At 32.3% G+C, this 57671-nt stretch carries 43 protein-coding genes (1 of these 43 running past the window's edge); 18 read left to right on the top strand and 25 right to left on the bottom strand.

Going from position 1 to position 57671, the window contains the following annotated elements; all coding sequences use genetic code 11:
* Positions 1-171, top strand: the end of a protein-coding gene (locus tag HN894_03970) for an HD domain-containing protein (protein ID MBT7142472.1). Its footprint begins 1077 nt before the window's first position; only the last 171 of its 1248 coding nucleotides appear in the window; the start codon falls outside the window, past its left edge; it ends in the stop codon at positions 169-171.
* 190 nt (positions 172-361) lie between these two features.
* Entirely contained in the window at positions 362-1381 is a 1020-nt protein-coding gene (gene lpxD, locus HN894_03965; GenBank protein ID MBT7142471.1) for a UDP-3-O-(3-hydroxymyristoyl)glucosamine N-acyltransferase, read from the top strand.
* A 69-nt stretch (positions 1382-1450) separates the two neighbouring features.
* Here lpxD and HN894_03960 read toward each other — a convergent pair whose 3' ends face one another.
* Positions 1451-1897, bottom strand: a complete 447-nt coding sequence (locus tag HN894_03960; protein MBT7142470.1) for a dCMP deaminase family protein — start codon at positions 1895-1897, stop codon at positions 1451-1453.
* 168 nt (positions 1898-2065) lie between these two features.
* Between HN894_03960 and HN894_03955 the strand changes: the two genes are divergently transcribed.
* The gene (locus HN894_03955; GenBank protein MBT7142469.1) at positions 2066-4738 is read left to right on the top strand and encodes a T9SS type A sorting domain-containing protein; all 2673 of its coding nucleotides are present in this window, start codon (positions 2066-2068) and stop codon (positions 4736-4738) included.
* A gap of 104 nt (positions 4739-4842) precedes the next feature.
* On the opposite strand, the gene HN894_03950 is transcribed toward HN894_03955, so the two are convergent.
* Entirely contained in the window at positions 4843-5580 is a 738-nt protein-coding gene (locus HN894_03950) for a DUF4476 domain-containing protein (GenBank protein ID MBT7142468.1), read from the bottom strand.
* Positions 5581-5852: 272 nt separating this feature from the next.
* Here HN894_03950 and HN894_03945 point away from each other — a divergent pair, with 272 nt between their 5' ends.
* The 5 genes from HN894_03945 (at position 5853) to HN894_03925 (ending at position 9355) form a co-directional block, all read left to right on the top strand.
* The gene (locus HN894_03945) at positions 5853-6248 is read left to right on the top strand and encodes a molecular chaperone Tir (protein ID MBT7142467.1); all 396 of its coding nucleotides are present in this window, start codon (positions 5853-5855) and stop codon (positions 6246-6248) included.
* A gap of 44 nt (positions 6249-6292) precedes the next feature.
* Entirely contained in the window at positions 6293-6994 is a 702-nt protein-coding gene (locus tag HN894_03940; GenBank protein ID MBT7142466.1) for a PspA/IM30 family protein, read from the top strand.
* Positions 6995-7104: 110 nt separating this feature from the next.
* On the top strand, positions 7105-7650 hold the full coding sequence (locus HN894_03935; protein MBT7142465.1) for a DUF4178 domain-containing protein: 546 nt from the start codon (positions 7105-7107) through the stop codon (positions 7648-7650).
* Between the two features lie 66 nt (positions 7651-7716).
* Positions 7717-8460 (top strand): hypothetical protein, encoded by a 744-nt coding sequence (locus HN894_03930; protein MBT7142464.1) that lies wholly within the window; start codon positions 7717-7719, stop codon positions 8458-8460.
* 43 nt (positions 8461-8503) lie between these two features.
* Positions 8504-9355 (top strand): DUF350 domain-containing protein, encoded by an 852-nt coding sequence (locus HN894_03925; GenBank protein MBT7142463.1) that lies wholly within the window; start codon positions 8504-8506, stop codon positions 9353-9355.
* Between the two features lie 15 nt (positions 9356-9370).
* Here the strand turns inward: HN894_03925 and HN894_03920 are convergent, their stop codons facing one another.
* From HN894_03920 to HN894_03885, 8 genes are all read right to left on the bottom strand, one after another.
* A complete protein-coding gene (locus HN894_03920) occupies positions 9371-10909 on the bottom strand; it encodes a YifB family Mg chelatase-like AAA ATPase (GenBank protein ID MBT7142462.1) in 1539 nt (512 codons plus the stop codon).
* 10 nt (positions 10910-10919) lie between these two features.
* A complete protein-coding gene (locus HN894_03915) occupies positions 10920-11924 on the bottom strand; it encodes an NAD(P)H-dependent glycerol-3-phosphate dehydrogenase (protein MBT7142461.1) in 1005 nt (334 codons plus the stop codon).
* 33 nt (positions 11925-11957) lie between these two features.
* Positions 11958-13067 carry a DNA-protecting protein DprA gene (gene dprA, locus HN894_03910; protein ID MBT7142460.1) on the bottom strand — a complete coding sequence of 370 codons (1110 nt, stop codon included), beginning with the start codon at positions 13065-13067 and terminating at the stop codon, positions 11958-11960.
* A 26-nt stretch (positions 13068-13093) separates the two neighbouring features.
* Positions 13094-13765 carry a hypothetical protein gene (locus HN894_03905; protein MBT7142459.1) on the bottom strand — a complete coding sequence of 224 codons (672 nt, stop codon included), beginning with the start codon at positions 13763-13765 and terminating at the stop codon, positions 13094-13096.
* A 77-nt stretch (positions 13766-13842) separates the two neighbouring features.
* Complete coding sequence (locus tag HN894_03900) at positions 13843-15150, bottom strand: alginate export family protein (protein MBT7142458.1); 1308 nt, start codon at positions 15148-15150, stop codon at positions 13843-13845.
* Between the two features lie 11 nt (positions 15151-15161).
* Positions 15162-15617 (bottom strand): hypothetical protein, encoded by a 456-nt coding sequence (locus HN894_03895; protein MBT7142457.1) that lies wholly within the window; start codon positions 15615-15617, stop codon positions 15162-15164.
* A 5-nt stretch (positions 15618-15622) separates the two neighbouring features.
* Positions 15623-16789, bottom strand: coding sequence for a proline dehydrogenase (locus tag HN894_03890; protein ID MBT7142456.1), 1167 nt, complete (start codon positions 16787-16789; stop codon positions 15623-15625).
* 166 nt (positions 16790-16955) lie between these two features.
* Positions 16956-20405: a T9SS type A sorting domain-containing protein gene (locus HN894_03885; GenBank protein MBT7142455.1), complete on the bottom strand. Its 3450-nt coding sequence runs from the start codon at positions 20403-20405 to the stop codon at positions 16956-16958.
* A 255-nt stretch (positions 20406-20660) separates the two neighbouring features.
* Between HN894_03885 and HN894_03880 the strand changes: the two genes are divergently transcribed.
* The gene (locus tag HN894_03880) at positions 20661-22319 is read left to right on the top strand and encodes a T9SS type A sorting domain-containing protein (protein ID MBT7142454.1); all 1659 of its coding nucleotides are present in this window, start codon (positions 20661-20663) and stop codon (positions 22317-22319) included.
* A 69-nt stretch (positions 22320-22388) separates the two neighbouring features.
* Here the strand turns inward: HN894_03880 and murA are convergent, their stop codons facing one another.
* From murA to HN894_03860, 4 genes are all read right to left on the bottom strand, one after another.
* The gene (gene murA, locus HN894_03875; protein ID MBT7142453.1) at positions 22389-23708 is read right to left on the bottom strand and encodes a UDP-N-acetylglucosamine 1-carboxyvinyltransferase; all 1320 of its coding nucleotides are present in this window, start codon (positions 23706-23708) and stop codon (positions 22389-22391) included.
* A 197-nt stretch (positions 23709-23905) separates the two neighbouring features.
* On the bottom strand, positions 23906-24616 hold the full coding sequence (locus tag HN894_03870; GenBank protein ID MBT7142452.1) for a DUF4290 domain-containing protein: 711 nt from the start codon (positions 24614-24616) through the stop codon (positions 23906-23908).
* 143 nt (positions 24617-24759) lie between these two features.
* Positions 24760-25962, bottom strand: coding sequence for a DUF4831 family protein (locus HN894_03865; GenBank protein ID MBT7142451.1), 1203 nt, complete (start codon positions 25960-25962; stop codon positions 24760-24762).
* 116 nt (positions 25963-26078) lie between these two features.
* Complete coding sequence (locus tag HN894_03860) at positions 26079-27590, bottom strand: NAD(P)H-hydrate dehydratase (protein MBT7142450.1); 1512 nt, start codon at positions 27588-27590, stop codon at positions 26079-26081.
* Between the two features lie 390 nt (positions 27591-27980).
* Between HN894_03860 and HN894_03855 the strand changes: the two genes are divergently transcribed.
* On the top strand, positions 27981-29795 hold the full coding sequence (locus HN894_03855) for a peptide MFS transporter (GenBank protein ID MBT7142449.1): 1815 nt from the start codon (positions 27981-27983) through the stop codon (positions 29793-29795).
* 138 nt (positions 29796-29933) lie between these two features.
* Here the strand turns inward: HN894_03855 and HN894_03850 are convergent, their stop codons facing one another.
* The 4 genes from HN894_03850 to HN894_03835 all read right to left on the bottom strand — a co-directional run bounded on the left by HN894_03850 (position 29934) and on the right by HN894_03835 (position 36029).
* A complete protein-coding gene (locus HN894_03850) occupies positions 29934-30776 on the bottom strand; it encodes a hypothetical protein (protein MBT7142448.1) in 843 nt (280 codons plus the stop codon).
* Between the two features lie 152 nt (positions 30777-30928).
* The gene (locus HN894_03845; GenBank protein MBT7142447.1) at positions 30929-33256 is read right to left on the bottom strand and encodes a response regulator; all 2328 of its coding nucleotides are present in this window, start codon (positions 33254-33256) and stop codon (positions 30929-30931) included.
* Between the two features lie 118 nt (positions 33257-33374).
* Entirely contained in the window at positions 33375-35729 is a 2355-nt protein-coding gene (locus tag HN894_03840) for a response regulator (GenBank protein MBT7142446.1), read from the bottom strand.
* Positions 35730-35825: 96 nt separating this feature from the next.
* The gene (locus HN894_03835) at positions 35826-36029 is read right to left on the bottom strand and encodes a hypothetical protein (protein ID MBT7142445.1); all 204 of its coding nucleotides are present in this window, start codon (positions 36027-36029) and stop codon (positions 35826-35828) included.
* Between the two features lie 145 nt (positions 36030-36174).
* On the opposite strand from HN894_03835, the gene HN894_03830 reads away from it, so the two are divergent.
* The 4 genes from HN894_03830 to HN894_03815 all read left to right on the top strand — a co-directional run bounded on the left by HN894_03830 (position 36175) and on the right by HN894_03815 (position 40991).
* Positions 36175-37671, top strand: a complete 1497-nt coding sequence (locus HN894_03830) for a response regulator (protein ID MBT7142444.1) — start codon at positions 36175-36177, stop codon at positions 37669-37671.
* Between the two features lie 65 nt (positions 37672-37736).
* Complete coding sequence (locus HN894_03825) at positions 37737-38498, top strand: response regulator (GenBank protein ID MBT7142443.1); 762 nt, start codon at positions 37737-37739, stop codon at positions 38496-38498.
* Between the two features lie 68 nt (positions 38499-38566).
* Positions 38567-39943: a redoxin domain-containing protein gene (locus tag HN894_03820; protein MBT7142442.1), complete on the top strand. Its 1377-nt coding sequence runs from the start codon at positions 38567-38569 to the stop codon at positions 39941-39943.
* A gap of 103 nt (positions 39944-40046) precedes the next feature.
* Positions 40047-40991 (top strand): hypothetical protein, encoded by a 945-nt coding sequence (locus tag HN894_03815; GenBank protein MBT7142441.1) that lies wholly within the window; start codon positions 40047-40049, stop codon positions 40989-40991.
* A gap of 15 nt (positions 40992-41006) precedes the next feature.
* On the opposite strand, the gene HN894_03810 is transcribed toward HN894_03815, so the two are convergent.
* The gene (locus tag HN894_03810) at positions 41007-41963 is read right to left on the bottom strand and encodes a methylenetetrahydrofolate reductase [NAD(P)H] (protein MBT7142440.1); all 957 of its coding nucleotides are present in this window, start codon (positions 41961-41963) and stop codon (positions 41007-41009) included.
* A 347-nt stretch (positions 41964-42310) separates the two neighbouring features.
* On the opposite strand from HN894_03810, the gene HN894_03805 reads away from it, so the two are divergent.
* Both HN894_03805 and HN894_03800 read left to right on the top strand, forming a co-directional pair.
* Positions 42311-43987, top strand: a complete 1677-nt coding sequence (locus tag HN894_03805; protein MBT7142439.1) for an AMP-binding protein — start codon at positions 42311-42313, stop codon at positions 43985-43987.
* 156 nt (positions 43988-44143) lie between these two features.
* Positions 44144-45202, top strand: coding sequence for a tetratricopeptide repeat protein (locus tag HN894_03800; protein ID MBT7142438.1), 1059 nt, complete (start codon positions 44144-44146; stop codon positions 45200-45202).
* 67 nt (positions 45203-45269) lie between these two features.
* Here HN894_03800 and HN894_03795 read toward each other — a convergent pair whose 3' ends face one another.
* On the bottom strand, positions 45270-45737 hold the full coding sequence (locus tag HN894_03795; GenBank protein MBT7142437.1) for a helix-turn-helix domain-containing protein: 468 nt from the start codon (positions 45735-45737) through the stop codon (positions 45270-45272).
* Positions 45738-46010: 273 nt separating this feature from the next.
* Between HN894_03795 and HN894_03790 the strand changes: the two genes are divergently transcribed.
* Entirely contained in the window at positions 46011-47228 is a 1218-nt protein-coding gene (locus tag HN894_03790; protein MBT7142436.1) for a PD-(D/E)XK nuclease family protein, read from the top strand.
* A 53-nt stretch (positions 47229-47281) separates the two neighbouring features.
* Here HN894_03790 and mfd read toward each other — a convergent pair whose 3' ends face one another.
* The 5 genes from mfd to ruvB all read right to left on the bottom strand — a co-directional run bounded on the left by mfd (position 47282) and on the right by ruvB (position 55840).
* The gene (mfd, locus tag HN894_03785; protein ID MBT7142435.1) at positions 47282-50635 is read right to left on the bottom strand and encodes a transcription-repair coupling factor; all 3354 of its coding nucleotides are present in this window, start codon (positions 50633-50635) and stop codon (positions 47282-47284) included.
* 143 nt (positions 50636-50778) lie between these two features.
* Positions 50779-51762, bottom strand: a complete 984-nt coding sequence (locus HN894_03780) for a virulence RhuM family protein (GenBank protein ID MBT7142434.1) — start codon at positions 51760-51762, stop codon at positions 50779-50781.
* Positions 51695-52936 carry a UvrD-helicase domain-containing protein gene (locus HN894_03775; GenBank protein ID MBT7142433.1) on the bottom strand — a complete coding sequence of 414 codons (1242 nt, stop codon included), beginning with the start codon at positions 52934-52936 and terminating at the stop codon, positions 51695-51697. Before HN894_03775 ends, HN894_03780 begins: the two co-directional genes overlap by 68 nt.
* Positions 52929-54545: an AAA family ATPase gene (locus HN894_03770; GenBank protein MBT7142432.1), complete on the bottom strand. Its 1617-nt coding sequence runs from the start codon at positions 54543-54545 to the stop codon at positions 52929-52931. Before HN894_03770 ends, HN894_03775 begins: the two co-directional genes overlap by 8 nt.
* A 275-nt stretch (positions 54546-54820) precedes the next feature.
* Positions 54821-55840, bottom strand: a complete 1020-nt coding sequence (gene ruvB / locus HN894_03765) for a Holliday junction branch migration DNA helicase RuvB (protein ID MBT7142431.1) — start codon at positions 55838-55840, stop codon at positions 54821-54823.
* Positions 55841-56046: 206 nt separating this feature from the next.
* Here ruvB and HN894_03760 point away from each other — a divergent pair, with 206 nt between their 5' ends.
* Positions 56047-57489 (top strand): T9SS type A sorting domain-containing protein, encoded by a 1443-nt coding sequence (locus tag HN894_03760; protein ID MBT7142430.1) that lies wholly within the window; start codon positions 56047-56049, stop codon positions 57487-57489.
* Positions 57490-57671: the final 182 nt, after the last annotated feature.

The following is a 57671-nucleotide window of genomic DNA, read 5'->3' as shown; positions in this document are numbered from 1 at the left end:
TCAAATAAACTGAGTAACAGTGCGTACAACCTTAATTCTGAAAAAATAAACGTAATCTACAAATCAGGAAAATTAGTCGATTTTGAAGAAGCTTCTGATATGCAAAATCTAACTGCTTTCAGTAAAAATGTTGTGAAGCATTTTTTGTATTATCCGAAAGATCTTATTTGATTATTCTCAAATTGAAATATTCAATCTATGAATTCTTTTGTCGAAAAAACCATTGTTTCGAACATAGCTTGAATTCAAAATAAAAATATTCATATGCTTTAATTTTGCATTTTAGCCCTATTCTTCAATAAAATAATGCAAAATTAGTGAGCTATTAAATATAATATTACATTTGCAAAAATCATTTTTTATGGAATTTACTGCAAATTATTTAGCACAAATATTGAAGGGTAATGTTGAAGGAGATGGAAATGTAACTGTTTCAGATTTTTCAAGAATCGAAGATGGTAAAACAGGTACTTTAAGTTTTCTTGCAAACCCAAAATATAACAAATATCTTTATACAACAGAATCAAATATAGTTATTATTAATAAAGATTTTGAAATTGAAAAAGAGGTTTCGCCAACTCTTATTCGAGTTGAAAATGCCTATGAATCTTTTGCTGAATTATTAACTATCTACGAAAGTCTTAAAAAAAACCAACAAGGAATTGAGCAGCCATCTTTTATTTCTCAAGATATAGAAATTCCTGATAATGTGTATGTTGGTGCTTTCACCTACATCGGACAAAATGTAAAAATTGGCAATAATGTAAAAATTTACCCAAATTGCTATATTGCTGACAATGTTGAAATAAAAGAAAACACAATAATAAATTCAGGTGTAAGAATTTATTCCGAATGTAAAATAGGTTCAGATTGCACATTCCACAGTGGAGTGGTAATAGGAAGCGACGGATTTGGCTTCGCTCCACAAAAAAATAATGATTATAAAAAAGTTCCGCAAATTGGAAATGTTATTATTGAAGATAATGTTGAAGTTGGGGCAAATACAACAATAGACAGAGCAACAATTGGTTCAACAATTATTAGAAAGGGAGTTAAATTAGACAATTTAATTCAAATTGGGCATAATGTTGAAATTGGAGAAAATACTGTAATTGCTGCACAAAGCGGAATTGCAGGTTCAACCAAAATTGGCAAAGCATGCATGATAGGCGGTCAGGTTGGGATAATTGGTCATCTGACTATTGCTGATGAAGTGAAAATTGCAGCTCAGTCGGGAATTGCTAAAAGTATAAAAGAGAAAGGTGCAATTTATCAAGGCTCGCCCGCTTTTAAAATCATCGATTATCAAAAATCATTAGTTATATTCAAGAATCTTCCACAACTAAAAAAACAGATCGACACAATCGAAAAAAGCCTTTAAGGAATATAGAACCATTTTTCAAAAATTCTTTCCAAATAGAATAATATAAAATTTAATAACTCAATAATATTATTCTAAAATATCCAAATAAAGCAATTCTATATTGGCTCTTTCCAACAACTGCAATCCTTCATTTTTTCTATAATTCTCGGCATACACAACCCTACTTATTCCTGCCTGAATTATTAATTTCGAGCATTCGAGACAAGGAGAAGAGGTAATATATAAAGTTGCACCCTGGCTACTATTGTTCGATTTAGCTACTTTAGTTATTGCATTTGCTTCGGCATGAAGCACATAAGGTTTGGTTTTGTTATTGCTGTCTTCGCAAATGTTTTCAAAACCAGAAGGTGTTCCATTGAATCCATCGGAAATTATCATCCGATCTTTAACTAATAAAGCACCAACTTTTCGCCGAGTGCAATAAGAATTTTTTGCCCAAACTTTAGCCATTTCAAGATACAATTTGTCAAATTGAATTTGTTTTTCCTTTTTTTCTGCAGAAAGTGTATTCATAATCTATCTGTTATTGCCAAATTTTTAAACGACAAAAATATTTTATAATTGAAGATAACACAAATTTGAAAATAAAAATTATAGTTTTGTGAAAAATAATAAAATAAAAATATGTTAAAAACTTCGAAATTCTTAAGCCTTTATATAGTACTAATGCTCTGTTTCAGAATGAACTTTGCAATAGATGCCCCAGTTCTGGTCTCGCCGTTTAACTCTTCACTTACATGGGCAGGTGTAATGTTAGATTGGAATGCTGTTGCAGGAGCCAGCTACTATCAACTCCAGATTGATTCAGTTACCAGCTTCAATTCTCCATTTCTGTTCGATACACTTGAGGCATCATTAGGTACAGCAAATACTTGGGGTGACACCGAACATTTCGTCGATGATTTGTTCTTTGGTGAAACCTATTACTGGCGAGTTCGGACACTTTCCGCAACAGATACCTCTGCGTGGTCTTCAAATATGGCTTTCATTACAAGAAATTATGTCAATTTATCGTTGCCCTTCTCGGGAACTTATAATTTCACAGGAATATTATTAGACTGGAATGCTCACGAGGGAGTTGATAATTACGATTTTGAATTAGATACAAGCCCAAATTTTAATTCAGTAGCACTTGTCCAGGGTAGCACTGCATATTTAAGCTATTTGAATAATTTTTCTGATAGCGAAGAATTTATTGAGAACTTATATTTTGGAAAAACCTACTATTGGAGAGTAAGAGCCAGAAATTTAGTTGATACATCGGGTTGGTCAATTGCGTGGAATTTCAACACATACGATTATGTTACTCTCTATGAACCAGTCAATGGGAGCCTTGTTTATGCTGGCATTACACTCGATTGGTTTGCATTCGATGGAATTGAGCTTTATCAATTTGCTGTTGATACTACTCCAAACTTTAATTCTGGTGCCTATCAAACAGGAATCGATACTTTTCAATTTTTTCTGAACAATAATTCCGATACCGAAGAATTTGTAGATGATTTATTTTTTGGGAAACAGCATTTTTGGCGAGTTCGGGCTATAAATGCAGTTGATACATCAAGCTGGTCGGCTACAAGAAATTTTACCACAAAAGACGAAATGTTTTTAAGCAGTCCAGCAAATAATTCGTTTTCTTTCACAGGAACAACTATAGATTGGGATGCATATAGTGGTGTCGATTTTTATGATTTTCAAATAGATACAAGCTCTCAATTTAATACCTCTGCCATTTTCATTGGGACTACATCTTACATTAATCAATTCAGCAGCAATCAAGATACAGAATACTATCTTTTCAATTTGTTTTTTGGCAAAAAATATTTTTGGCGTGTCAGAGCACGCAATGCAGTAGATACAACAGTTTGGTCTGATATCTGGAGTTTTACAATTCACGATACATTATTTATGAATGCTCCAATTTCATTTTCAAGTACTTTTACTTCAACTACCATCGATTGGGATGCTCACACTGGTGTGAATTATTACGATTATCAAATAGATACTTCCATAAATTTTAATTCGCCAATATTTTACGAAGGCATAAACGATTACATAAATTCAAGTAGCTTAAATATTGATACAGAAAAATATTTAGAAAATTTGTATTTCGGCGAATATTATTATTGGCGAATTAGAGCACGAAATGATGAAGACACAACAAAATGGACAACTCCCTGGAATTTTTATACTCTTCAACAAGTAGGTTTGTACAGTCCGCAAAACGAAGCTCTAAATCAAGATCTTGCCGGCATTACTTTAGATTGGTGGGCTCACGAGGGAGCAAATTTTTATTATTTAGAAGTTGATACAAGCAATGCTTTTAATACTCCATTTTTAATTCAGGAAACCATACCTTATCTATATGCAAGTAACGACAGCTCTGATACCGAATACTTTACCGGACCTCTCGCTGCAAACCGATTTTATTTTTGGCGCGTAAGAATGAGTAATACCATTGATACTGCTATTTGGGAAACAAGATGGTTCAGTACTGGAAATCAAATGCTTGAATTACCAATCCCTCCAGTTTTAGTTTCTCCACTTCTTAGCGAAATTGAGGTAGATATCGACCCACAATTAGATTGGACTGACATAAATGGAGCCACAGGATACCATTTCCAAATAAGCACAAATCCTGATTTGACAAATGCAACAGAACAATTTAGCCCTGTTTCATTTGCCGATATTTTAAACTTAAATTTTAATACAACATATTATTGGAGAGTTCGCACATATGATGGTAATTTTGTTTCCGACTGGACATATACAAGTCATTTCACGACAAGTGAGGTAGGGCTGGCAGCACCATTTTTGACAAGTCCGCCAAATCTAAGTATAAATCTACCAACAAACAATGTCATGCTGCAATGGCACCCTGTTGCAGATAGCGAAGACTACTATATTCAATACACAACTGATTCAAATTTTGTAAGTATGGTTTATACTCAAAATACCAGCGATACTTTTTTGCTGATTGGCGGTTTAGATTTTGAAACTGACTATTTCTGGCACGTAAAAGCTGTTTCTTCTGTAATTACAAATAGCTCGTGGTGCGATTCATGGAAATTTACAACTATGAATGATGTGAGTGTCAATGAAAATTTATACAACGATTATCTTACAGTTTATCCGAATCCAACTTCCAATTTTCTAAATATTCAGTCAAATAATTTTTCTACTCTTGAAGGAATTCAGGTTTTTGATGTCTTTGGAAAGAAAATATTTGAGGAATACAATATCGATAAATACCTGCATACTATCAATTTAAATAATCTAAAAAGTGGGATTTATTTTTTGAATATTATTGTTGGCGATAAAATATACACCAGAAAAATTGTTCTTACAAAATAGAAAATTCCAAAGTTTTTGCAAAATATAAGTTAACTAAAGTTATAAAAAAAAGCCGTACATGCTTATGTACGGCTTTAATTTTGGGTCAATAATTAAATTGCTTATTAATGGAATGATGAGGTATAGCTGTTTAACTTTCTTACACTACTGCTAAAAGTAAAACCGCTATTTACGATGTAGTAATTTTGTTTATCTAAAGTGTATGCGTATGCAAATTTTGCTAATTCTAATTTCTTTGAATCGAAACTAAATAATTTCATCAGTTCGAGAACTTGTTGAGAACTAACTCTGTGAGAGGCAATTGCTTGTTGGGCAACTATCAATTTTTCATCATCAAAGCTTGTGCGAACAATCGTATGTTTCAAGTTTTGAAAACTGCGTGATGAAATTCCTGCCGGTACAACATGTTGTCCATGACTGTTTATTGCTGTGTTGTGCTTACCATGGTTGTTTATTGCAACATTTCCATGAACCACCACAGGTGTAACACTAACTATTGGATCTATATCAACAATTGAGAGTTTCTGATGTCTTTGAACTGTTGCTTTCACTTTTGAGCTTGCCGGAATGTTTATATAACCATTGTATATTGTACGTGTATGAGAACCACCTCGTCGTTTATGAACTTTTCTTTTAACAATTATATGGTGTTTTCCCGGAAGAAGATTTTCGATATTATATATGCTTTGTGGTTTTGAATATGATTTATTATCAATTATTAATGAAAATTTTTCTCCGTTCCATGTTTTTATGTTTAATTTCGATCTGCCGGATGTTGTATATGCCAACAAAGAAAAACTTAGTAAAAAACTTACTGCTAATGTTAAAAATGTGCGTTTCATGATTTATCCTCCTCAGTTAATTAAAATAATTGATGACTTGTTTCCAAGATGTGTGCCAAAAATCAAATATTATAAATTACAATTTGAAATATCTTCTTAACATATTATGTATCTAACATTTAAGTTATGATATAAATTCAATCTTTTCATTTATTAAACAATTATTTGCTAATATCACCTAAAACAATTTTAATTTTATATCTTTGAAAAAGTAAAATATTTATTAGTTTCTTGCCGTTTGGAATTGAATTATTAATTAAATAAACACAATAATGGACAATTATTTTTTGAAAGTAAAAAACTACCTTATAGAATTAGAATACGAAATAGTTTCGGAAAACATTGACGATTCAGTTTTTGTAATACAAAAAGAAGAAGATGGCATTAAAAATTTGATGATTGCTTGCGATGATCCTATTTTGATAATAGAGCAATACCTATTTGATGTTGAATCTGAAAATTGCGATACATATAAAAAACTACTTCAAATAAACAGGAATATCGTTCATGGAGCATTCGTAATCGACGAATCGGGCAAAAAAATCATTTTTCGCGATACACTTCAATTAGAAAATCTTGACATAAACGAAATTCAAGGCTCATTAAATTCATTAGTTTTACTTTTGAGCGAATACACAGATGAAATGTTAAATTTTTCAAGACAATAAGCCATACGAATTATATAATATTATTAAAATTTAAATAAATAGAAATGAATTTTTTCCAAAGATTATTTAAGATGGGTGAAGCAGAAGCCCATGCAGCAATTGATAAGCTCGAAAACCCAATTCGGTTGACAGAGCAAGGAATACGCGATTTGAAAAACGACCTCGACAAAAGTCTTCAAGCATTGGCAGAAGTCAAAGCAATGTCAATAAGATCGAAAAACGAAGCTTCAAGCTATAAAAACAAAGCTGCCGACTACGAAAAAAAGGCAATGTTAGTTTTAAAAAGAGCTCAAGAAGGAAAAATTGAACCTGCCGAAGCCGACAGATTAGCAAGCGAAGCTCTGTTGAAAAAAGAAGAAGCCGCAAAGCAGGGAACTACTGCTGAAGCCAACTCAAAGAATTTTGAACAAAATATTTCTCAGATTGATGCAAATGTTAAAAAATTAAAGTCGAATATTTCGCATTACGAAAACGAACTAAAAACTCTGAAGGCAAGAGCAAAAGTTAGTGCTACTACCAAAAAACTCAATAAGCAAATGTCTCAGATTGATAGCGGTGGAACAATTTCAACCTTAGAACGAATGAAAGAAAAAGTGGAGCAAGATGAGGCATTGGCACAAGCTTATGGCGATATCTCAAACGAAAACAAAAGCCTCGACGACGAAATTGACTCTGTACTTTCAGACGATAAATCTATTGAAGCCTCCGATGCTCTTGCTGAACTAAAAGCAAAAATGAAAATTTAGCATTTCGGTATGTAAAAGAAAATCCCACAAATTCACAGATAATTTATCTATGAATTTGTGGTTTGTGCTTTCCGACAAAATGATAATTTGATTATTTAAAAAAAAGAAATATGGGAATTTTTGATGTGTTCAAAAAAAAAGAAAAAAAACCTGAGTACGATCCTACCAACATAAGTGTTTTAGACTTGCAAAAAGGTTTTGTTTTTGAATACGACCTTAAGACCTGGATAGTGAAAGCTGCTTACGATTACGATTGGGGAAACAATTTTTTTTCGAGAGAATATAAAATTGACGATGGCGAACAACAGTTTTTTCTTAGTGTAGAAAACGACGACGAAATTTCAATATCAATCAGTAAAAAAATAAAAATCAGAACCATCAGTGAAGATATTCCCGAATATATTTCTGAAAATGACAAACCTCCTAAATCGTTGATATATAAAAATATAAAGTATTTTCTTGACGGTGAAAATCCCGGATTTTTTAAGGATTGCGAGAATAAAACAGACGATTGGGCAGAAGTAATTTCCTGGACTTATTATGATGAAACAGACGAAAATATCCTAAATATTGAACAATGGGGAGACGATGATTTTGAATCTTCAGTAGGTACTGTAATTAAAGAATTTGAAATATCGAATATATTGCCCGGATAAATTCATACTTTTGACCATCGAAAAAACAAAATAAACTAAATATTTCCTTTTATAAAAAATAAAGAAATGAAAAATATTCATCTATCTTTCAGCCTATTACTGATAATAATCTTGATGTCGTGCAGCAGCAAGGAATTTGTAAAAAACCCTGTTGATGTTCTCGTAAGAGACTTGCCCAGCGATGCAGTTTTTTCAATAGTTTTATACGATATGGGTGTTGAAGGAACATTTGCAAAAACCTACAAACATCAATACCAAATAGTTACTGAAAAAAATGAAAATATTTCCGATACAAAAACCGATTGGATAGAAGTAGGCAAAGACTTCTTTTATCTTCACGAAAACAATATGGGGATGGAAATTATTTCGCGAAATGCTGATGGAAAACTTAACAAAACTGCAAGTCCGGCCGGCTATTCCAACTATGTTGGCAACGAAAAATACGGAAAATGGTCCGATAGAGGCGGCAGTAGTTTTTGGGAATTTTATGGAAAATATGCCATGCTTTCGAGTATGTTTCATATGATTTCTTATCCTGCCAACAGAACCCATTGGAACGACTATCATTCAAACTATTACGGAAGAAAATCGTACTATGGGCCCAGCTCGAACGGAAAATCGTACTATGGTACATATAGCGACAATAATACAAAATCGAGAAGTAATTCGAAATATACAAATAGCTCAAATTTCAGGAACAAAGTGCAAAGCAAAGTTTCGAGAAGTTCCAGTACGTCTAAAACAAGCAGATCTAGCTCAAGGTATAGCAGCTCAAGATCTCGCTCGCGAGGCGGCGGAAGTGGCAAATAATATTTATTTTTCAAGCTATTTTAACTATTAAAAAAATAACCAAATGACACATATCTTAGACCTAGCAATCACGACAGTAGTTTATCTTGCAAGTGGATTTATATTGTTTTTTATTGGCAAAATGGTTTACCAGCTATTTCATAGAAATATTAATATAAAAGACGAACTTGTACATAAAGACAATTTTGCATTTGCCATTTCACATACCGGATATTTTGTTGGTTTATTGTTGGCAATTGGAAGTGCAATAATTGGACCTTCGAATGGCTTACTCATCGATTTAGCAGATATTTTCATTTATGGCTTTATAGCAATTTTGCTTCTAAATATTTCTATAATAATCAACGATAAGATTATTCTACGGAAGTTTTCTGTAAGAAAAGAAATAATAGATGACCAAAATGCCGGTACAGGAGTTGTAGAAGCTGCAAATTCTATTGCTACAGGTCTAATAATTCTCGGAGCAGTTTCCGGAGAAGGTGGTGGTATTATGACAGCATTGGTTTTCTGGGCAATCGGTCAAATCGTGATTTTACTTATTAGTTTTGTTTACGATTTGATTACTCCATATAACATTCACGAACATATAGAAAAAGACAATGTAGCTGTTGGAATTGGATTTGCAGGGGCAATAATAGCAATCGGAAATCTTATTCGCTTTGCCCTAATGGACGATTTCGAAAGTTGGGCTACTACCCTGTCATTTGTAGGTATTGAGGTTTTAATTGGAATAATTCTATTACCAGTTGTAAGATTCTTAAGTGATAAAATTTTATTGCCCGGACAAAAACTTACTGACGAAATTATAAATCAGGAAAAACCAAATATCGGTGCTGCATTAATTGAAGCATTTTCATATATTGGCGGATCTGTTTTGTTGACTTGGTGTATGTAAATCAATTACAAATTTCTACCCAGCCCAATTTTCCCTATCCAAACTTCTATATTGTATTGCTTCCGCCAGATGGTCAGATAGAATATCTTCGTAACCTTCAAGGTCTGCTATAGTTCTCGAAACTTTCAAGATTCTATCATAAGCCCGAGCTGAAAGCCCTAATTTTTCCAGAGCATTTTTCAACAATGTTTTGCCTGTCTCATCTATTTCGCAATATTTTCTGATTTGTTTTGAACTCATCTGCGAATTTGAATGAACTTCCTTATTTTCTGCAAACCTCCTCTCCTGAGTTTCTCTTGCGGTTATCACCCTTTGCCTTATTTCTATGCTATTTTCAGACATTTTCGTTTCCGAAAGTTTTTTAAACGAAACAGGAATTACTTCAATATGAATATCTATCCTATCTAGCAAAGGTCCTGAAATTTTGTTCAAATATTTTTGGACAACTCCCGGCGAACAAACACAATTTTTTTCTGGATGATTATAATATCCGCAAGGACAGGGATTCATAGAAGAAACAAGCATAAAACTTGCTGGATATTCTACCGAAAATTTTGCTCGAGAAATGGTAATGACTCGGTCTTCCAGCGGCTGACGCATAACCTCCAAAACTGTACGCTTAAATTCGGGCAATTCATCTAAAAATAAAACGCCATTGTGAGCTAAGGAAATTTCTCCGGGCTGCGGAAATTGTCCGCCTCCAACAAGTGCAACATCAGAAATTGTGTGGTGTGGCGACCTGAAAGGACGACTTGTAATCAAAGAAGTTTCACGCGAAATTTTCCCTACAACCGAATGTATTTTTGTTGTTTCTAATGATTCATGCAAAGTCAGTGGAGGAATTATCGTAGGGATACGTTTTGCCAACATAGTTTTTCCGGCACCCGGAGGTCCTATCATAATTATATTGTGCCCTCCGGCGGCAGCAACTTCCAAAGCACGCTTCACATTTTCCTGACCTTTTACATCGGAAAAATCGAAATCGCAAATATTAATATTCTTATAAAACTCGTCGCGAGTATTAACCACAGTTGGCTCTAATTCAATTTCTTCATTGAAAAAATCAATTACTTCTTTGATATTATCAACACCATAAATCTCCAAATTATTGACTACGGCGGCTTCTTTTGCATTTTGATTTGGCAAAATAAATCCTTTGAAACCTTCTTCTCGTGCTTGAATTGCAATTGGCAATACTCCTTTTATTGGCTGCAAACTTCCGTCAAGAGAAAGCTCGCCCATAATTACATAATCCCCAACTTTTTCGGATTTTATTTGTTCAGATGCTGCCATAATACCAATAGCGAGAGGTAAATCGTAGGCAGAGCCTTCTTTGCGAATATCTGCAGGCGCCATGTTTATAACAACCTTTTTCCCAGGTATTTTATATCCGTTGGTACGTAAAGCTGAATCTATTCTTTGCTGGCTTTCTTTTACAGCACTATCAGGCAATCCGACAAGAAAAAAATTTATTCCCTGCGATACGTTCACCTCAATGGTAATAGTCGTGGCTGAAACTCCGTAAACAGCAGAACCGTATGCTTTTACTAACATTTTTTTTGTTTTAGTTCAACTTATCGGTTAATAATTTAATTTCATTAGCAGGCGATTTTTTTCGATAAATGATATTGTAAACAGCTTCTGTAATAGGCATTTCTACTTTATATTTTTCATTTATTTTTGATATACAATAAGTTGAATAATAGCCTTCTGCAATCATGTTCATTTCCAATTGGGCGGTCTTTACGGAATATCCCTGACCAATCATTGTTCCGAAAGTTCTATTCCTGCTGAATTTGGAATAAGCAGTAACAAGCAAGTCGCCAAGATAAGCAGAATCTTTGATGTCTCTCGTTATTGGGTGGACTGTATCAACGAAACGTTTGATTTCGCGAATGGCATTGGAAATCAGCACTGCTTGAAAATTGTCACCATAACGCAAACCATGACAAATTCCTGCGGCAATTGCAAAAATATTTTTCAAAACTGCTGAATATTCTGTGCCAAAAATATCGTCGGAGATGAGTGTTTTTATATATCTCGACTGCAATGAGCTGGCAATATATTTTGCATTGTCTTCACTTTGCGAAGCTATAGTTAGATACGACAAACGCTCAAGTGCAACCTCTTCAGCATGACAAGGGCCTGAGATTATTACCATTGAAGGCAATGGAATATCATATTTATTATTAAAAAAATCGCCAATTATCATATTTTCGTCCGGAACAATCCCTTTGATTGCTGATACAATAATTTTGTCTTCAATATTGATTTTTAGTTTACCAAGTGCCAGTTTCAAAAAAGCAGAAGGAATGGCAAAAATAAGAACATCAGATTTTTCTGCAATTTCGTTAATATCAGAAGAAAAATTGATTTTGCTAATTTCGAGGTAAGCAGAGCTTAAATATCTGGGATTTCTATGAAATCTTTTTATCGACTCTATCAGGTCTGGATTTCGCATAAACCAATTTACTTTTGATTCGTTATTCAAAAGCATTTTTACTATTGCGGTAGCCCAACTTCCGCCACCTAAGACTGCAATTTTTTTATTATGAGCTGTTTTCTCCATTTCTATTTTTTTTGAAATTTCAATTTGCAAGGCTTATGATAGAGTAAAAATCTTTCCCGGTAAAGCTTTTATAAGTCCTGCAAATTCTAGATTTAACAACAATGACGAAACCTTACTTATTTGCAATTTCGACATTCTGCTAATTGTATCTATTTCTAATTCTCCATTTTCTTTGAGCAAATCTAAAATAATAGTTTCGTTTTCAGACAATTCGTTGAATAATTTTTGTTGAATTGCATGTGAATTTCCCTTTTTCTTATTCCAATTTAATATATACTCAAGATCTTCAACATCTTCAATCAAAGCTGCTTTATTGCATTTTATCAATTTATTGCATCCCTTTGAATATGTATCATTTGTTCGCCCCGGAAAAGCAAAAACATCTCGAAAATACGAGTTTGCAATCTCTGCGGTTATTAAAGAGCCGCCTTTTACCGGAGATTCAACTACAATAGTCGCATCCGAAATTCCGGCAATAATTCGGTTTCGCTTTACAAAATTTACTCTTTCAGGCAACTGTTCGTGCAAAAATTCTGTAATAATTGCTCCATTTTCAAAAATATCGTTTAAATATTTTTTGTGCAATGCCGGATATATTGTATTCAATCCATGAGCTAAAACCGCCACTGTTGGCAATTTATTATTTATTGCAGCCTTATGTGCCGAAATGTCGATACCATAAGCAAAGCCACTTACAATTATTGGATTATGATTGTTTTCCCTGAGTTTTGTAACCAATTGGCTACAAACCTCTTTTCCACGCGAACTTGCTTTTCGAGTGCCAACTATACTTATTACTTTTTCTTGATTGAAATCGACATTTCCTTTCGAATACAAGATGATTGGAGCATCGTTGCATTGTTTCAGTCTGTTAGGATAATCTGCATCTAAATAAAAGAAGGCATTAATACCTTCTTTTTCAATAAACTTAGTTTCTTTTTCTGCTTGAATAAGAACGTTTTGTCTAACTATGCTGCGAGCTAAGATGGAACCTACTCCCGGAATCTTTTGTAAAACACTCTCCTTTTCTTTAAAAACTGCTTCGACACCTCCAATGTATGCAATCAATTTTTTTGCAATAACACTTCCTATTCCAGGAATTAAACTAATCCCAATTTTGTACTTTAGTAAATTAAGATCCATCATAAAGAAAATGCTAACATGCTATCTTATTTCTCAAAGCTATAGCTCAAACCTAAGCTAAACCACGATAAATTCTGGCGGCCTATTTCAGTAAATACTCCAAGATTTTTTGTAATTAAATATCTTACTCCAAGTTGTGGTGCCGCATAGAAATTTACTTCTGTATCTTTTTTGGTTGTTGGGAGAATATTATCATTTGGATATACGTATTCGTAATTTGTCCTTTCCAAATTAATAACTGCCCCTACCTTAATTGACAAATACAAATCTAATTTTTCAGGCAAGGAAGGAAGATTATATTCAGCAAGCCATGCTTTATAATGCAAATTCGCAACAATTCCTACCATGAAGTAATCAAATTTGTTGTAGCCTTTTACCATATATTGCAATCCACCATCATTAATATCTTTGGAGTATTCTTTATTACAGTAGCCCAAATATACACCATAGCTCAGTAAATTATCTAATTCTTCTATCTCAAAACCTTCTCCATAACCTTTTTCATATTGTATAAAAATTGGTGTTGAATAAGTAAATTTGTATGCATCTTTATTATATTCATCATCGTATTTTGGATAAAATCCAAGTGATGTTCCTAAACTGAAAATGCGGTCGCTACTTGATATTTGAGCATTCGCTTTATTACTGAAAACAAGACTTACTACTATAATAATTAATGCTAAAAATTGATTTTTCATTTTATAAATTTTTGTTTTAAAAGTTTGCTAAAATATGTAAAATATGTAAAATGTACAATTAGACTATATTCTGAATATTATTTGCTCTTGAAAAAAGTTGGGCTTACAGTAATCATCAAATAACTAAAAAGCGGATTAATAACATCTTCACCTTCAACATAAACTCCTTTAAACATTTCAAGAGTTTCGCCTGGTAGCGAATAGCAAAAACCGGCATTTAGTTTCACTGCCTTGCTAAATTTATGGATATAGGCAATGTCAATTTCGTTACTGAGCGCTTTATCATAGTTTTCCAGGCTCACAGTATTTAAAACATCTTTTGTTAAAGAAAAAGCATGAAAATCGGTTTTTACCGTAGATTTTTTGCTTATAGCATATTTGAAATGCACATAAATATCGGTCAAGCCGCCATTTTTAGTATGTGCATCGAACAATGTGAAATGGTTCATATTTCCGTTTAAACTAAATCTTGCACCATACAAATTGTCGAAAGTGTGGTCGGTATTAACATAATCTTCGTCGGTGTTTTCAGTATCGTGCCCCGAGTATATATCTATACCTCCTCCAAAAGTGAACTTGTCATAGGTGCCTAAAACTTTTGCAGCAATCAAATAAGCACTTACATCTTGGCCTGTTGGATTTTCACCCATTTGATAATACGCTGTAGCTGAGGCATTCACAATTTTATTTTTGAAAACAAAATTTCCTCCCATTGTTTCTGACAAATAAATTATTGAAGGATTTCCTTCTTTTTCGTATCCGCTGGCTACTGCAATCAGCGACAAGTGCATGGCTTTGTTGAATTTCTTTTTCAGATAAATAAAATTTAAGGTTTTCATTCGATTGTTATCAGAATAATATTCTTTTCTAACAGAGTTTGAACTTTTATTGTTGAAAGATAATCCCACATCTGCTTGAATTCCTTTTTTATTGAAGCTATACAGAAGTGCATCGTAGGTAAGTCCGTATTGACTCCAGTTTCTCCACGAAATTAGTCTTTGGTCATCGTACTTAAGTTCTTGTTTTCCAATTCTTAGCATAGAGTTTTCGAAAATCTTAAATTCGAACCATGCTTCGTAAACGTCCAGATTTTTAGCATCTTTTGCCCAGACTCCGCTTTTGTTATAAATATCTTCGTCTCCCCAAACCCTGATGTCCTGAAAAGATAAACGGGTCTTCATTTTCTCAGTTGAATAGTTAAAATTCAATCGAGTTCGCTGACTAATAAAAAACCCTGGGTCGTCAGCTTCTGTAGGTAAAACTTTGTACCCGTTTCCGAGTTCTGCTCTTGGGCGAAACTGTCCGCTCACTACAAATTGCGAAAACAAATCGGTAGTGCTGAAAATTAGAAACGAAACTAAAATTAAAAATACAATGTGTTTCATAATAGTAAAAATTAGTTTAAAATTTTATTAAGCGATTTAATTAAATATTCTTTTTGTTTTTGGTCTAAAATTGCAATGCTTACGGGCGGAAATTTAGCTATCCCTCTTTTCGTTTTTTGCGAAAAAATAATTTCTTCTCGCAGGTTGAAAAAAGATTTTTTCAATTCATACTTCGAAAGCGAGTTTTTTTTAATTTCTATTGAACTATGAACTAAAGTTGTAGGAATAATTTTGAAATATCTGAAAATTATAAAATCGCCTTCATCGGAATAATAAATAAATTGGTATGAGCGTATTGATACGAAAATATATGTAACAACAAATATTATTGTGATTGCCAATGGGGCATGATTGCTCACAAATATTCCCGAAAACCAGATAAACCCAAGTAGTGCCAATGCAGTAATTCCACCCAAAACAAATCCAAGTTTTATATTCGTTCCTCGTTTTCTTGTATCAATAATCATATTTTTTACTTTTTAAGGTTTTTCCTTCGCTGCATTTCGGTTTGTAGTAACTCAAGTTCTATACTGGTTTGTCCGGCAACCGAGGTATTTTCTTCGGCTCTTCGTAGCAAATATGGCATTACGAATTTTACTGGTCCGTACGGAACATATTTTGCAACATTATATCCTGCATCAGCCGAATTGAAACTGATATGGTCACTCATCCCATAAAGTTGTGCAAAATATATCCGTTTATCATTTTTCTGCAACGAATGTTCCTGCATCAATTCGCATAGATATTTCGAACTTTTTTCGTTATGGGTTCCATTAAAAATGGAAATTCTGTCTATGTTCTCTATTGAAAATTTTAGGGCTGCGTTGTAGTCATTATCTGTTGCTTCCTTGTTCGGCTGAATTGGATCTGAATAGTTCATTTTCTCGGCACGTAGCCTCTCCTTTTCCATATAGGCACCTCTGACAAATTTCATCCCCAGAAAATAATTTCCTTCAATGGATTTTTGCAAAGAAGTTTTCAGAAATTCAAGTCTATCGTGCCTATACATTTGCAAGGTATTGAAAACTATGGCTTTTTCTTTATTGAATTTCTCCATCATTTCTGTTACAACTTCATCAACAAAATTTTGAAACCAGGAATCCTCAGCATCAATAAGTATTGGAATATCGGAATCAAAAGCAGTTTGGCACAAAATATTTACTCGTTTTCTGAAATTTTCTGCTTCTTCTTTTTCTTCTGAATTGAGATGATCGGTCAGGCTAGCTCTTTCTAAAATTGCAGCCCTGGCAAATGCAGTGGGCTTAAAAACAGCGAAAGGTATATTTTTATCTTTGCCTGCATTTTTTATCGACATAATTGTTTCATCCAAAGCCTTCTGAATGTCAGCGGAACTTTCTTTTCCTTCTACAGAATAATCCAGAATTGCCCGGACTTTATATTTTTCGAGTAAACCTACTGTTTTGCTACATTCCTCGATACTTTCGCCACCTACAAAATGTTCATAAATTGTAGGTTTAATAATCCAATTAATAGGAAATTTAATGCTAATTGCAATATTTGTTAATAATGTACCTGCCTTACTTAAAAAAGTATTAGATAGCGTTTTAAACAAAAAATACGCTCTTTTTAGGTCTTTGTCAGATTTGCTTATAAATGCAATTTTTGTGTTATTGAACATAATCAAAATATTTTTTCAAAGATATAAAGAATAGAATTTCTATTTATTATTTTTTTGAAAATTGACAATCAAAGATATGAAATAGGTGTTTGTACATTTAGAAACTATCCAAAATCCAGACCTGACAGGTTTTCAAAACCTGTCAGGTCTTGTGCAAAGATGAATATTATTTTATTAATACAAGTTTAGTTTGTATCTCAAATTTATCAGAATTTAATAAAATATTATAAACTCCATCAGAATTTGTTGACAAGTCAATTTGATGTTCCTGCCAACCTTTTAATAGGTCTAATTTATTCTGATAAAAAACATTTTGGCCATTGATATTGAAAATATCCACAGAACAATAATCATCATCAGGTGCAAATATTTTTAAATTAAATATTCCTGTTCCGGGATTTGGATATAGAATTAATATAAAATCGTTGGAAACAATAATTTCATCGTTTTCAGGAATTGCAGAAATATCCAATATATATATGGAATCGGAAGTGGAGCAAGCGAGACTATCGAAAACTTGCAAAGAAAACCAGCCTGTATCACTCACAACTGTTTGATTCGTTGTTTCGCCGTTTTCCCAAAGATATGAAATCCAGCCAGAGTCAGCCATAAGTTCGATATAGCCTGAATACATTCCAAGTGTATCGACAGGAAAACTAAATTGCGGATTGCTAACAAAAAGTTCCATAGTATCGGAAAAAAATCCGCAAGCGTTTTCTATATTCACCCAATAAATTCCTGAATCGGAAACGAAAATTTCTGAGCTTGTTTCTCCTGTTGACCAGTTTGCAATTGATGATTGATAATTGTTAATTGATAATTGGAGGCTGTCGCTGTGGCAAATTATGGTGTCGTTGCCGAGATTTAATTCCAAAGGGAAATCTAAATTCAGATTGATTGAATCGGAAAAAATTCCGCAGGCATTTTCAATTTGCACCCAATAATTTCCTGAATCCTGAACAAAAATTTCTGGGACAGTATCTCCTGTTGACCAGTTTGCAAATGATGATTGATTATTGGCTATGGATAATTGGAGGCTGTCGCTTGCGCAAATTGTAGTGTCGTTTCCGAGATTTACTTCTATAGGAAAATCCAAATTCAGATTGATTGTATCGGAAAAAATTCCACAAGCATTTTCAACTTCTACCCAATAATTTCCTGAATCTTGTACAAAAATTTCTAATCCAGTTTCTCCAGTTGACCAGTTTGCAATAAAAAATAAAAAATTATCAATAGACAATTGAAGGCTGTCGCTGTTGCAAATTGTAGTATCATTCCCAAGATTAATTTCCAAAGGGATATGAAATTCGACCGAAATGCTATCAGTAGCTGAGCCGCATTGATTTTCAACAATTACCCAATAATTGTTTGTTGTCCAAACTGTTACTGCGCTATCGTAGAAAACATCCATCCATGAATAGATGGATTGTGGATTTGTAGCATCTAAAATCAAGCTGTCGCCGATACAAAGTATTGTATCATTTCCGAGATTTACTACCGGTGGATTTAAATCATTTACCAAAATTGAATCTGAATATGTTCCACAAATATTTGAAACTGAAAGAATGTATTCGCCTGAATTGCTTACAAAAATCTGCTCAGTTGTCTCAAATGATGGCAACCAAAAATAATCAGTATTCAAAAAACTTCCTCCAAAAAGGTTTACAGAATCATCAAGGCAAAGAAAAACATCAGAACCCAAATGAGGATTTAAAGGATATTCATAATCCACATTTATAGAATCGTAATCATAGCAGCCTGCATAATAAACACTTACAAAATACAAACCGGCTTGATTTGCAAAAATGCTGTCGGTGCTTTCGCCAGTTGACCAAAGAAGGCTGTCGGCATATTGAAAAGTTGGAGATAAAATTAAAGGATTTGAAATACAGTCATTTAAATCGACTCCAAGTTCAGAATTAATTTCAGCATACTGAACCTGAACAGTATCAATACTACCGCAAATTCCATCGAAATTTGTTACAATTGGCCAGTAAGTGCCATTTTGCGAAATTTGGATTGTGTCGGAAAAAATGCTGTCGTATGAGAGACTGCTAAGCCAAACAAACTCGCACAAACTATCTGATACAGAAACTTCAAGCTCTGCACCCTGACATAGCATCGTGTCGATATTCAAATTAATATTAACCTTTGGCAGAACTTTCAGAAGTTTAGTTAGCTCATCAAGATTACCGTTGCGGTAGCGTTTAAGGGTTATTGGATAATTTCCGGCAAGCGAAAATTTATAAAAAATAGTATCCTGATTTGGAAAACTAAAATTTCCAAGTGTAGGATCACTAAAATCCCAGCATATAGAATCAAAACCTTGATTTGTTTTGGTGTAAATCATAGTAGAATCTTCAAAACAGGCATTTTCGAAAAGGATATTAAAATCGAGAAATGGTGTAAAAAAGTCTGGGAAAAGTTGAATTGGACCAGTTCCAGGCCAACCATTGGGAAAAACAATACCATCAGGTGTCCAATTGCAGTTTGTCCCTAATAGATTAGGATTGCTAATAACCGGAACCTCCCAACTTACTACATCGACATATATTTTCATATCGGAAGCCAACTGAAATTGTGGGCCAGTTGGAGGATCTGATGATTGCAAATAAGATGAGACAATAGTCATTGAATTTTGAATATCAGTTTCACTTCCTGTACCTGCCATTAAATCAAGCTGATATACATGTTTAGTTACATTTGGTAGAGTACATCCGCTGAGAAAGCATTTATAAAGTTGTCCGATATACAATAGTGTGCCGTTTGGCGAAAACTCAAGACAAAATGGTCTGTCTATATTTATGGTTCTTGGATTTGAAACTATACCTGTTTCTTTATCATAATCGAATATTTCAACAGCATTTAGTCCATTGCTACTCATAGCAATATGATTGCCTCCCGGTGATATCTTCATTTTACCAACCGAAGCACTATTCCATAAATCGACCACTGCAGTATCTTGCTGGATTAGCCCTACATTGCTTATTACCGGCGTAGTTGTTATAAATGGAGAAGCTCCAGGAATTTGTTCTGTAATCAGAACTGAACGAAAAGAATTGCTGTTCCAATCGTGAGCAATTAGCCAAATGTCTTTTTGGTTGGAATGATAGGTTGTGGCAATTTTGGGAACTAAATTTGTTCCAAAGGATTCATTGTAAACATTCCCCCCGGAACCACTGTTTAAGGACATATCTACTTGATAGATTTTTAATCCAGTTAAACCTGCATATAAAGTTGTAATAATATAAAACCTAGTTGAGTTACCAGGAGACGGGATAATAATTGTGGAACCCCACCAATGACCATTCGGATATCCTAAATATTGAAGTTGCCCATTCCAAACAGATTCCGCATTTGTATAAAGAATTAAATTGCCTTCTTTATCACTAATTGTAGATGCACAGCCACCAGATTCAAAAAAATCGGGCTGCCATTGGATATTGTTTGGTGGGCTATATGGAATTGGCCCACTATCTGTAAAGATTACCCAATTGTCGTACATCCCAAAAATCCAGTTTGCAGTTTCTTTTTGGGCGAAGGTGTTTGGTTGTAAAAATAGAAATAGTATAAGTAAGTATGAAGAACCAATTATATATTTTGTTTTACTAAGCATTATACGATATTTCATTACAAAATTGACAATCAAAGATATGAAATAGTTGTGAATGATTTAGGAACTTTACGAAAGTTTGACCAAAAAGTCCTTAAAACTTTTGGGGCTGACAGTATGGGTGTTAAAAACAGGATAGTTTATTTATTTACAAACACTTAGCTTTTTGGGAAGCTTTCAGAAAATTATATTTAAAAGAAAAATGTATTTTTGTACAAGTATTGAAAATGTTTATATTTATTAATTAATTTTATTTAGATGAAAAAATTAGTTCTATTACTTTTAGTTTCAGTAATTTACCTAAGTGTAAATGCTAGCGACACTTTGCTTACAAAATATACAAATCGTGCAAAAGAGATTTGCAAAAAATATGTAGGTTCCGATATTGTAAAAATGAGAAAATTGCAAAAAAGTACTCAGGCATACGCTGTGGGTGATTCAACAAGTTTCTGGAAATGGGATTTAAGCGGTATGCCACCGCAAAATATTTTGGTTTCTGCCACTTGTAGAGCTGTGGGCGACCGTTCATATGTTTTTGTTGCCGACGACGATTGGCTTACAGAAATGACACAGGACGATGTTGATACTATTATGCACTATCTCGAAAATGCAACATTCAGCTCTTCGACTATGGGAATTGTTGAAATGGATGAGACAAACTTTGGGCCTATCCCCGATGTTTTAGATAGCGACCCAAAAGTTATATTTTTCTTTTCGTCAATTGCTTCATTTATGGGAACTGTTTTCGACGGATATTTTTCCTCATTTAATCAAATTACGGAAGCAGAAGCCATGACTTATGGTGAGCATAGCAACGAATGTGAAATGTTATATCTGAATTGCGACAAAAATCAGGTTGATCCTGTGGGACCTGCAATGTTGTCGGTTATGGCTCACGAATTAGAGCATTTAATTCATTTCGAAATAGATCCTTATGAAGAATCATGGGTTGACGAAGGTTGTGCAGAATATGCAATGGTTTTGTTCGGGCATCCTGATCCTCTAACTGGTTTTCCGCAAAACCCCGGCAATGGACTAACTGTTTGGGATAGCGAATTTGCTGATTATGTTCAGACACAGCTTTTCTTTACATATCTTTCCGAACAATTTGGAGGAGCAGCATTTATCAAACAAATTGTTTCGGAAACTACAACAAGCATTCAAGGAATTGAAGATGCTCTTGTTTCATCGGGTTTTCAGATAAATTTCGACAGTGTGTTTTTGAATTGGACAATTGCCAATTTCTTAGACGATACCAGCCTTTCGAGCGGGCAATACGGATACGAATATTTCGACCTTCCACAATTTAGTATTGAAGCCTCTCCAAATGCTTTTCCTGTTGATGAAACTGAAATGATGTATCCATATGGATGTCATTATTATGATTTACCTCTTGTTTTTGATACAATTGATATGGAAGTTTTATACGATTACGGAACATGGAATATTGTATTGCTGGCTTTTGAAAACGATACTTTAGAAGAAGTAATTTCATCAAATTGGCAAGACATGGTTTCGTTTAAGCAACCAACTGATTACGTATTGTCTCGTTTGGTTCTGTGCGTATCTTGCAACGATATGTCTCATGACGATTATGAATATTTCATTTTTGGAAACGATATTGACATTTCTTCCATTGAAATAAATATTATTAAGAATATTGAACTTTCGAGTTTTCCAAATCCATTTAACGAGCTGCTCACAATTGAGGTAGAAAATTCAAAAAATACCGAAGCTTCTGTCGAGCTATTTAATATTTCGGGGCAAAAAGTTCAAACAATTTTTAATGGAAATATACCTGCCGGAAAAAATAGTTTTGAATGGAATGCCGAGAATTTAAGTTCAGGAATTTATTTTATCCGACTAAAATCTGAGGATTATTATATTGAAAGAAAGTGTGTTTTGCAAAATAGGTAGATTTTAGCTGTTAGTCCTTAGCCAATTGCTTTTAGCCAAAAGACAATAGCTAAGGGCTAACAGACAAATCTACATGCAATCGGTATCAATTCTTTTTATTTTAGCACCTATTTTATTTAGTCTGGCATCAATATTTTGGTAACCTCTGTCAATTTGCTCAATGTTTTGGATCACGCTCGTACCTTCTGCCGAAAGTGCAGCTATAAGCAAAGCTACACCGGCACGAATATCGGGCGATATCATCCGTGTAGCTCTTAGTTTATATTCGTTGTTTATTCCGATAATAGTTGCACGGTGAGGGTCGCAAAGAATTATTTGTGCTCCCATATCAATAAGTTTATCGACAAAAAAGAGGCGGCTTTCGAACATTTTTTGATGAATCAAAACACTGCCTTTTGCCTGAGTAGCTACCACCAAAAGCACGCTTAATAAATCAGGTGTCAGTCCTGGCCAAATAGCATCAGCAATGGTAAGAATTGAACCGTCGATGAATTTTTCTATTTCATAACTTTTTTGTTCAGGAATGAAAATATCATCGTTTACTAATTCGAAATTTATGCCCAATTTTCTAAATGAATCTGGAATAATGCCAAGTTCGTTGTATGCAACATTTTTAATCGTAATTTCTGAATGTGTCATTGCAGCTAATCCAATAAAACTGCCAATTTCTATCATATCTGGCAAAATTCTGTGCGAACAGCCCGAGAGTTCTGAAACTCCATCGATGGTTAGCAAATTTGATCCAATGCCCGAAATTTTTGCTCCCATGCTATTTAGCATTTTGCACAATTGCTGAACATATGGTTCGCAGGCTGCATTGTAAATGGTTGTTTTTCCTTCAGCAAAAACGGAAGCCATAAGAATATTTGCAGTTCCGGTAACTGAAGCTTCGTCGAGAAGCATATGTGCACCGGTAAGTTTTTCTGCACTTACTTGATAGAAATTTTCCTTTTGGTTGTAAGTAAAACTTGCTCCGAGTTTTTGAAAACCGATGAAATGAGTATCTAACCTTCGTCGTCCGATTTTGTCGCCCCCGGGCTGGGGAATAAATCCTTTACCAAATCGTGCTAAAAGTGGCCCAATAATCATTATAGAACCTCGCAGTTTCGAGCCTTTATTTTTAAAATCATCTGAGGTTAAATAGTCTATATTGATTTCTTTTGCCTGGAAGGAAAACTTAGATTCTCCAAGTTTGATTACCTTAACACCTAAGTTTTCAAGTAGTTCGATGAGTTTTCGCACATCCTGAATATTTGGAATATTATCGATAATTACTTCTTCGGGAGTTAGTAAACAAACACAAATTACCTGAAGGGCTTCATTTTTTGCACCTTGAGGAAACAAATCGCCTTTTAGCTTGTTTGAGCCTTGTATTTCAAATGTAGCCATTAATTTGGAATATTATAACAAGAATGAATATAGAGTTTTATATATTTTATAGCTTTCTATTAAATATTTTTTGAATCTAAAGCAATATTATATTTTAAGAAATCACTAATTATTTTACAAATAGGTCCTGACATTTCGCATTTTTTTGAAACAATTTATCAAAACTTCTTTCATTTTGAAAAGGCAAAATTTATGATTTACATTGCGTTTTCAGCTTTTTTTTCTGAATTGCCATTTGTAATATCTATTACTTTTTCTACAGAAATAACTTTATCAGTTCTTCTTTCTTTGTTATATTTGGAGGGCTTTTTTTCAGCTTCCATTCGCTTTTTCCTTTTCCTCACTTTAACTAATATTTCTTGAGTATCCAGCAAAACAATATGTTCTTTGGGGATAAGTCTTCCTTTCGACAAATATTTTAAGTCCTTAAAAATTATAGAATCTGTAATTGACTCTCTGTTCCACATTAAATAATTCTTTTTCATCTGATTGCAGATTACCCTTATCAATTCTTCTCTTTCAGGACCATCTTCCCATTCCGAAACTTTTTCGATGAGCAACTGCAAGGTTTTGCCATAGTGCTTTACCTTGACTTTTGATTCGTAATAGTCAAGTTTTGCAGGCTTATCATATATTTTTTCTCTTGTAGGAAGTTCGAATGGAGCATCAATATCTAAATCGAAATCGGAAATAATGGTTAAATGATCCCACAATTTGTGCTGAAAATCGGTGGTATCTTTCACACCGGGATTCATATTTTTCATAACTTGAATTACTGCAAAAGCTGCTTTTGTTCTTTCTTCTTTGGTTTCTATTAGTTTTATTTTGTCGATAAGGTGTTGAACATTTCTGCCGTATTCAGGAACAGTAATTTTTGGTCTTGACGTATTATAATCCATATTTTCCATATATATTCAATTTTAGTAGTGCAAAAGTAATAAGAATATTATAATAAATAAATAAAAATCAACTCCTTGAATAATTTTCGGATAATAAACTATTTGCGTTTCATTTGAGTTAAAATTTCAAAAATGCAATTTTAAAACCCTAACTATTTTATGCTTTTTAAAGAACCAAATTTAGGATAAAATTCAATCTTACTTTTGTTTTCATATAATAAATATGATGGGAGTTTGCAAACGGCCCCAAATTGCGAAACCAAAAGTTTTGCTGATGCTATCACTTTTTGTTCGTAAGAAATTTTCACTTTAGTAGTTGCCGGGAATCTGTAGAATAAGCCATTGTTTTGCTCTACCAGTGTGTCTTGTTTGAAATAATAATCTTCAAATATTTCATTGCATTGTATTGCCTCTAACGCAATTTTCACTTCTTTACCATTATTGCTATTTGGCTCTAAAATGCCATCTTTTGAAGAAAATTTGAATAACAATCTTTCGTTTTCGAAAGCTGAATTTGGACAAATTTCGTAAACTCTTTTTTGAGTTCCTGCATTGCTAATAGTATAACCGGTGAATAATGAAATATAGTCCTTTTCGAGCGAATTTAATTCATTAATAATTGCTGACATTGCTGCCCCTTCAGGGAAAATATCGTATTCTCCGATTAGTAAGGCAATTTTTTCTTCTCGCAATTTTAATATCAATTTAACAACTTCCTCAGCCTTTTGCTCGTCTGTTTTTTGGTGGATTTCTGTTTTTGAAACCGGAACACGAATAAATGAACTATCAGTTTTTATTGTTTTGTATGAATTGAGAGTTTTTTCGAAAAAATTCTCTGTATTCGAAAGTTTTGTAAAATAAACTTTCTTTTCAATTGTCTCATCAAGAAAAACATCATTACTTCGTGTAAAATTTTCTGTGTTGTTTTCGCTATTAATAGATTTAATAAGCCCATCCTCAGATAAATTAATCTTATTGGCAATGGATTTCTTTTTTGAAACTATCAAATATATTTGGCTGGTATCGGGGCTACTGAAATCACTAATTTGTAAATCATTTATTTTCCATTCGGAGTGATTTGTTGTGTCAATATTTTTTATTCCGAGAAGTTTCTCAGCAAATTTTGCATAAGGTCCTGCAATAAAATCTGTTTTTTCTGCCTCAACTTCTACTTTTATTGTTGTTTTTGGTAAAAAATAGAAAAATACATTGTCCTCAATTTCAGATATTTTTGCGTCTTTTATATTTATGACATTTATTTGTGGTGAACATCCCGAAAAGGCAATTAATAGCAGAATTCCGAAAAGTGGTTTCTTACGTATTTTTTTTTGAAAATATTTTTTGATTTGATTCATTGTATTGATTCTAATGAGTTAAAGCCTAACTTTTTGTATGTACACTTTTAAAATAATAGCTATTTATTAATTTGAGAAAGATTATTTCAATTAGCAATAATTCCTAAAAGCTTGATTTATTTTTTTATTTCTTGAAAAGCTTTGCCCAAATTATCGATAATATCACTGGCAATAACTGCTTCCTGTCCATGCTGGCTGGTAGCAAAATCTCCGGCTAATCCGTGAAGAAAGACACCGATTAGTGCAGCATCTTTCGAAGAATATCGTTGAGCAAGTAGCGATAATATTATTCCAGTCAGCACATCGCCACTACCGCCGGTAGCCATTCCCGGATTTCCGGTAGGATTGAAAAAACAGGAACCATCGGGGCAGGCAACAGAAGTGTATGCACCTTTAAGTACTACATAAACTTTTTGTTTCTGAGCAAATTCTTTTTGAAGTTGAATTCTGGAATAATTATCGTAAGCCGTGCCAGCAATTCTTTCAAATTCTTTTGGGTGTGGTGTGAAAATACTTTCCTCTGGTATTTTTTCAAGAAGGTCTTTATTGTCAGAAATAATATTTATTGCATCTGCATCTATTACCATAGGGACTTTAGCTTGCTCAATAAGTTCTCTTATTGCTATTTGCGTATTTCTGGACCTGCCAATTCCTGGTCCAATTCCAATGGTTGTAAAATTGTCGATTATGCTAACTTTTGAAATTACTTTATCGTATTTGTCAACGCTAAGCATAGATTCCGGAACTGAAGTTTGAAGTATCTCGTAGCCATAGCGAGGGATATGAGTGGTCAACAATCCTGCTCCTGCACGCAAACATCCTTTGGCAGCTAAAACAGCAGCTCCAATTTTTCCGTAGCCACCGGCAATGAGAAGTGCATGGCCAAAATGTCCTTTGTGAGCAAATGTTTTTCTTCTTTTAATTTTTGGTTTTATCTGCTCTTTTGATATTAACGAAAATTCTGTGTCGATTTGCGAAATATATTCTTTGCTCAAACCTATTGGTAAAACCTCCCATTCTCCAACATATCTTTCGTTTTCGGAGAAAAGAAACGATAGTTTTGGACTTTCGAAAGTTAGTGTGTAATCTGCTTCAATAATATTTTTAAAGTAGTTTTCGGAATTGTCTTCGCCAAACAAACCTGATGGGATGTCAATAGAAATAATTATTGCTTTGGTTTTGTTTAAATGCGTTACAACATTTGCAGGAAAATCTTCAATAGATTTGGATAATCCTGAACCAAAGATTGCATCAATTAATATGTCGGAATCAAGAATTTGCGGCAATTCAGAATTCTCCTCTATTTCATCAATATTTATATTTGTTTGTTCTCTAAGCCTTGAGAGGTTTACTGAACAATCTTCAGAAATATGGTCCGAAAATTTAATAAAAAATAATTCTACATGATAATTCAAAGCATCTAATTGCCTGGCAATTACCAGCCCGTCTCCTCCATTGTTTCCGCTACCCGCAAAAATCTTTATCCGATTTTGATTATCAAATCTTTTAACTATCCATTCTGTGCATTTTGTAGCCGCCCTTTCCATCAAATCAATCGATTTGATAGGTTCGTTTTCTATTGTAAATTTGTCGGCATCTCTGGTTTGTTTAGTTCCTAAAATTTTCATCTTTCATATTTTTTTCACAAATGTAAACAAATTAACAGGTTTTTACAATAGTATGATTGTTTTTTTAATTGAAATTGGCTAACGGTGAAGATTATTTATCATAGTTGAAAAAAACATATTCTATTTTATGAAATGCTCATTTGGCATAAGGAACAATCAAGTCTCGCTTAATTGAATTAGAGAACTTTCTGAATTATTGCTCTAATAATGATTAAATTACAAAAACTTTCATAATATCGAACAAATCTAAACTTTAATGAAGAGATACAACAATTGTTGATTTTCAAAAGCAAGATAATATCATCAAACTCATTGAAGATTTAAAAAAGCTTTATATATTTGCCCACTTTGAAATGAGAATTTACTTAATATTAACTTAAATTAATAATTATGTTGAAAGGACACCCGAAGGGTTTGTTAGTAGCTTTTTTTACCAACATGGGCGAGCGATTTGGTTTTTATACTATGATGGCAATTCTCGTACTTTTTCTTCAGGCCAAATATGGTCTGAGTGAAGACATTGCCGGAGATGTTTACAGTTGGTTTTATTTTGCAATCTATGCATTAGCATTGGTTGGCGGTATTTTGGCAGATGCCACCCGTAAGTACAAGACTGTTATTATGGCTGGACAAATTATCATGTTTGGTGGCTACATTATTATGGCCGTTCCTGATTTACCTCAAGTGATTACATTTACTGCACTAGGTATAATAGCCTTTGGTAATGGGTTGTTTAAAGGTAATCTACAAGCTGTTGTTGGCCAGATGTACGACAACCCAAAGTATGACAAAGTAAGAGACACTGCATACATGATTTTCTATATGGGAATCAATGTTGGGGCATTTTTTGCTCCTTTTGTGGCAACAGGAATGAGAAATTGGTTCTTAAAAACACAAGATTTCTTACATGACGGATCTCTTCCCGCATTGTGTCACCAGTTCCAGAATGGTAGCCTTGACAATACAAATCAATTTCAGGCTTTGGCTGACCAGGTTAGTTTGAGTGGGCCGGTAACTGATCTAAGTTCATTTTCACATAATTATCTTGATGCTTTCTCACATGGATATAATTATGCTTTTGGAGTTGCTGCGATTGCAATGGTAATTTCTCTGGTTGTTTATATCGTGTTCAACAAGCACCTACCAAAAAAAGAAACCTCAGCTACTGAATCTAAAATTACATTTAGTGAAAAACCTTTCGCTATTCCTATAGCAGTTGTGGTTGGTATCGTTGTTGCCTTTGGTGTAAGCCTTTTAAAAGATATTGAAACAGGTGCAGCTATCGGACTTTTTGCTGCTTTTGTTACTTGGATCATAACAATCTCAACAAAAGAAGAAAAATCAAGAGTTTCAGCATTATTGCTAGTATTCTTTGTCGTAATCTTTTTCTGGATGGCATTCCATCAAAATGGTCTTACATTAACATTCTTCGCAAGAGATTATACGGCAAAGGCTGTTGATCCTGCTACCTATATGTTCTTTGAGCTAGAAAATATCCTTTCTGTTATCGCATTCTTAGCCGGAATAGTGCTTGTCTTAGGAAAAGGGAAGAAACTTAATACACGCCTAATTGGTGGAGCTTTATTGGTAGCTGGAGGTTCTTCTGTGTACTATCTGTTTACAAAAGCAGATCCTGACAGCAATCCAATTGCACCTGAGGTTTTCCAATCCTTTAATCCATTGTTCATTGTTACGCTTACATTTCTTGTAATGGGAGTGTTCTCATGGCTCAATAAAAAAGGAAAGGAACCATCCACCCCAAGAAAGATTGGATACGGTATGATTATAGCAGCTGTTGGTTTTGTGGTGATGTTAGTTGGCTCGCTGAATTTGGTATCACCTCATGAACTCCAAGTAGTTGATCAAGCGACTGGAGAAATTGTCAGATCAAATCCAGTTCCTGACTCATCCAGAGTGATGCCTTACTGGCTAATTTCGACCTACCTGATATTAACTGTTGCAGAACTATTCCTAAGTCCAATGGGATTATCATTTGTTTCAAAAGTAGCTCCTGGCAGATTCCAGGGATTGATGCAAGGAGGTTGGTTACTGGCAACAGCGGTAGGTAATAAGCTTCTATTTATTGGAAGTAGCTTCTGGGGAAAGATAGACCTATGGCAATTATGGTTAATTTTCGTTGCATGTTGTCTCGTATCAGCAGCATTTATCTTTGCAATTATGAAAAGATTAGAGAAAACAAACTAAGAATCTTAGATATTTTTATATATTGAAAAAAGGGAATAAATTTAATTTATTCCCTTTTTTATTGTTAAAAATATAATACCGGAAATTCTAATCTCAAAAAACTCTTCGGAGCTAAAAACCAGCTTTATAAGACAAAAATTAGTTCATAACAAATGGATAATTATTCCCATCAATTATTGCTGTTGCATTTGCATCACAATCACCATTTCCATAATCTACAGTAATTGTTGGAGAAGAATTATTAACCTCAATTTCTAAACTTCCACTTCGTATCCATGGACATGAAAGTGCAATATTTAAATCTTCAATAATTGTAATTGTAAATTCTTTGCCATCTGTATTTATTCCCGATGATATTCCGGAAATTAAATATTCATCGTCCCAAATCCACAAGGATGTTGTGCTACCATTTATCCATTCTCTTATCCTGTTTGCATTCCAGTAAATTATTGTACTATCAGGTTTTGTAATTTCTGCATTTGAGACATTCACAGTAAAAAAATAGTTTCCATCTGTGTTTTCTCCATTATTTATAATGGTTTTTACTCCTTCAACATGATTGTTGTTAATGTAATAATCATCGAAAGTTATTGTATGTGTTGCTCCTACATTTTTGTATCTGTCTGAAAGTTCAATCAATATTTTTCCTCGTCTGTAATTCAAATCGGAGCATAAACAATTTGCGTTTCCAAAGTCGATTGTAATGTATTTTGGCCATGTAATTATGTCAAATGGTGTTATAGTAAGGCTTGAGCATCCACCTGTATCAATCATTTTGTTGCTTGTTTCGTATAGTTGCAAATCAGCATTTTTAGTTGCTTCGTCAGCCTGACTGAAAACATCATCGAAAATATTATTTGCAATAGCATTGTCTTGAGCTGATAAAATAGAATAGTCGGCTTTTTCTTTTTCGCAAGCTATAAAAATGAAAACGCAACTCGCTAAAACAATAATTGGATAAAGGAAACTAAGTTTTTTCATGATATAGATTTTAAATTATACTACCATTATAATATCATAAATACCGTATTTGAAATTAGGTTTAATCCGATTTTCTTGAAAGCTATTTTGAGGCAATAAGAAACTCCATTCCAAAATGTTGAGTTTAGGGTTTGTAAACCCTTAGCGAAGCACTATATATACTTTTTAATAATGGAAATTAGCTTGTTAGCTTTGATTGGTTTTGCCATATAATCGTCGCAACCTTCCGCAAAACAATCATCTCTTTCAGAAGATAATGCGAAAGCAGTCAGAGCAATAATTGGAAGTTGTTTTCTAAAGGATTTTATTCTGTGAGTAGCTTCATAACCATTTATTTCAGGCATTTGTATATCCATGAGTATCAAATCAATACTATCATCGGCTTTACAAATTTCAACTGCTTCGAAGCCATTTTTTGCCCATACAATATTTGCTCCTGTAGGACTCAAAACGGCTTTAGCATATTGAAAATTTGAAGCAACATCTTCTGCTATAAGTATTCGTTTTTCGTTCCAAATGTTAACAACACTATCAGTATTTTCAACAAACTTGGTTTTAAAATCTAATATTTTTGCCTTTCCTTCAACTATAACGATTTTATTTATTGGAATTGTAAAATGAAAAGTTGAGCCTTTTCCAAGGGAAGACTCAACCCAAATTTCTCCATCCAATAATTCTATTAAGCTCTTTGAAATTGTTAATCCTAAGCCTGCTCCTCTATAAAGTCTGGATTTGTCTGATTCAACTTTTCCGAATCTATCGAAAATATAACTAATTTTATCATCGGCAATGCCAATCCCTGTATCTTTTACGTAGAACAAAATTGTATCTGAATCTTTTAGAATATATCCAAATTCTATTGACCCTTTTTCTGTAAATTTTATTGCATTCCCGACAAGGTTGTTCAGAATTTGATGTAACCTGAATGTGTCGGTCCGAATCGAAAAATCTGGATTACTATTTGCCATTGACCATTTTAACTCAACATTTTTTTCGGAAAAAAGCTGCTGATTTTCGGAAAATGTAGAATAAATGTCTAAAATGATTTTGTTTATCAAACATTCGTCGATATTGATTTTCAGCTGCCCTGATTCAATTTTTGAAATATCAACAATATCTTCAATTAAATTCAATAAAGCATTACTGTTTTGATTTATCTGAAAAATGTAGGATTCTTTTTCTTCTGCCGTAATTTCATGGTCGGTCAATAGACCTGCAAAACCAATTATTGCATTCATTGGGGTCCGAATTTCGTGGCTCATATTTGAAAGAAATGCTGTCTTCAATTTGTCGGACTCTTCGGCTTTTATTTTAGCACTTCTCAGATTTTCTTCGTTTTGATTTCTGTCGGTGATATCTTCTGAAATACCTAAAATGTATTCTGGTTTGCCCTCTTCAAAAAGTATGGGTAGTTTTTTTGTGTGAAACAGTCTTTTTTCGTGGTTTTTTGTTTCGAAATATTCCTCAACTACAATTATTTCGCAATCTCCTTCTATGATTTTTTGGTCTTCCTTCGAAAAAATATCTGCTGAATCTGTAGCAAATATTTCACTATTCGATTTGTTTATCACCTCTTCGCGTTTCAATCCTAAAATGGTTTCGCTAATTTTATTGAATATAATAAATTTAAGATTTTTTGTGTCTTTCACAAAAATCATTGCAGGTATATTGTCTATTATTGTTTCCAGAAATTTCTGGCTTTTTTTAAGCTCAACCTCAGCAATTCTTTTATTCCTGACTTCAATCAATAATTCATCGTTGCTAACTTTTAGTTGTTCTGTTCGTTCAACAACTCTTTGTTCTAATTCATTATTAATTTGCAGGACTTTCTTTTGCTCCTTTTTTAATTTATTAACGAGAAAGAAATCTCTTCTTAAATAATATTCGAAATAATAACAAACTGCCATTCCAATAATATTTGCACTGATAAAAAAGAAATTATTGTTTAAAAATATTTCGTAAGGAGTATTATCTATGGCAATAAGTTCGTATATAATCACAATTGTCCATCCTGCCAAACTTGCCCATATAAATCTTAATCTTATCAGAATATAACCGAACATAAAAATTAATATCAGTCCGGCATAGTAGGCATAATTAATTGGAGTAGGTGCAATTATTATCATTATAATAATTCCTATTCCACTTACAACCATGGTAAAAGATAATATAGGTTGTATCCAATTTTTAAAGTGTTTTGAATATGAAAACAAAATAACACCGATTATGAATGGAATTACGAAAGCGTATCGAATTAGCCAAAGAAGATTTTTCATCTCTGGAATTAATTTTGCGTCTAAGAATCCGAAAATTGCATAAAAAACTGATGCTATTAAAAGAGTAATGCGAATTGTTTGTAAAGATTTACTGGTGTAATCAGCAATAAATTCTTTTTCCAGATCTTTTGATTCCCCTTGAAATGACAGGTTTATCGGATGAATTTCGAATTTGCTTACTTTAGATTCCTTTTGTACAAACATCAGTTAATTACCTTACAACATTCATTTCTAATAAAACTTTAGAAAATATCCAATTTTTTTGCAAGTTAGAAAAAAATTAGAACTATAAACAAATATTTTATTAATCGGATTTGAACTTTCAGAATAGCTTGTTAATTTTATTAATTAAATCTCTTGGAAATATGGGTTTTATTAAATAATCTATGCAGCCGGCTTTGTAAATTTCGTCTATGTCTTTGGAAAGTGCAAAAGCTGTTTGTGCAATTATCGGAATTTTTGGGTCTATACCTTTAATATATTTTGTAGCATCAATTCCATTGAGAACCGGCATTTGTATATCCATTAATATTAAGTGTGTTTTCTTATTTCTTTTCAAAATATCAATACATTCTTTTCCGTTTTCTGCCCAATGTACTTTCGCTTTTGTAGGCCTTAATATTTCACAAATAAAGTCAAAATTCGATTTTACATCATCAGCAACGATTATTGATTTATCTTTCCAAATATTTTCAAATTCTATGGTTTGTGAAGCTCCATTTCTATTTTGATCGTATGGAATTTCTATAGAAAAACATGAGCCTTCATTAATTTTAGATTCAACATTTATTTCTCCCCCAAGCAATTTTCCGAGTTTCTTGGAAATAGATAATCCTAATCCTGTACCTCCAAATCCTCGTGTACGAGAATCATCTCCTTGCCTGAACCTGTCGAAAATTTGTTTCATTTTATTTTCTTCAATCCCTATTCCACTGTCTTTTACATATATAACAACCTTTTTTTCATCATCAATTTTTTTTATGTAACTTCCTAATTCTACAAATCCTGATTTTGTAAATTTAAAGGCGTTTTCAATTAATGTTGTAATAACTTGTTGTAAACGTATAGTATCAGAAAATGTAATAATTTCTTTTTCCCTTTGTTTTAAAATAAATTCAATATGTCCGTTTTGATAATATTTATTTGATTTTATTGATGTAAATATCTCATTTATTAGTTTAGAGATATTGCAAGGTTTTAAGCTAACTGCAACCAGTCCGGCTTCAATTTTTGATGCTTCAAGAATATCGTTCACGGTTTTTAATAAACTCTTTCCATTTTCGATAATTAGTTCGAGAAACTTTTCTTTGTCGCAATCTTCAAAGTCTGTTTTTGTAAGCATTCGCGAAAATCCAATTATAGAATTCATTGGAGTTCGAATTTCGTGAGTCATATTCGACAAAAAAGTAGTTTTCAGATTATTAGCCTCTTCAGCAATTATTTTTGCATTTTTTAGTTTTTGTTCTGTTTCTTTTCTTTCATTAATTTCTTCAACCAGTTTTAAATTAGATTCAATCAATTCGTTGGTTCGCCCTTCTACAATTATTTCGAGATTATCTTTATGTTCCTGTAATTCTTTTTGCGATAAATTAAGTTTTAGAGTCATCGAATTGAATGAGTTTGCAATATTTCCAATTTCATCTTTTTGATTGAGGTTTATTCTATGATTCAAATTTCCATTTGCAATTATTTTAAATGAATTTGTTATAGTTTTTAGTGGTGTGTGTAAATTTCTATTCAAAAATAATTTAAATATTGTAAAAGAAATCATCCAGAAAACAACAGTGATTAAAAGAAAGTTTAAAATAATTCTTCTAAGTGTTTTATACACTGCACTTTGTGTTTCAAAGATTGAAGATAAAATATTCTTTTCTGGGACAATTCTACAAATACTCCAACCCATAGATTTTATTGGATAATAGGATGTATAATAATATTCATTGTTTGAATCGAATTTTACAAAATCGTTTTCACCTTTGACAATTTTATTCGCTATTTCTTTAAATTGATGGTTTTTGGTTTCTAAAATATTATAATTGTTTACATCACCTGCGTTTTCGTCTTTAATTTCAATTCCTAACAAATTCAAAAACTCGTATGGAAGAGCAACAATTTCCCCATAATGATCAACAAGAAAAGAAAATTCATCTCCAAATCTTTCTGGTATTAGTTCTGATTTTTGAATTTTATTGATTTCCAAACTGCTCGAAAATAATAATTCATTAAAAAAATCGTCAATCTTAATATCAACCCCTATCATACCTAAGAAAATTCCATCTTCGATATAGACTGGAGACAAAACTGTAATTATCGATGTCGAATTGGCGTTTTTATCAATTAGGCTACTTCTGTATATTTGATTTTTATGATAATCATTCTTATAGTTTTCAATTAACTTAGATTTTTTATTATAAAATATTTTCAAATTTACACTATCACTAATATTTAAGGTTTTAGCAAATAAATAATAAATAGAAGAATGGAATTGCATCCAGATGGCTTCAATAGATTGCGAACTATTTATTATTTCCGCCATCAATGGTTTCATATTGTAAATTGAACTTTTAAGTACTTTTTGCTGTCTAGTATTGATTTCTTTATTTGCTTTATCTGAAAAAAAAGTATCTGATAGTTCTACAGAAAAACTTTCAAATTTGTAGCTAAAATTTCTCGTCAAAGATTTATTTGCTTTTCTGAGATTTATTTCAATTTCATTTGAAATAATATTAGAAAAGTTAATGTATTTTTCGAAAAGTACATCGTGGCGTGTAGCCTATTCGCGAGTAGCATTAGAAATCAGGTAAAATGCTTGTTTCTTGATATTTTCGGTATTTCTTTCAATAGTAATATCGCTGAAAGAACTTACAGAATATATCGAAGTAGTTGCAATTGCCAAAATCGAAAAACTTAATATAACAACGACTATTACCAATAACTTATTCTCTATACTACTAACAAACCATTCTCTAATTCTCATTTAATCAACTATTTCCTGAGTCTAATAAAAAAAAGATAACCAATCATCAAAAGTAATATTTTGATTAAGTTTATCAAAAAAGCAATTATTATTAATAGCCATTATTAAATAATATTTCTATTTTTGAGACTTAAAAATCTATATAATGCTTGAGAAAAATGAAATAAAAATCTTAGTTGTTGAAGACGATTATAGCCAATCTTTACTGATAAAAACTATTTTAACAAAAGAAGGATTTCAAGTAAAAGTTATTGAAGATGGTTTTGATGCTTATAATTATTTAATAGAAAATCCTGAAAAACATGATATCATATTATTAGATTATCACTTACCTAGTATTGATGGATTAGAAATTCTTCAAAAACTTGATAAAAACAATAAATCTTTACCAATAATATTTTTTACGGTAGATTCTAGTGTAGATAATGCTCTGAAGGCAATGAAAGCAGGTGCTATTGACTTCCTTCCAAAAGACATGACCTTGATTGATGAACTTCCGCTAAAAATCGAAAAAGTTTATAAAATATATCAAGGGAAGCTTGAGAAGCAAAGAATGCAAGAATCAATAGAAAGAAGCGAAAAAAATTACAAAAACTTAGTCGAATATTCTCCAAATGGTATAGTTATATTAAAAGACAACAAATTAGTTTATTCCAACAAAAAATTTCTAAAATATTTAAGAGTTAATTTCGAAGACATAAAAACTCTTTCTTTTATTGACTTAATTGCAAAAGAAGATATTGAGGACTATAAAAATACATCTAATGAAATTAATTTTGGTAGCGAAATACCCTTTTTAGAAATAAAACTCATAAATCCTAAATCGAAAGAATCAATTGAACTTGAGTATAAAATGAGCCCACTCAATTATAATGGAGAACAGGTACTGCAGATTATATTTAAGGATATTTCTGTAGAGAAAAAGTTGTTGCAAGAAAAACTAAGAGCAAAAACGGCAGAAGAAAATAATGCCCAACTTTTGCAAGAAATGGAAATCAGAAAAACTACCGAGAAAAAACTTCGCCAAACAATTTATGAAAAAAAAATATTGTTTAAAGAACTACATCATCGTGTAAAAAACAATATGCAGATAATTTCAAGCATTTTAAACTTACAATTAAATACTATAGACGATCCGCTTATGGCCAAACTTTTCGAAGAAAGTCAGGATAGGATAAAATCAATGTCATTGGTTCATGAAAATATCTACAAAACGAAAAATGTTGACAAAATCAATTTCAAAGAATATGTCAAGACGCTTATAACCAACCTATTTCATTCTTATACAATGAATTCTTCTGTAAGCTTTAACAACGATATTGAGGACATTTTCTTATCAATAGATCTGGGAGTTCCATGCGGATTGATAATAAATGAAATTGTGTCAAACTCCATGAAATATGCATTTGCAAACAAACCGGATGGGATCGTGTATATTTCGCTTAAAAAGCTTAAAAACAAAAATTTAGAACTTATTATTAGCGACAACGGCATAGGTGTCAGCAACGATTTAAATATTGAAGAAAGCGAAACATTAGGCTTACAAATTGTAAGTGCACTTGTAAGTCAGATCGATGGAGAAATTGAAATAGACAATTCAAATGGTACGAAATTCACAATAATTTTTAAAGACAAAATATGACATATCAACAAATTATGAATTCTTTATGTCAATAAATTTACAATATATATTAATAAAATACTAATATGGGAAATGCTAAAATTTTAGTTGTTGAAGATGAGTTTTTAGTTGCAAAAGACATTCAGAACAGCCTAAAAAAAAGAGGCTACAAAGTGCCGGTAACTATTGCCTATGGAGAACAAGTTGTCGAAATGATGGAAAAACATAATCCAGACCTTATTTTAATGGACATTATGCTGAAAGGCGAAATGACAGGAACAGATGCAGCGATTAAAGTTCTTGAAAAAAGAAATATTCCTCTGATTTTTCTTACAGCATATTCAGACGATAATACTATTTCGAAAGCCAAACTTTCGCAACCCTATGGATATATTGTTAAACCATACAAAATCAACGAATTACAGACAGCTATTGAGCTGGCATTGAGCAAACACAAAACCGACTCAACAACAAAATCTGAATCTGAAAAACAATACAATTTAAATCATTCCGACAATCCCGACAACTCTATACAATTAGTGTCGATTCCGGAAAATGAAATTGTAAACATTTTATTTTCAGATATATATTATCTCGAATCACTTCAGGAAAGCACATTTATTCAATCTAAAGAAATGAGCTATATTGTTAAGAAACCATTAACTGAAATTGTCACTCTTTTGCCTTACGACGAATTTGCAAATGTGCGTATTTCTATGATTGTTAATATAAAAAAGATTTTTACAATAAAATATCCCGATTTGATAATATCAGACATTATGAAAGTAATCCCAATTGAAGAATTATATAAAGCTGATATAGAAAACAGAATGGGAATGAAATTTTAGAATAGACTATTTTAAGAAAATACAAAAGTCAAAATCTGAAATCAAGCATAAATCATAAAATGATAAAAATGGCAAAAACAATACTTTTTTCACTTTTCCTATTTTTTTGTTCAATTTTGTATTCGCAAAATTATTCCATAATAATTTCCATTGAAAATTTCGACAAAAATGAAATCTATCTTGCCGAAATCTATTTAGATAAAACTAATATAGTTGACACAGCAAAACGCAAGGATAATAACAAATTCATTTTTTCATTAGACAAAACAAACCATAAAGGAAAATATACAATTCTGATTGATAAAAATGTTTTTTCTGATGTAATTTTCAATTACGAAAATGTCGAATTATCAACTATTTACCAATTTCCGATGGACAGCCTTGAAGTTATCCATTCGGAAGAAAACAAAATATTTTACGAATATTTAAGACTTGAGCACCAAACAAATCGTAAATTAGAGCTTCTCGCACCTCTAGTTTTTTATTATCCAAAATCAGAAAAATTTTACGAAGCCACATGTTCTGAATTCGATAATGCTCAAAAAGCACTTTCAAAATTTGTAGAAAAAACAGCAGAAAAAAACTCCTATACATTTGCCTATCTGTTAATTAGCAATTTTCAAAAACCATATATCAATCCAGAACTTTCTTTCGAAAAAAGTCAGGAATACTTGAAAAGCCATTTTTTAGACAAACTTTGTTTTACTGATACATTCCTGATATATAGCGATTTATATGCTAATAAAATTTTAGAATACCTTTCGCTTTACGGCAACAATAAATTATCGCAAGAACAATTAGAAAATGAGTTTATTAAAGCAGTCGATGAAATTCTTTTCAGAGCCGACCAGAACGAAAAAATCTATAAAACACTTGTTTCATTTTTAGTAAATGGTTTTCAAAAATATGGTTTTGAAAGAGTGTTGCTGCACATTGCCGACAATTATTTGAACAACAAATCGTGCGAAGACGAAGAGCGTAAAAGTGAGCTCCAAAAACGTTTAGACAGCTTCCGCAAAATGGCGATTGGAGAAATTGCACCACCTTTAGAAATTTACGATATCAACAACAATTTTGTTAAACTTTCGGAAATTCCTGAAAAATTTAAAGTAATAATATTTTGGGCAAGCTGGTGTCCACATTGCAACGAATTGTTGCCGGAACTACACAAATTATATAAAAATCCAACTGTTCCTAAATTTGAAGTTTTGTCAATCTCTATTGATACCGATAAAAATGATTGGATTTCGGCGCTAAACAAACATAATTATGAATGGTTCAATTGTTCAGAACTTAAAGGCTGGGACAGCAAATCGGCAAACGATTATCATATTTATGCAACTCCAACTTTGTTCTTGATAGATGAAAATCGCACAATTCTAGATAAACCATTATCGGTAAATCAGTTGGAGAGAAAACTTAAACAATTGTCAATGAAGTTGTAAATTTTGAAAGTTGAAAGTTAATAAAGTAAAAGTTATTTTTTTTTGAGATGACAAAGAATTTCCAATTTCCAATTTCTAATTTCTAATTTTTTAATACAAACCTATGAATAAATTTTTCCCTTTCATCATTCTTCTTTTTTTATTTCAAAACACACAAAGTCAAAATTTTGTAGATTTAGCAAATGCTTCCTATGCAATTTCTCCAAACAATTATTGGAGCCTTGATGGCGATGCTAGTCTTTCGGTGGCTTCATTAAATGCAAAATTACCCATCAAAAGGGAAAATGGCGATCTTGCTATTTTCGGATTAAACGGGAGCACTTTCAAAATTTCTTCATCGAATAATGACTTTGAGTATCCGCTAATATATTCCTCCACTTTACTTTTCGGATATACGAAAAAACTAAATTCAAAATCGCAGTTGCTTTTGATGGCACTCCCAAAAATTAGTAGCGATTTGGAAGACGTTTCGAAAAACGATTTTCAACTTGGCGGAATTGCACTTTTTACATTCACAAAAAGCGAAAAATTTAAATACAAATTCGGATTATACTACAATCAGGAATATTGGGGTTCATTTCTTGTGCCAATCATAGGCTTCGACTGGCAGCCAAACGATAAATTGCAGGCATTCGGAAATTTGCCAATCAATGCAACTTTAATGTACAAATTGAATAATAAATTTTCTGCCGGTTTGTTTTTTCAAGCTCCGGCAGGCTCATTTCGCATGAACGAAAATTTTACTGTACCGGAAAATAGTATTATGGACACTGAAAATATAAAGTTTCCAAATGCATATATCCATAAAACAACTCAGGAAATTTCTCTATTTTTAGACTATTATATTACGAGAAATATTGTATTAAACTTAAAATGTGGAGCTACAATAGGAAGATCATATCGTGTTTTTGCAGAAGACGATAAATTAGATTTTAAAATTGCAGCTTTCAATTTCGGTGAGGAAAGAATTCAACTAAACAAAGATTTTAGCGATGGATTAATTTTTGAACTTAATTTTATTTATCGCTTGCATTTTGCTGATTTGTAGATATTTTAAAGATCGTTAGAAAACCTCTTTAGCAATCCGTTTCACACTTTCCGAAAGACCAATAGTAAAATAATGTAGTGCCGGTACATTGTTCTTTTTCAATTCTTTTGATTGCATAATTCCCCATTCAACGCCAACTTGAAATGCATCTTTATCGTTTTTGCATTTATTTAGCTCTTTTTCAAGATCTTCCGGAATATCTATATAAAAAGTCTGCGGAAGCAAAATCAAATCATTTAATCGCGAAATAGGTTTTATGCCAGGAATTATCGGAACTTCTATACCAATTTCTCGGCAAGATTTCACAAAATCGAAATACTTTTTATTATCGAAAAACATTTGAGTAACAATATATTCGGCACCAGCATCAATTTTCTGTTTCAAATATTTCAAATCCGAATTCATATTCGGCGATTCGTAGTGTTTCTCAGGATAGCCGGCAACTCCAACCGAAAAATCTGTAGCAGCCGAATTTTCTAATTCCTCGTCAAGATATTGGCCATTATTCATATTCACAATTTGTTCAATCAAAGAATCGGTATGTGAATGTCCGTTTTTCTCTGGTTTAAAAATTCGCTGAGATTTCAAAGGATCGCCTCTTAGCACAAGGATATTATTTATTCCCAAAAAATGAAAATCGATAAGCGCATATTCCGTTTCTTCTTTAGTGAAACCTCCACAAATAAGGTGTGGAACAACTTCTACCGAAGGATACTTATATTTTATTGCTGCGGAAATAGCCACTGTTCCCGGCCTTTTCCTAACAGTTTTTTTCTCTAACAATCCGGTTTTGTGCTTTTTATAAACTACCTCCTCCTGATGGTATGTTACATTAATATTGCTCGGGTTAAATTCCATTAAAGGATCTATTGCCTGATATATAGCGTTAATGTTTTTGCCTTTCAAAGGTGGTAACAATTCAAATGAGAATAATGTTTCTTTTGCATTTCTTAAATTATCAATAACTTTCATAAACAAGCTCTAATTTCTAAATTTTTATCAGCACGAAAATATAATTTTTTTGCAAGTTCTCTATTTTCGGTTTTTCTTGTGCTTATTATCATATTTAAAAAATTAACATTTTTTTTCTTCTGGTAACTCATCCGTGCCACCGCTTCAGCGGTGGCACGGGTAAAAACATACTTTCTTCATCAAATGTATATTTTGCCACAAGTTGCAAACTTGCGGCAGGTGTGGGAATATATATTTTTTACAAATTCTACATTTTATTCCTTATTTGAAAACATCATATTCAAAAAATGAAATATGTAGATTTTTGCATATAAAAAATTTAAATACATTTGCAAAAAATATTTTTTATGGAATCATACAAACAGTTTAGTTTTGCTGAAATTTTGCCAATAGTAATCTCCAAATATGCAGATAAAAAAGCATTGGGTTTTATGGAAGAAGAAGCAATAACTTATTCTCAGATGGGAACCCGAATTTCTGCCGTCAAAGCTTTTCTTACTGAATTGGGGATTAGACCCGACGACAAAGTTGTTATTTATAGCCAGAACATGCCAAACTGGGGCATAGTATATTTTGCATTGCATTGCATGGGAGTAGTTGTAGTTCCGGTTTTGCCCGATTTCAACAAACACGAATTGCAAAATGTTCTTCATCATTCCGAAGCTAAAGCAATTTTCGTTTCTGAAAGTCTTGAATACAAACTCTCTGAAACGAAAAAAGACTTAGTTGAAACAATAATAAGTATCGACAATTTTGATATTATAGAAGGGAAAAGACCTAATGTTGTTTTTAATGAAAATACTCAATGCAGCAATTCTTTTAGTCCTAATGAAAACAAATTGGCAATATTGCTTTACACATCAGGTACTACCGGAAATTCCAAAGGAGTGATGCTTTCGCAAAAAAATGTAATCACAAATGCATTGCAAGCTGACGCAGTTCAAACAATTCTTGAAGATGACAGATTCCTTTCGGTATTGCCATTGTCACATACATTCGAAAATACTTTAGGACTAATTTTGCCAATTCTGAAAGGTGCTAATGTTCATTATTTGCGCAAACCTCCCACTGCCAGCGTTTTGATTCCGGCTATGCAAAAGCTTAAACCACATTTAATGCTGACTGTGCCATTAATAATAGAAAAAGTTTATAAAAACAAAATACTTCCTGAAATACAGAAAAAGCCCATTACTCGCTTTTTACACAGATTCTCTCCTACTCGCAAATTACTTTATAGAATTGCCGGCAAAAAATTATATCAAACTTTTGGTGGCAACTTAAAGTTTTTCGGAATTGGTGGTGCAAAATTAGATCCGGTAGTAGAACAATTTTTGGTAGATGCAAAATTTCCATATGCCATTGGTTATGGTTTGACTGAAACTTCTCCTATGCTTGCCGGTTCAAATCCGAGCATGACAAGATATCAAGCAATAGGTCCGGTAGTTCAGCATTGCGAATTAAAAATTAACAATCCGGATCCGAAAACCGGAGAAGGCGAAATTTGGGGGAAAGGTCCAAACATTATGTTGGGTTATTATAAAAATGAAGCAAACACCCGCGAAGTTATGACCGAAGATGGCTGGTTCAAAACCGGCGATCTTGGAGTTTTCGACAAAGATGGTTGGCTTAGCCACAAAGGCAGATTAAAAAATCTGATAGTTGGTGCCAATGGAGAAAATATTTATCCTGAAGAAATTGAATCTTTAATAAATAATTTTCGACATGTAATTGAATCTATTGTGGTTGAAAAAAAAGGGAAATTGGTGGCTTTAGTGCATTTCAACAGAGAAGAATTAGAACTGAAGTTGAAAGAAATGAAGGAAGAATTTACTCACAAAATGGATGAAAAACTCGAAGAGCTTACAAAAAAAGTTGATGAAAGAATTGATGAACTTTCGGCAGAACTTCAATACTATATAAATGCAAGAGTAAATAAATTTTCCCGAATTCAACTACTTGTTGTCCATCCTGATCCTTTTCAGAAAACTGCTACTCAGAAAATTAAAAGATATTTGTATCATTAAAAAAGCCTGACATTTTAGCAATGCTGGTTTATAGCAATAATTTTTTTTAAGCTGAAATTTTAATATTTTGTTCAATCATTTTGATGATTCAAAATAATATAATAATTTTGCTTTCATAATAAAAAGTTCAATACAATACTTATTAAAGTTCTATTTATGAGGAAGATATTTATTATTATAACTATTTTAATAAATATTAATCTTGTAAGCATTATAGTTTCCTGTCAGCATAGTGAAGAATCATATAAGGAGTTTTATAAAAAAGGGAAAAAGGAGTATTGTAATCAAAACTATGAACTTGCCATAGAATATTTTTCAAAAACTGTTAAAATTGCTCCAGATCACTCCGGTGCATATGCATTTCGGGGCGATTCTTATTTTAAATGTGGGAAAATATCTAACGCTTTCATAGATTATAATAATTCCTTAAAGTACAACCCAAAATATGTGCGGGGTTTATTTGGAAATGCTAATGCAAAATATTATATCGGTGATTATATTGGTTCAATTATTTATTTCAATAAAACAATTACAGTAAACAAAAATCACATTACAGCACATAATCAAAGAGGTTTAGCAAAACAAAAGATTGGGGATATTTATGGAGCTTTAAAAGATTTTGAACAAGCAATAATTCTTGATTCTAATTTTGCGAATGCCTATTATAATAAAGCAATTGTACTATTTAAGTTATCTGATTATGAGGAAGCTATAGACTATTTTTCAAATACCCTAAAAATAAAACCAAATCATTCCAGTGCATATGCTTTTCGGGGAGACTCGTATTATAAATGCGGGAAAATCTCCAAAGCCTCAGAAGATTATGATAATTCTTTAAAACACAATCCAAAATATGTACGTGCTTTAGTTGGAAAAGCCTTAGTAAAATCACATATGGGAGATTATAATGGATCAATTAAAATCTTAAATGAAACAATTAATATTAGTAAAAATCATATTATAGCACATAATCAAAGAGGTTTGGCAAAGCAAAAGGTTGGGGACATTTTTGGAGCTTTAGAAGACTTCGAACGAACAATAATTTTAGATTCACTTTTTGCCGAAGCTTATTATAACAAAGCCAAAATTCTATTAGAATTATCAGATACTGTTGAAGCGTGCATATATTTGTATCGGGCTAATTATATGGGATTTAACGACAGTCTAAGTTTAGACAATAAAATTTGCAATAAATTAAATTCTACTTCATATTAAGGATTTGTGGAAGCCCGGCAAGCAATTTCGTAGTACCAGCATAGAGTTTTCAACAAGATTTAAAACTCTATGAAGTTTGGCAAATGTTGCTTACTATATGTTGAGCAATATTCTTTCTAGTATTCATCAAAGAAGCATTTCGGAAATGTCGATTAACTGCGTTTATCAATTTATAAGGTCTATTGAATGTCTCTTGAGATACATGAAAATAATCAGCAAGTTTTCTGATAGTTTCCTTTGACAATCCTTTATGATAGTTCAATATTTTAGAAACAGTTCCTTTAGATATTCCCAAAATATCTACCAAATCTTTTGATTTCAAATTATTCTCATACATAAGAGCCTTTAATATTTCAATAGGATTTAACTCATTTAGCGAATTGTTCTCTTTATCCCATTTTTCAATTAGTAGAGTCAATAATTCAATTTCGTCTTCATCTGCTTTTTTCTCAGAAATTATTAGTTCTTCAAGTATATCACAATACTGTTTATATTGTTCTTTGTCTTTTATGATTTTATATTTTAAAGTTTCCAATAGACTGCTTTTTTATTAAATGTACTTTCATATTTTCTGATACAAAGATAGTATAAATGTTTCACATAGGGAAACTTTATTTTTATTTAGGACTATTTGTATGTCAAAGCATCAAAAAAAATGTAGAAAAGAAATCTGTTTTTTATAAATAAAACTATTATAAGTGAAATTTAGTTATTAACTTTGGCCAAAGTTTAAAAAATATTACACCTTGATTTTTAAGATTTTTTTGTCCTATTGATGGAGGTACTTCACAGTTCAATTAATTTAATTATGGAAAATATAATAAATGAATTTGTAAAAGAAAGTGAAAATCTCACTCAAAAGAAGTTAAAGAATGGTGAATTATTCAATGTTTTTAATGAATTAACAATTAACACAAAAGAAGTTAAACATTCGTTAATGATAAAAAGCCTCTTAACACCAAATGGAAAACACGGAATGGGAGATGTTTTCTATAAATTATTTATTGACGAATTAGGATTAGCCAACAGTAAAGATTATGAGTGGTTAAGTGATGCAAGCAACATTAAAGTTTACGATGAGTTTTTTATTGGCAATAAAGAAGAAAATGAAAAATTGGAAAATACGTATTGGGGAAGAATAGATTTACTTATAGAAAACAAAAAAGAAAAAAAAGCTCTTGTCATTGAGAATAAAATTTATGCACCCGACCAACCCATACAATTAATTAGGTATAATAATTATGCAAAAGATACATATGAAAAATATGATTTGTATTATCTTACCTTGGATGGCAAAAAACCTGATTATCAAACATATTTAGGACCTGATTATGATTCAACTCCAGAAAATGAAGAATATAAAATTAATATTGATGATATAAATTTAATATCGTATTCTGTGCATGTTTTAAATTGGTTAGATAAATGTCTTAAAGTTGAAAACATGAACAATCCTGTTAAAATAATAGTTGAACAATATATAAACACTTTAAAAGAACTTACAAATAAAATGGAATCAATAAACAAGAACTTGTTATTAGAACAGAAGTATAGAGAGATACTAAAGGTTGTGTCCGAGAATGACATTCGAGAGGTTAGAGATGAAATCAGGAAGAAATTTTTCATAAAACTTCAAGAAAAATTACCAAAAGAAATTTATGGAAAGAAAATTGATTTTGTTCATAGTATTGATAATAAGGTTGACAATATAGATGATGTATTAAATTCAAATGGACATATTGTTAATTTTGGTATTAGAATAGAAACAGAAGGAAAAAGCACTTTTCATATCGAAGTACAAAATTATAATAGACTAATATTTGGGATATTTAATCCTAACGAAAATCAGAAAAAAGTATATAAAAATAGTTTGTCAGATTCGGAACCATTTTGGCTTTGCACTGAATATAAAATTGATGGTTACGACTGCGCTTTTTATGATGATAGATTAAATTATCATTTATTAGAAAATATGGATAATATTATTACAGAATTTGTAAAAAAAATTGCTGAAGTTTTCCAATAATTATAAAATCCGCATTTCAAAACAAAAAAAAATGTCATTTTACAGATATAAACTTATTCAAACTCAATTTCAGACATAGTATTTATTGCATCCTCAACAGAATCAATATTTTCGACTACTACGCTTAATTTATTTCCTTCTTTTATTCTCCATTTCTTGCCTTTTCTTCCTATATAATTCAAAATTGAAGTAAATCTGCTGGATTGATAAAAAACGGAATCTTGATCGGAAATAAAATATGCAATCATTTTGCTCTTTTTGAGAACTATTTTTTCAAATCCCAGTTTTATAGCAAGCCAGCGTAATTTTACAACATTAATCAACTGAATTGTTTCGTCGGGAATTTGCCCAAACCTATCTATCAAGTTGATTTTGAATTTTTCTAATTCAGTTTCGTTTTTCAGATTGTCTAACTCTCTATATAAACTCATACGTTCGGAAATATTTTCAATATATGTTTCAGGAAACAGAAGTTCGAGATCTGTATCTATTATGCTATCCGAAACAAATTTGTGTTGGTTGGCAAACTGTGCGATTGCTTGTTTCTTGTCCTTTTTTTCTTCTTTTGTGAACAGGTGTTTCAACTCATTTTCCTTTAATTCCCGAATTGCTTCGTTCAATATTTTGTTATATGTATCGAAACCAATATCGGCAATAAATCCGCTTTGTTCGCCACCAAGCAAGTTTCCGGCTCCACGAATATCCAAATCTTGCAAAGCAATATTAAATCCACTACCAAGCTCCGAAAATTCGGCAATAGCCTTAATTCTTCTTCTTGCATCAGAAGTTAGCAGATGAATTGGCGGAGTGATTAAATAACAAAATGCTTTTTTGTTGGAACGGCCAACACGCCCACGCAACTGATGCAAATCGCTCAATCCGAAATTATGTGCGTTATTTATAATTATCGTATTCACATTAGGAATATCGAGCCCACTTTCAATTATTGTTGTAGCAATCAGTACTCCGTAGTCGCCTTCAATAAAATCAAGCATAGTTTTTTCGAGCTTCCTGCCTTCCATTTGCCCGTGCCCAACCACGGTTTTCACCGAAGGGCATATTTTATTTATCATCGCTTCAACTTCATAAATATTTTGAATACGATTGTTTATTACAAAAACCTGCCCGCCTCTATCTATTTCGTATTCAATGGCTTCCTTAAATATTTCTTCATTGAAAGTAACAAGTTCGGTAGAAATTGGATATCTGTTTGGTGGTGGAGTATTAATTATTGAAAGATCGCGAGCACCCATCATAGAAAATTGCATAGTTCGTGGAATCGGTGTAGCAGTTAGCGTCAATGTATCAACATTAAGTTTTAGTTTTTTAAGTTTTTCTTTTACAGCAACTCCAAATTTTTGTTCTTCATCAATAATCAGCAATCCTAAATCTTTAAATTCAATATCTTTTCCTGCAATACGGTGGGTTCCAATAAGAATATCAATTTTACCATTCTTCGATTTTTCAATAATTTCTTTCTGCTCTTTTGCCGTTCTGAACCGGCTAATATAATCAGTCGTACATGGAAACTCCCTTAAACGTTCCGAAAAAGTATTGAAATGCTGTAATGCCAAAATTGTAGTTGGAACTAAAAGTGCAACTTGTTTGCTATCGGCAACAGCCTTGAATGCTGCCCGAATAGCAACTTCGGTTTTCCCGAAACCAACATCGCCACAAATGAGCCTGTCCATTGGCACGTTCGATTCCATATCTTTTTTTACATCAAGCGTAGATTTAAGTTGGTCGGTAGTGTCTTCGTAGATAAAAGATGCTTCCAACTCTTCCTGCATATAGGTATCGGCAGAAAACTCAAAACCTTTTTTTGTTTTTCGCATTGCGTAAAGGCTAATTAAATCTTTGGCAATGTCTTTTATTTTACTTTTGGTTTTTTGCTTTAGATTTTTCCATGCACTTCCGCCTAATTTATAAATTTTTGGAGCATCGCTATCTTTCCCTTTATATTTTGAAATTCGATGTAAAGAGTGAATATTCACAAAAATTATATCGCCGTCTCTATAAATTAAACGAACAGATTCCTGAATTTTGCCGTTTATCTCAATTCTTTCTAATCCCCCAAATTGCCCAATTCCGTGGTCGGAATGCACGACATAATCGCCCGGATTAAAACCTGTTATTTCTTTAATTGTAACTGCTTCTTTCTTTTTGAATCTGCTTTTGATTTTAAATTTATGGTAGCGTTCAAAAATCTGGTGATCTGTGTAACAACAAATCAGCAAATCGTAATCGACAAATCCCTCATGCAGAGTTGTCAATATATAGCCAAATTCTTCAACATCCTGATTTAATTCATTAAAAATAGATTGTAGCCGGTCTATTTGTTTTTGGCTTTCCGAAAGGATAATATTTGTATATGCTTTCTCATAATTTTCGTAAAGATGTTTGCTTAATCGGCTGAAATCCTTAGAGAACCTTGGTTGAGGGCTTGTCTTAAATTCAATAATTGTTTCGCTGGGGAAATACTGTTTTAATCCAAATTCCACTTTCGTGAAATCCTGAAGTTTCTCAGAAATAAAGTTACTCTTTACAATTATTTCTTCAATGTTTTGCTGCTTTTCATTTTCTTCAGAATGAAATTTTATTAGAGCTTTTTTATATAAATCGCTAATTCTACTAAGAGTTATTGCAGTATCTTTCAGCCAGATAATAGTTTTTTGCGGAATAAAATCGAGAAAAGTAACTTTTTCTTCTACCAGAGCCTCGTCCTGAATGTTTGGGATGATATTAATTTTCTTAAAATTATCGATAGAAAGTTGATTTTCAATATCGAAACTTCTAATAGAATCTACATCATCGCCAAAAAAGTCGATACGATAAGGTAAGTCGTTTGAAAACGAAAAAACATCAATAATACTTCCTCTCACCGAAAATTGTCCGGGCTCCAGCACAAAGTCGTTTCGCTCAAAATTATATTCAAACAGAACTTCAATTAAAAAATCCGTTGAAATGGTATTCCCAACTTTTACTTCCAGCGAATTGGTTTTCAGATTTTTTTTACTGATAACTTTCTCTATTAAAGCATCTGCATAAGTAACAATTGTAAATTTTTTGGGATTTGAACTTAGCTTGTTTAAAACATTTGTACGTAAAACTACACTACCTGTATCTATTTGTTCATATTGAATCGACCGTTTGAATGATGAAGGAAATAAAAGAATATTATCTGATTGTGTAATATTTTCCAGGTCGTTTGCAAAATATGCAGCTTCTTCGCGGTCGTTCAGAACAATTAGATTTTGCCGGTGTGCATCTAAATTTGCAAAAATCATCCCCATCGCCGAGCCGGCGACTCCTTTCAAAAACACATTTTTGTTTTCGAGAATTTCGCCCCTGAGTTCTTCAACTTTTTTGTGATTTTCGAATATTTTGTTTAGGTCTTTTATTTTCATGGTGGCTTTAGGAGTTTTCTTTAATAAGAACATCATCTTTTTTACGCTCAACAATTTCGCCCTTTACATAAGGATAATCCGCATTTTTAAGGAGTTGTATTATTACTTTTTCTAATCGTTCTTTGGCGAATTTCATAGTTAAATTACTCTTTTGGATACATTACCTGCCAACTTTCAAGCTGCTTGATAAAATCCTTTTCAACTTGTGTGATTCTATTCTTTATTTTCTCTTTATAAATTTCATATTCACCGTGAGCTTTTTCTATTGCTTTTTGATGACTAACCGTACCGGAATGTTGCAGAATCTCTTTATTGGTCATTTTCAAGAAAGTATCTAACTGCTTAATCCAATCTGCCATATACATTGGTGTGCGGTCTAATGCTTGTATTTCAGCAATTTCTAAAAATGCTGTTACCATTCTGTTCAAAATATTCAATTCATCTTCAGCAAGATAGTTTTTAGCAATTTCAACTTCTTTTTTTGTTGGGATTTCACCTTTAAAATTTGTTAGTCCAATATTTTCTTTTGACGAATCAACTCTGCGATAAACTGTTTCGGCTGCTGTTTCTCCGTGGCTTGCCCAGTGCATTTTGTTTTGTATGGTTTTAAACACCATTACCGATTGTTCGGTTTTGGGGTCGTAGTCGATACTTGTGGAATAAACATCTAAAACCTTACGCCAAAACACTTTTTCTGATGAACGAATATCCCGAATGCGAGCCAATAGTTCATCAAAATAGTTTCCGCCTCCTGCCTCTTTTAGTAGTTCATCGTTCATTGCAAAGCCTTTTATCAAGTACTCTTTGATAAGTGCCGTTGCCCATTTTCTAAAATGTACCCCTCTGTGCGATTTTACTCTGTAACCAACCGAAATAACTACATCGAGATTGTAATATTTTATAGGTTTATCAGAACCACTAATGTGCAAAAATTGCACATTGCTTTTTTCAACCAATTCTTCATCTTTAAATATATTGCCAATGTGTTTAGTTATTACACTTCTCTCTTTTTGAAACAATTCTGAAATCTGAGCCTGATTTAGCCATACAGTTTCATTCTCAAAATGGGTCTCTATTTTGACTTTTCCGTCTTCGGTTTGGTAGAATATTAGTTGGTTGGTTTTCATTGTATTTTATAATTTCGTCATATTCTTTTGTTTCATCATAATCAAAAACTATTGCTACACTATATTTTGCCCTTGTAATAGCAACATAAAATTTGTCTTTGACACCTTCAAGTTTTTTCTCTTTTCCTCTTACAAATTTTGTAAAGTTATAATTGTTATCTTTTATCCATTCTATCATATTTGAAGTTGGATATAACAATACTCTGTTAAATGTCAATCCTTTTGATTCACCAAAATTATAAACATTAGTTTTATTACTAACTTCTATATTTCTGCTCCATCTCAATTGAATAGGTTTAAACTTTTCAATATATTCTTCAATATTCGCAGTTTTAATAATGAAAACACCTTCGTGTTCAATAGAATAATTTCTACATGTTTCACAATTGCATGGTTCTATTTTAGGAAATTCTGGAAAAAGTTTTACTGAAAAGTCACAGATTGCTTTGTTATTTCTATGTGAAACCTTTAATGTATTCTCATCAATCTCACATACTACCTTTTTTCCTAATTCATTTGAAACAAAATCTTTTATTCTCCCATCCCGATATTTTTTATATTTACTCTCTATATGTGTTAAGTAAGTAACCTGCCTAGGGTCTCCAACCAAAAAAATAAATGTTTTTGTCTTAAAAAGAAATTTTAAAATTTCCAAATCATATCCTGCCAAGTCCTGAACTTCATCTACAAGAATATGACTATAAATCTTTGAAATTCTATCAATTACATTGCCATTTGAAGCGTCATCACATGTTACAGCAAATTTTGAAATTTTATCAGAATATATTTTCCAAGATTTTGTAAAATAATGTTTCTCAAATTCGGTATCTTCTTTATATATAACTGATCCAAACTTCCCCTGATATTTAACGCCAGATTTTTGATTAACCAAAATCATTCCTTTAATATCAGAGTTAAATAAAATACTATTTATAGAACCTTGAAATGGTCGAACACCGTGTTGCAATAAAAATGAAAACCAAGTTTGAACAGTAATATTTGATGGAATATAACCTTTCTTTTTAATTATCTTTTTTCTGATTTCTTTCTCATTTGCTTCAGTATATGTTGTAATAAGTATTTTTTTTGACGAATCTTTGTTTAAAGCTTCATCTATTAAATAGGTGGTTTTCCCTGAACCTGCCGCCGCTATAGTTAATAAATTATTATTCATTACACCACTCAATAACTCTGTTAATATAATCAGGATAATTTAGTTTTATTGCTGATTCAAAGACAGATAAAGCCCAATCTGTTTTGTTCTTTTGCATATATTCTGAAATCTTATCTATTGTATCATATTCTAAAAAATCGATATCTATTGTATTACACAATGTTTCTAATTGACTTTTATTAGCGTCTACAAATTGAGGCTCCAATGTATTTAAAGTATTTCTATCATCCGCAAAAATTGTAATACATTCTATTTCGCTATAATCCTTATATTTATTTGTTATCTTTTTTTCGTATTTGCCATCATTATCGGTAACTACTGCAACTGGTTTTTCAATTATTTTTGCTATTTCAAGAAATCTCTTAAATGTTAATTTAACTGAGATAATATCTATTTCATCTTCTATGGGCAGCTTTCCGTGTTTTTCCTGATAAGCTTTTTGAACAATTAGCTCATCGGAAGGACCTTCTACAAGAATTGTTTTTTTACTCAAAACTAATCGCAAAGTTTCAAATCCTGATAATTTTTTAAAAAATTCATATGTGTCTACTGACAAATCATTCAGTCTTGAAATATTTCTATTGTTCAGCAATAATAAGTTTTCTAAACCTAATTTATTTGCAACAAAACTGCTGTGAGTGGAAATTATTATTTGCTTGTTATCGTGATTACTTATTATGCTATAAACAAATTCATTGAGTTTTGCGTGTGAAAGATGATTTTCAGGTTCTTCAAGTAAGATTAAATTTGCTTCACTATTTTTTTTATGCGACAATGCAAGATTTGTTTTTATAATGCATTGCTCACCTTTTCCAATTTGATGAAAAGGTATTTCGTTTAAATATGTCATTAAAGTTGTTTCCCAAGCATTTTTTGTTGATAAATCAACTGAAATTTTTACATCCTTTTCTGTAATATTTGGCGTTTCTTGTATTTTCTTATTTATTTCCTTTATGGATTCATCTTCCATAAATATTTCTTTTAGTTTTCTGTATGCTTGTGAAATTGATGCTTTTTGTTTGTTATCCAAATTATCTTTAATTATTCGAGCAATATAAATATCAGAACCATTTTGAAAACGATATGATGATGAATCTATTATTACTGATTTTATTGGGATACTTCGTGAAGTTATTGTTTCTCTTGCAAATGATTTCCATGTTATTTTGTAATATTCAATTGGAATTGTTGAAATCTTATTTTTAATTAAATTTTCATATTCCTCTTTATAGTTTTCATCAAATTCTATTTTACATGAAACACCTTCTGCTTTTTCTTTATCACTATTATTATTTCCTTCAAGTATAGGGTTGTCATTACCATAAAAGAATACTTCAATTAAAATATGAGGCAGATCACATTCTTTGTCATTGTTTATCTTTTCCAAAAAATTATTTATAATATCAATATTAAAGAGATATTGAGAAAGTTCATTTCGTAAATATCGACCATATAATAATCCAGTCAATGCTAAATGAATTGCTTCAAGAATTGTTGATTTTCCAGCTTCATTATTACCTACTAAAATATTAATACCATCATTTAACCCTATAGTAAATTTTCCTTTAAAACATTTTAAATTTTCAATATTTACTTTTTTTATTTTCATAACACCTTCTCTTTTACAGTTTCCATTTCCTCCACAACCTCACACATCAAAACAGTATAAAACGGTTTATTCCTATCTTTCAACTCTTTATGTTGGTCGTTTGCAAAGCAGGCTGTTTCTTCTCAGTTATTTAAAACAATCAGATTTGTATTTTACAAATCTAAATTGGCGAAGATGAGCAGAACGACCCTTTAAAAATACATTTTTATTTTCATATAGTATTTCTACAAATTTCCTTTTTGTCCCATCGTCCTACTCTGCTTTGCCCAAATATCCTAAAAAAGCAAATTCTCCCTCCCCAGAACCGTTTTCCCCAAATGCGTATATGCCAGTTCTGTAACTTCACGTCCGCGTGGAGTTCTTTTTATGAAACCTTCCTTTATTAAAAATGGTTCGTAAACTTCTTCAATTGTCCCGCCATCTTCGCCAACTGCAGTTGAAATTGTAGAAATTCCGACAGGTCCGCCCTTAAATTTGTCAATAATTGTAGTCAGGATTTTATTATCCATATCGTCCAATCCGTATTTGTCAATATTTAGAGCTTCGAGCGAAAATTGCGTAATATTCAAATCAATATTTCCATCGCCTTTTACCTGAGCAAAATCTCTTACTCTTCGTAAAAGAGCATTTGCAATTCGTGGTGTCCCTCGGCTACGAGAGGCAATCTCTACTGCAGCTTTATCAGAAATCTCTACATTTAAGATTTCCGAAGAGCGTTTCACAATTTTCGTTAAAATCTTACTATCGTAATATTCGAGATGTGCTTTTATTCCGAATCGTGCACGGAGCGGGCTTGTTAGCAATCCCGAACGTGTTGTAGCCCCTACAAGTGTAAATGGATTTAATTCTATTTGAACAGAACGAGCACTCGGGCCCTTATCAATCATTATGTCGATTCTGTAATCTTCCATTGCCGAATACAAATATTCTTCAACAACCGGACTCAGGCGATGAATTTCGTCGATGAACAGAACATCGTGCTTATCAAGATTGGTTAAAAGTCCTGCGAGATCGCCGGGTTTGTCAAGAACAGGCCCGGAACTAAGTTTCAGATTTACGTTCAATTCTTTCGAAATAATATTGGCAAGCGTAGTTTTCCCTAATCCGGGAGGTCCGTGTAGCAAAGTATGGTCGAGAGCTTCGTTCCGCATTTTTGCAGCCTGAACAAATATCTTCAGATTTTCAACAATCTTCTGTTGTCCGCTAAAATCGCCAAATTCCAAAGGACGAAGTTTTCTGTCAAATTCCTTGTCGGAAGTCTGGCTTTCAGTACTAAATTCAAAATTTCTATCCATTTTCTATTTCCTTTGCAAAAAGTTTGTAAAATTATTAATAAAGATAAGATTACAACATGTGTTTTTTCAAAATCAGCAGAAAACAATTCAAAAACAATTCAATCGAATGGTTAAAAAATAGTTAAAAAATCCGTAAATTTTATACATGAGCTTTTATAATTGAACAAAATTCTTAAATTTGAATTTTTTGAATTAAATTTTTTGCTATGAAAACGAGAAACTTTTTTATTTTTATTGTAGTTGAGTTAATACTCATTGGTGTCATTGGTGCCAGAATAAGCAATAAGTCATTATCAACTAATCCGGATTATGTTCTCATTAGCTGGAACGATCTTGGAATGCACTGTACAAATATAGATTTCTCGAAAGTAGTTGTACTTCCTCCATATAATAATCTTATTGCACAAGTTGTAAAAAAAGGTTCGGCCACTTCTTTGCCGCAATTGGTAACATCTGATTTAACATTGAATTATGAAATTCCGGGTAATACCTATTCTGTTGGAAAGACAAATTTCTGGAGTTACGAAGATCAGCTTTTTGGTGTAAACTTACCCAACGATACAGGCCTGACAGGTGTTGGGCTATCAGGAACACTCACCCCAAGTACTGATCATTTTGTTGTAGAAGGCATTCCAATCACTCCTTTTACAGATAGTAATTTAACTACCGAGAATCCTTATCAATTGGCTCTTCTTTCTCTTTATGATACAAACGGAACGCTTTTGGCTACAACACAGCCGGTTATTCCTGTTTCAGGAGAAATTGGCTGCGTTAGTAATAATTGCCATCCAAGCCAACAAAACATTCTTAACGAACACGACAATGTTAGCGGTTTTAATCAGAATGGACCTGTTTTATGCGCAAGCTGTCACTCCTCAAACGCATTGGGAACAACAGGACAACCGGGTTTGGAATCGTTATCGGAGGTAATTCACAAAGAACATGATAATACTAATAATTGTTATAAATGTCATCCCGGGTCTAACACACAATGCCATAGAGGTGTTATGAATAGCGTAGGATTCACATGCATTGATTGTCATGGAGACACCGAAAATGTTGGAGAATCAATTAGCAATGGGCGCGAGCCATGGCTTGACGAACCTTCGTGTGCAACATCTGGCTGTCATACTTCTATTTATGCTGAGGAACCGGGGCTTTTATACCGTCAGTCTAAAGGTCATGGCGGATTATATTGTAGCGCCTGTCATGGTTCTCCTCATGCCATTTTCCCGTCTCAGCAAGCAAATGATAATGTTCAAAACATTGGACTACAAGGATTTGCAGGTACACTTTCTCAGTGTAGTGTTTGCCATAGCATAACCCCAAATATGCCAGGACCACATGGAATTGTTGTTACAGATATAGAAACATTGGCAAATGAAGCAAGCGAGAGCAGAATTGACAATATATTTCCAAATCCAGTATCCACGCAAGGTACAGTCGAGTTTTCTATTGCAGCTCACGAACATGTATCAATGGAGATATTTAATGTAGAAGGGAAAGTTGTACTCAGACTTATTAATAGGAATATGGAGACCGGTTCATACAAAATCTCTTTTGCTGGCGATGCCCTGAAATCAGGTATTTATTATTTAAATATTGTAACTCCTTCAAATAAGAATTCTATCAAATTTATTAAGATTTAGCTAAAATATCAAAGGGAGTAGAAAAAAGACAATTAATAAAACTGGCATTGTTAACAAAGTATACTTAATTGATTATTCCATTTCAACATGAGCATCATTACAGCTTGTTTCAACATTTCTAACTTTTTAGTATAGCACTTGCTTTTTCTTCTCATTCTTGCTAAGAAGTGCCTGAATAAACT

Source organism: Bacteroidota bacterium, assembly GCA_018692315.1.
GTDB lineage: Bacteria > Bacteroidota > Bacteroidia > Bacteroidales > JABHKC01 > JABHKC01.
The sequence above is the reverse complement of the archived record's forward strand: the minus strand, read 5'-3'. Positions and strand labels throughout refer to the sequence as shown.

Coding starts and splice junctions, on each gene's coding strand:
- HN894_03920 (MBT7142462.1), bottom strand. CDS start 10,909: ATGTTAGTAAAAGCATACGGTTCTGCTGTTTACGGAGTTTCAGCCACG.
- HN894_03960 (MBT7142470.1), bottom strand. CDS start 1,897: ATGAATACACTTTCTGCAGAAAAAAAGGAAAAACAAATTCAATTTGAC.
- HN894_03805 (MBT7142439.1), top strand. CDS start 42,311: ATGGAATCATACAAACAGTTTAGTTTTGCTGAAATTTTGCCAATAGTA.
- HN894_03780 (MBT7142434.1), bottom strand. CDS start 51,762: ATGAAAACCAACCAACTAATATTCTACCAAACCGAAGACGGAAAAGTC.
- HN894_03890 (MBT7142456.1), bottom strand. CDS start 16,789: ATGTTCAATAACACAAAAATTGCATTTATAAGCAAATCTGACAAAGAC.
- HN894_03815 (MBT7142441.1), top strand. CDS start 40,047: ATGAATAAATTTTTCCCTTTCATCATTCTTCTTTTTTTATTTCAAAAC.
- HN894_03925 (MBT7142463.1), top strand. CDS start 8,504: ATGACACATATCTTAGACCTAGCAATCACGACAGTAGTTTATCTTGCA.
- HN894_03940 (MBT7142466.1), top strand. CDS start 6,293: ATGAATTTTTTCCAAAGATTATTTAAGATGGGTGAAGCAGAAGCCCAT.
- mfd (MBT7142435.1), bottom strand. CDS start 50,635: ATGAAAATAAAAGACCTAAACAAAATATTCGAAAATCACAAAAAAGTT.
- HN894_03825 (MBT7142443.1), top strand. CDS start 37,737: ATGGGAAATGCTAAAATTTTAGTTGTTGAAGATGAGTTTTTAGTTGCA.
- HN894_03810 (MBT7142440.1), bottom strand. CDS start 41,963: ATGAAAGTTATTGATAATTTAAGAAATGCAAAAGAAACATTATTCTCA.
- murA (MBT7142453.1), bottom strand. CDS start 23,708: ATGGCTACATTTGAAATACAAGGCTCAAACAAGCTAAAAGGCGATTTG.
- HN894_03955 (MBT7142469.1), top strand. CDS start 2,066: ATGAACTTTGCAATAGATGCCCCAGTTCTGGTCTCGCCGTTTAACTCT.
- dprA (MBT7142460.1), bottom strand. CDS start 13,067: ATGGATCTTAATTTACTAAAGTACAAAATTGGGATTAGTTTAATTCCT.
- HN894_03865 (MBT7142451.1), bottom strand. CDS start 25,962: ATGAATCAAATCAAAAAATATTTTCAAAAAAAAATACGTAAGAAACCA.
- HN894_03800 (MBT7142438.1), top strand. CDS start 44,144: ATGAGGAAGATATTTATTATTATAACTATTTTAATAAATATTAATCTT.
- HN894_03950 (MBT7142468.1), bottom strand. CDS start 5,580: ATGAAACGCACATTTTTAACATTAGCAGTAAGTTTTTTACTAAGTTTT.
- HN894_03790 (MBT7142436.1), top strand. CDS start 46,011: ATGGAAAATATAATAAATGAATTTGTAAAAGAAAGTGAAAATCTCACT.
- lpxD (MBT7142471.1), top strand. CDS start 362: ATGGAATTTACTGCAAATTATTTAGCACAAATATTGAAGGGTAATGTT.
- HN894_03935 (MBT7142465.1), top strand. CDS start 7,105: ATGGGAATTTTTGATGTGTTCAAAAAAAAAGAAAAAAAACCTGAGTAC.
- HN894_03900 (MBT7142458.1), bottom strand. CDS start 15,150: ATGAAACACATTGTATTTTTAATTTTAGTTTCGTTTCTAATTTTCAGC.
- HN894_03905 (MBT7142459.1), bottom strand. CDS start 13,765: ATGAAAAATCAATTTTTAGCATTAATTATTATAGTAGTAAGTCTTGTT.
- HN894_03760 (MBT7142430.1), top strand. CDS start 56,047: ATGAAAACGAGAAACTTTTTTATTTTTATTGTAGTTGAGTTAATACTC.
- HN894_03930 (MBT7142464.1), top strand. CDS start 7,717: ATGAAAAATATTCATCTATCTTTCAGCCTATTACTGATAATAATCTTG.
- HN894_03775 (MBT7142433.1), bottom strand. CDS start 52,936: ATGAATAATAATTTATTAACTATAGCGGCGGCAGGTTCAGGGAAAACC.
- HN894_03945 (MBT7142467.1), top strand. CDS start 5,853: ATGGACAATTATTTTTTGAAAGTAAAAAACTACCTTATAGAATTAGAA.
- HN894_03850 (MBT7142448.1), bottom strand. CDS start 30,776: ATGAAAAAACTTAGTTTCCTTTATCCAATTATTGTTTTAGCGAGTTGC.
- HN894_03845 (MBT7142447.1), bottom strand. CDS start 33,256: ATGTTTGTACAAAAGGAATCTAAAGTAAGCAAATTCGAAATTCATCCG.
- HN894_03820 (MBT7142442.1), top strand. CDS start 38,567: ATGGCAAAAACAATACTTTTTTCACTTTTCCTATTTTTTTGTTCAATT.
- HN894_03895 (MBT7142457.1), bottom strand. CDS start 15,617: ATGATTATTGATACAAGAAAACGAGGAACGAATATAAAACTTGGATTT.
- HN894_03835 (MBT7142445.1), bottom strand. CDS start 36,029: ATGAGAATTAGAGAATGGTTTGTTAGTAGTATAGAGAATAAGTTATTG.
- HN894_03880 (MBT7142454.1), top strand. CDS start 20,661: ATGAAAAAATTAGTTCTATTACTTTTAGTTTCAGTAATTTACCTAAGT.
- ruvB (MBT7142431.1), bottom strand. CDS start 55,840: ATGGATAGAAATTTTGAATTTAGTACTGAAAGCCAGACTTCCGACAAG.
- HN894_03830 (MBT7142444.1), top strand. CDS start 36,175: ATGCTTGAGAAAAATGAAATAAAAATCTTAGTTGTTGAAGACGATTAT.
- HN894_03885 (MBT7142455.1), bottom strand. CDS start 20,405: ATGCTTAGTAAAACAAAATATATAATTGGTTCTTCATACTTACTTATA.
- HN894_03870 (MBT7142452.1), bottom strand. CDS start 24,616: ATGGAAAATATGGATTATAATACGTCAAGACCAAAAATTACTGTTCCT.
- HN894_03860 (MBT7142450.1), bottom strand. CDS start 27,590: ATGAAAATTTTAGGAACTAAACAAACCAGAGATGCCGACAAATTTACA.
- HN894_03770 (MBT7142432.1), bottom strand. CDS start 54,545: ATGAAAATAAAAAAAGTAAATATTGAAAATTTAAAATGTTTTAAAGGA.
- HN894_03855 (MBT7142449.1), top strand. CDS start 27,981: ATGTTGAAAGGACACCCGAAGGGTTTGTTAGTAGCTTTTTTTACCAAC.
- HN894_03915 (MBT7142461.1), bottom strand. CDS start 11,924: ATGGAGAAAACAGCTCATAATAAAAAAATTGCAGTCTTAGGTGGCGGA.